At 55.8% G+C, this 55,258-nt stretch carries 55 protein-coding genes, 5 pseudogenes and 1 riboswitch (1 of these 61 only partly in view); of the genes and pseudogenes, 18 read left to right on the top strand and 42 right to left on the bottom strand.

Annotated features, from left to right (window positions below; genetic code table 11):
• Positions 1–327: 327 nt before the first annotated feature.
• The 3 genes and pseudogenes from M4NBBH2_RS11585 to M4NBBH2_RS12435 form a co-directional block, all read right to left on the bottom strand.
• Positions 328–690, bottom strand: a complete 363-nt coding sequence (locus M4NBBH2_RS11585) for a hypothetical protein (protein WP_116271092.1) — start codon at positions 688–690, stop codon at positions 328–330.
• A 404-nt stretch (positions 691–1,094) separates the two neighbouring features.
• Positions 1,095–1,820 (bottom strand): hypothetical protein, encoded by a 726-nt coding sequence (locus M4NBBH2_RS11580; protein ID WP_116271091.1) that lies wholly within the window; start codon positions 1,818–1,820, stop codon positions 1,095–1,097.
• A 112-nt stretch (positions 1,821–1,932) separates the two neighbouring features.
• Positions 1,933–2,929 (bottom strand): annotated as a pseudogene (locus M4NBBH2_RS12435) (IS30 family transposase).
• Positions 2,930–3,271: 342 nt separating this feature from the next.
• On the opposite strand from M4NBBH2_RS12435, the gene M4NBBH2_RS11870 reads away from it, so the two are divergent.
• Both M4NBBH2_RS11870 and M4NBBH2_RS11865 read left to right on the top strand, forming a co-directional pair.
• Positions 3,272–3,469 (top strand): hypothetical protein, encoded by a 198-nt coding sequence (locus M4NBBH2_RS11870; RefSeq protein WP_170135175.1) that lies wholly within the window; start codon positions 3,272–3,274, stop codon positions 3,467–3,469.
• Between the two features lie 74 nt (positions 3,470–3,543).
• A complete protein-coding gene (locus M4NBBH2_RS11865) occupies positions 3,544–3,717 on the top strand; it encodes a hypothetical protein (protein WP_170135174.1) in 174 nt (57 codons plus the stop codon).
• A 192-nt stretch (positions 3,718–3,909) separates the two neighbouring features.
• Here the strand turns inward: M4NBBH2_RS11865 and M4NBBH2_RS12270 are convergent, their stop codons facing one another.
• Positions 3,910–4,038 (bottom strand): hypothetical protein, encoded by a 129-nt coding sequence (locus tag M4NBBH2_RS12270; RefSeq protein ID WP_269148222.1) that lies wholly within the window; start codon positions 4,036–4,038, stop codon positions 3,910–3,912.
• Between M4NBBH2_RS12270 and M4NBBH2_RS11560 the strand changes: the two genes are divergently transcribed.
• Positions 4,024–4,272, top strand: a complete 249-nt coding sequence (locus tag M4NBBH2_RS11560) for a hypothetical protein (protein ID WP_125064680.1) — start codon at positions 4,024–4,026, stop codon at positions 4,270–4,272. The genes M4NBBH2_RS12270 and M4NBBH2_RS11560 overlap by 15 nt on opposite strands.
• Positions 4,273–4,683: 411 nt before the next feature.
• Positions 4,684–5,085 (top strand): hypothetical protein, encoded by a 402-nt coding sequence (locus M4NBBH2_RS11555; protein ID WP_116271086.1) that lies wholly within the window; start codon positions 4,684–4,686, stop codon positions 5,083–5,085.
• A gap of 85 nt (positions 5,086–5,170) precedes the next feature.
• Here the strand turns inward: M4NBBH2_RS11555 and M4NBBH2_RS11550 are convergent.
• Positions 5,171–6,170: pseudogene (locus tag M4NBBH2_RS11550) on the bottom strand (IS30 family transposase).
• Positions 6,171–6,913: 743 nt separating this feature from the next.
• On the opposite strand from M4NBBH2_RS11550, the gene M4NBBH2_RS11860 reads away from it, so the two are divergent.
• The gene (locus M4NBBH2_RS11860) at positions 6,914–7,078 is read left to right on the top strand and encodes a hypothetical protein (RefSeq protein ID WP_170135173.1); all 165 of its coding nucleotides are present in this window, start codon (positions 6,914–6,916) and stop codon (positions 7,076–7,078) included.
• Between the two features lie 649 nt (positions 7,079–7,727).
• Complete coding sequence (locus M4NBBH2_RS11540; RefSeq protein WP_116271084.1) at positions 7,728–8,138, top strand: hypothetical protein; 411 nt, start codon at positions 7,728–7,730, stop codon at positions 8,136–8,138.
• Between the two features lie 85 nt (positions 8,139–8,223).
• Here the strand turns inward: M4NBBH2_RS11540 and M4NBBH2_RS11970 are convergent, their stop codons facing one another.
• The 13 genes from M4NBBH2_RS11970 to M4NBBH2_RS11495 form a co-directional block, all read right to left on the bottom strand.
• A complete protein-coding gene (locus tag M4NBBH2_RS11970; protein ID WP_202973760.1) occupies positions 8,224–8,427 on the bottom strand; it encodes a hypothetical protein in 204 nt (67 codons plus the stop codon).
• Positions 8,428–8,429: 2 nt separating this feature from the next.
• Positions 8,430–8,804, bottom strand: a complete 375-nt coding sequence (locus M4NBBH2_RS11965; protein ID WP_202973759.1) for a hypothetical protein — start codon at positions 8,802–8,804, stop codon at positions 8,430–8,432.
• Positions 8,805–9,049: 245 nt separating this feature from the next.
• Positions 9,050–10,156, bottom strand: a complete 1,107-nt coding sequence (locus tag M4NBBH2_RS11960) for an Hsp70 family protein (protein WP_202973758.1) — start codon at positions 10,154–10,156, stop codon at positions 9,050–9,052.
• Positions 10,153–10,722, bottom strand: a complete 570-nt coding sequence (locus tag M4NBBH2_RS12260; RefSeq protein WP_202973757.1) for an Hsp70 family protein — start codon at positions 10,720–10,722, stop codon at positions 10,153–10,155. The genes M4NBBH2_RS11960 and M4NBBH2_RS12260 overlap by 4 nt, the downstream gene beginning before the upstream one ends.
• The gene (locus M4NBBH2_RS11530) at positions 10,719–11,081 is read right to left on the bottom strand and encodes a hypothetical protein (protein ID WP_116270648.1); all 363 of its coding nucleotides are present in this window, start codon (positions 11,079–11,081) and stop codon (positions 10,719–10,721) included. The genes M4NBBH2_RS12260 and M4NBBH2_RS11530 overlap by 4 nt, the downstream gene beginning before the upstream one ends.
• 189 nt (positions 11,082–11,270) lie before the next feature.
• Positions 11,271–12,962, bottom strand: coding sequence for an Hsp70 family protein (locus tag M4NBBH2_RS11525; RefSeq protein WP_269148218.1), 1,692 nt, complete (start codon positions 12,960–12,962; stop codon positions 11,271–11,273).
• The gene (locus tag M4NBBH2_RS12255; protein WP_269148217.1) at positions 12,917–13,768 is read right to left on the bottom strand and encodes an Hsp70 family protein; all 852 of its coding nucleotides are present in this window, start codon (positions 13,766–13,768) and stop codon (positions 12,917–12,919) included. The genes M4NBBH2_RS11525 and M4NBBH2_RS12255 overlap by 46 nt, the downstream gene beginning before the upstream one ends.
• Complete coding sequence (locus tag M4NBBH2_RS11520) at positions 13,765–14,130, bottom strand: hypothetical protein (RefSeq protein ID WP_116270647.1); 366 nt, start codon at positions 14,128–14,130, stop codon at positions 13,765–13,767. The genes M4NBBH2_RS12255 and M4NBBH2_RS11520 overlap by 4 nt, the downstream gene beginning before the upstream one ends.
• 267 nt (positions 14,131–14,397) lie before the next feature.
• A complete protein-coding gene (locus M4NBBH2_RS11515) occupies positions 14,398–14,976 on the bottom strand; it encodes a DMSO/selenate family reductase complex B subunit (protein WP_116270646.1) in 579 nt (192 codons plus the stop codon).
• A gap of 14 nt (positions 14,977–14,990) precedes the next feature.
• Complete coding sequence (locus M4NBBH2_RS12115; protein ID WP_238691405.1) at positions 14,991–15,722, bottom strand: molybdopterin dinucleotide binding domain-containing protein; 732 nt, start codon at positions 15,720–15,722, stop codon at positions 14,991–14,993.
• A gap of 27 nt (positions 15,723–15,749) precedes the next feature.
• Positions 15,750–17,381 (bottom strand): molybdopterin-dependent oxidoreductase, encoded by a 1,632-nt coding sequence (locus tag M4NBBH2_RS11510; protein WP_238691404.1) that lies wholly within the window; start codon positions 17,379–17,381, stop codon positions 15,750–15,752.
• A gap of 425 nt (positions 17,382–17,806) precedes the next feature.
• Positions 17,807–18,196 carry a hypothetical protein gene (locus M4NBBH2_RS11500; RefSeq protein WP_116270645.1) on the bottom strand — a complete coding sequence of 130 codons (390 nt, stop codon included), beginning with the start codon at positions 18,194–18,196 and terminating at the stop codon, positions 17,807–17,809.
• Between the two features lie 163 nt (positions 18,197–18,359).
• Positions 18,360–20,147 carry a flavocytochrome c gene (locus M4NBBH2_RS11495; protein ID WP_116270644.1) on the bottom strand — a complete coding sequence of 596 codons (1,788 nt, stop codon included), beginning with the start codon at positions 20,145–20,147 and terminating at the stop codon, positions 18,360–18,362.
• 288 nt (positions 20,148–20,435) lie between these two features.
• Here M4NBBH2_RS11495 and M4NBBH2_RS11490 point away from each other — a divergent pair, with 288 nt between their 5' ends.
• From M4NBBH2_RS11490 to M4NBBH2_RS11480, 3 genes are all read left to right on the top strand, one after another.
• On the top strand, positions 20,436–20,894 hold the full coding sequence (locus tag M4NBBH2_RS11490; protein WP_160117807.1) for a Panacea domain-containing protein: 459 nt from the start codon (positions 20,436–20,438) through the stop codon (positions 20,892–20,894).
• 75 nt (positions 20,895–20,969) lie between these two features.
• Complete coding sequence (locus M4NBBH2_RS11485; protein ID WP_116271083.1) at positions 20,970–22,190, top strand: HNH endonuclease domain-containing protein; 1,221 nt, start codon at positions 20,970–20,972, stop codon at positions 22,188–22,190.
• 133 nt (positions 22,191–22,323) lie between these two features.
• On the top strand, positions 22,324–23,493 hold the full coding sequence (locus M4NBBH2_RS11480; protein WP_116270640.1) for an HNH endonuclease domain-containing protein: 1,170 nt from the start codon (positions 22,324–22,326) through the stop codon (positions 23,491–23,493).
• 86 nt (positions 23,494–23,579) lie between these two features.
• Here the strand turns inward: M4NBBH2_RS11480 and M4NBBH2_RS11475 are convergent, their stop codons facing one another.
• The 5 genes from M4NBBH2_RS11475 to M4NBBH2_RS11455 form a co-directional block, all read right to left on the bottom strand.
• Positions 23,580–24,209: a hypothetical protein gene (locus tag M4NBBH2_RS11475; protein ID WP_116271082.1), complete on the bottom strand. Its 630-nt coding sequence runs from the start codon at positions 24,207–24,209 to the stop codon at positions 23,580–23,582.
• A 15-nt stretch (positions 24,210–24,224) separates the two neighbouring features.
• Positions 24,225–25,601 (bottom strand): IS1634 family transposase, encoded by a 1,377-nt coding sequence (locus M4NBBH2_RS11470; protein WP_238691422.1) that lies wholly within the window; start codon positions 25,599–25,601, stop codon positions 24,225–24,227.
• The gene (locus tag M4NBBH2_RS11465) at positions 25,573–26,820 is read right to left on the bottom strand and encodes an IS256 family transposase (protein ID WP_116269219.1); all 1,248 of its coding nucleotides are present in this window, start codon (positions 26,818–26,820) and stop codon (positions 25,573–25,575) included. The genes M4NBBH2_RS11470 and M4NBBH2_RS11465 overlap by 29 nt, the downstream gene beginning before the upstream one ends.
• Before the next feature lie 21 nt (positions 26,821–26,841).
• Positions 26,842–27,228 (bottom strand): hypothetical protein, encoded by a 387-nt coding sequence (locus M4NBBH2_RS11460; RefSeq protein ID WP_116271080.1) that lies wholly within the window; start codon positions 27,226–27,228, stop codon positions 26,842–26,844.
• Positions 27,229–27,395: 167 nt separating this feature from the next.
• Entirely contained in the window at positions 27,396–28,208 is an 813-nt protein-coding gene (locus tag M4NBBH2_RS11455) for a hypothetical protein (RefSeq protein WP_116271079.1), read from the bottom strand.
• A gap of 472 nt (positions 28,209–28,680) precedes the next feature.
• Here M4NBBH2_RS11455 and M4NBBH2_RS11450 point away from each other — a divergent pair, with 472 nt between their 5' ends.
• A complete protein-coding gene (locus M4NBBH2_RS11450; RefSeq protein WP_116269441.1) occupies positions 28,681–30,378 on the top strand; it encodes an IS1634 family transposase in 1,698 nt (565 codons plus the stop codon).
• A gap of 364 nt (positions 30,379–30,742) precedes the next feature.
• On the opposite strand, the gene M4NBBH2_RS11445 is transcribed toward M4NBBH2_RS11450, so the two are convergent.
• The 5 genes and pseudogenes from M4NBBH2_RS11445 to M4NBBH2_RS12400 all read right to left on the bottom strand — a co-directional run.
• Positions 30,743–30,988 (bottom strand): AbrB/MazE/SpoVT family DNA-binding domain-containing protein, encoded by a 246-nt coding sequence (locus M4NBBH2_RS11445; protein WP_116271078.1) that lies wholly within the window; start codon positions 30,986–30,988, stop codon positions 30,743–30,745.
• 321 nt (positions 30,989–31,309) lie between these two features.
• A pseudogene (gene thiC / locus M4NBBH2_RS11440) lies at positions 31,310–33,100 on the bottom strand (phosphomethylpyrimidine synthase ThiC); the annotation flags it as partial.
• Between the two features lie 201 nt (positions 33,101–33,301).
• Positions 33,302–33,419, bottom strand: a riboswitch (TPP riboswitch).
• A 48-nt stretch (positions 33,420–33,467) separates the two neighbouring features.
• Positions 33,468–34,118, bottom strand: a complete 651-nt coding sequence (locus M4NBBH2_RS11435) for a DUF2238 domain-containing protein (protein WP_198290748.1) — start codon at positions 34,116–34,118, stop codon at positions 33,468–33,470.
• 111 nt (positions 34,119–34,229) lie between these two features.
• On the bottom strand, positions 34,230–35,483 hold the full coding sequence (locus M4NBBH2_RS11430) for an MBL fold metallo-hydrolase (protein ID WP_116271077.1): 1,254 nt from the start codon (positions 35,481–35,483) through the stop codon (positions 34,230–34,232).
• Positions 35,484–35,569: 86 nt separating this feature from the next.
• Positions 35,570–35,758 (bottom strand): annotated as a pseudogene (locus M4NBBH2_RS12400) (transposase); the annotation flags it as partial.
• A gap of 58 nt (positions 35,759–35,816) precedes the next feature.
• Here M4NBBH2_RS12400 and M4NBBH2_RS11425 point away from each other — a divergent pair.
• On the top strand, positions 35,817–37,064 hold the full coding sequence (locus M4NBBH2_RS11425) for an IS256 family transposase (RefSeq protein ID WP_116269216.1): 1,248 nt from the start codon (positions 35,817–35,819) through the stop codon (positions 37,062–37,064).
• Positions 37,065–37,100: 36 nt separating this feature from the next.
• On the opposite strand, the pseudogene M4NBBH2_RS11420 reads toward M4NBBH2_RS11425, so the two are convergent.
• A pseudogene (locus M4NBBH2_RS11420) lies at positions 37,101–37,922 on the bottom strand (IS30 family transposase); the annotation flags it as partial.
• Between the two features lie 327 nt (positions 37,923–38,249).
• Here M4NBBH2_RS11420 and M4NBBH2_RS11415 point away from each other — a divergent pair.
• Positions 38,250–39,173, top strand: a complete 924-nt coding sequence (locus tag M4NBBH2_RS11415; protein ID WP_118262010.1) for a LysR family transcriptional regulator — start codon at positions 38,250–38,252, stop codon at positions 39,171–39,173.
• 70 nt (positions 39,174–39,243) lie between these two features.
• Here M4NBBH2_RS11415 and M4NBBH2_RS11410 read toward each other — a convergent pair whose 3' ends face one another.
• Genes M4NBBH2_RS11410 through M4NBBH2_RS11390 form a run of 5 tightly spaced genes read right to left on the bottom strand, consistent with a single transcriptional unit; the run spans position 39,244 to position 43,090 of the window.
• Positions 39,244–40,008 carry an energy-coupling factor ABC transporter ATP-binding protein gene (locus M4NBBH2_RS11410; protein WP_116271074.1) on the bottom strand — a complete coding sequence of 255 codons (765 nt, stop codon included), beginning with the start codon at positions 40,006–40,008 and terminating at the stop codon, positions 39,244–39,246.
• Between the two features lie 36 nt (positions 40,009–40,044).
• Positions 40,045–40,803, bottom strand: a complete 759-nt coding sequence (cbiQ, locus tag M4NBBH2_RS11405; protein ID WP_116271073.1) for a cobalt ECF transporter T component CbiQ — start codon at positions 40,801–40,803, stop codon at positions 40,045–40,047.
• Positions 40,800–41,564: a NikL family nickel/cobalt ECF transporter subunit gene (locus M4NBBH2_RS11400; RefSeq protein WP_116271072.1), complete on the bottom strand. Its 765-nt coding sequence runs from the start codon at positions 41,562–41,564 to the stop codon at positions 40,800–40,802. The genes cbiQ and M4NBBH2_RS11400 overlap by 4 nt, the downstream gene beginning before the upstream one ends.
• Positions 41,565–41,623: 59 nt before the next feature.
• Complete coding sequence (gene cbiM, locus M4NBBH2_RS11395) at positions 41,624–42,277, bottom strand: cobalt transporter CbiM (protein ID WP_116271071.1); 654 nt, start codon at positions 42,275–42,277, stop codon at positions 41,624–41,626.
• Positions 42,278–42,316: 39 nt separating this feature from the next.
• Positions 42,317–43,090 (bottom strand): DUF4198 domain-containing protein, encoded by a 774-nt coding sequence (locus tag M4NBBH2_RS11390; protein WP_116271070.1) that lies wholly within the window; start codon positions 43,088–43,090, stop codon positions 42,317–42,319.
• A 381-nt stretch (positions 43,091–43,471) separates the two neighbouring features.
• Here M4NBBH2_RS11390 and M4NBBH2_RS11385 point away from each other — a divergent pair, with 381 nt between their 5' ends.
• On the top strand, positions 43,472–44,107 hold the full coding sequence (locus M4NBBH2_RS11385) for a LysE family translocator (protein WP_116271069.1): 636 nt from the start codon (positions 43,472–43,474) through the stop codon (positions 44,105–44,107).
• A 78-nt stretch (positions 44,108–44,185) separates the two neighbouring features.
• Here M4NBBH2_RS11385 and M4NBBH2_RS11380 read toward each other — a convergent pair whose 3' ends face one another.
• From M4NBBH2_RS11380 to M4NBBH2_RS11855, 3 genes are all read right to left on the bottom strand, one after another.
• A complete protein-coding gene (locus M4NBBH2_RS11380) occupies positions 44,186–44,617 on the bottom strand; it encodes a hypothetical protein (protein WP_116271068.1) in 432 nt (143 codons plus the stop codon).
• A 209-nt stretch (positions 44,618–44,826) separates the two neighbouring features.
• A complete protein-coding gene (gene leuE, locus M4NBBH2_RS11375; RefSeq protein WP_116271067.1) occupies positions 44,827–45,477 on the bottom strand; it encodes a leucine efflux protein LeuE in 651 nt (216 codons plus the stop codon).
• Between the two features lie 59 nt (positions 45,478–45,536).
• Entirely contained in the window at positions 45,537–45,698 is a 162-nt protein-coding gene (locus tag M4NBBH2_RS11855; RefSeq protein ID WP_160117808.1) for a hypothetical protein, read from the bottom strand.
• Between the two features lie 611 nt (positions 45,699–46,309).
• Between M4NBBH2_RS11855 and M4NBBH2_RS11370 the strand changes: the two genes are divergently transcribed.
• Entirely contained in the window at positions 46,310–47,293 is a 984-nt protein-coding gene (locus M4NBBH2_RS11370; protein ID WP_116271066.1) for an alpha/beta hydrolase, read from the top strand.
• 68 nt (positions 47,294–47,361) lie between these two features.
• On the opposite strand, the gene M4NBBH2_RS11365 is transcribed toward M4NBBH2_RS11370, so the two are convergent.
• Positions 47,362–48,375, bottom strand: a complete 1,014-nt coding sequence (locus M4NBBH2_RS11365; protein WP_116271065.1) for a LysR family transcriptional regulator — start codon at positions 48,373–48,375, stop codon at positions 47,362–47,364.
• A gap of 154 nt (positions 48,376–48,529) precedes the next feature.
• Here M4NBBH2_RS11365 and M4NBBH2_RS11360 point away from each other — a divergent pair, with 154 nt between their 5' ends.
• Positions 48,530–50,470, top strand: coding sequence for a flavocytochrome c (locus tag M4NBBH2_RS11360; protein WP_116271064.1), 1,941 nt, complete (start codon positions 48,530–48,532; stop codon positions 50,468–50,470).
• A 123-nt stretch (positions 50,471–50,593) separates the two neighbouring features.
• Complete coding sequence (locus M4NBBH2_RS11355) at positions 50,594–51,733, top strand: porin (RefSeq protein ID WP_116271063.1); 1,140 nt, start codon at positions 50,594–50,596, stop codon at positions 51,731–51,733.
• Positions 51,734–51,878: 145 nt separating this feature from the next.
• Here M4NBBH2_RS11355 and M4NBBH2_RS11350 read toward each other — a convergent pair whose 3' ends face one another.
• Together M4NBBH2_RS11350 and M4NBBH2_RS11725 are read right to left on the bottom strand one after the other, a co-directional pair.
• Positions 51,879–52,769 (bottom strand): DMT family transporter, encoded by an 891-nt coding sequence (locus M4NBBH2_RS11350; RefSeq protein ID WP_116271062.1) that lies wholly within the window; start codon positions 52,767–52,769, stop codon positions 51,879–51,881.
• A 327-nt stretch (positions 52,770–53,096) separates the two neighbouring features.
• Positions 53,097–53,315, bottom strand: a complete 219-nt coding sequence (locus tag M4NBBH2_RS11725) for a hypothetical protein (RefSeq protein ID WP_124944356.1) — start codon at positions 53,313–53,315, stop codon at positions 53,097–53,099.
• Positions 53,316–53,440: 125 nt separating this feature from the next.
• On the opposite strand from M4NBBH2_RS11725, the gene M4NBBH2_RS11345 reads away from it, so the two are divergent.
• On the top strand, positions 53,441–53,737 hold the full coding sequence (locus M4NBBH2_RS11345; protein ID WP_116271061.1) for a helix-turn-helix transcriptional regulator: 297 nt from the start codon (positions 53,441–53,443) through the stop codon (positions 53,735–53,737).
• Positions 53,738–53,791: 54 nt separating this feature from the next.
• Positions 53,792–54,049, top strand: a complete 258-nt coding sequence (locus M4NBBH2_RS11340; protein ID WP_116271060.1) for a helix-turn-helix transcriptional regulator — start codon at positions 53,792–53,794, stop codon at positions 54,047–54,049.
• 129 nt (positions 54,050–54,178) lie between these two features.
• On the opposite strand, the gene M4NBBH2_RS11335 is transcribed toward M4NBBH2_RS11340, so the two are convergent.
• Complete coding sequence (locus M4NBBH2_RS11335; RefSeq protein WP_116271059.1) at positions 54,179–54,547, bottom strand: cytochrome c3 family protein; 369 nt, start codon at positions 54,545–54,547, stop codon at positions 54,179–54,181.
• 3 nt (positions 54,548–54,550) lie between these two features.
• On the bottom strand, positions 54,551–55,258 hold the final stretch of the coding sequence (locus tag M4NBBH2_RS11330; protein ID WP_116271058.1) for an FAD-dependent oxidoreductase. Its footprint extends 1,089 nt past the window's final position; 708 of the gene's 1,797 nt are visible here — the last part of the coding sequence; its start codon lies off the right edge, out of view; its stop codon occupies positions 54,551–54,553.

Raw genomic sequence — 55,258 nt, 5'->3', positions numbered from 1 at the left:
GTACTCAAGGTCAGTTGCTTGAGATAGAGCAGCGGTGTGCCGGAAAGGTTTTTGGAGCGTGACATGAAACCGCACTTTGGAACCAAACGAGAATCGCCAGCAAAGCTGCGGGTCGTCGATTCTGAGATTCTAAATTGGGCTGGAAAAAATACGTAGTCGATAGTTCGGTTATTTTTCAGCCCAATCTGGGATCATCGTATACAAATCAGGGAACCCAAGCCGAGCGGCAATGCCATGTGCCGCTTGTAACCTCAAGCCAATGACCGACCCCGTTCCTGTCAAAGATAACCCGCGGCGTGGCCAGTCGGTTTTTCAGCTCGTAAAGTGTCATTTCGTCTGCAAGCGCCGGCATTCTTGAGTCCGCTCTGGTTTCGGTATACGTTTTTGCTTCATCAAAACATAGAGCCGGTTGAGAATCGACATGGCAGCAAAGCCGATGATGAACCGTCCTCCATCGGTTGCCTCGCCATGAGCTCTCACGACATCCAATTCAATATTTGTCTTGCCGCCCTTGAATGATTTTTCAATGAGATCACGAACTCTGATGTTGTCATGGCTTCGCGGGCAGAACACTCCATCGTGGTGACATTGCAGAAGAACCGAAGTAGCGTGTAGCAGCGTCAACCGCGTCGTTATCCTGTTCAAGAGGCGTCCTGCCGGGGATGCCAATCCCCGGCTTGAAATATTCATCCACCGGCTCTTGAGAAGAGGACACGTTCCGAGCTGTCACCCTCGTGTTCGGCCGCCACCCGAAGCCACTCTTTCTGAAACGATTCCATTCGTCGTAGAAGGCTGTATTTTCAGTGTGAGATTTCGAGTCACTGCGATAAACATGAACCCAGAGTTTACGATGGCCCCCGTCTTCAAAACCGGGGGACGGGAACCGTCCAGCCCCAGCAATGTTCGCTGGAAACGGGCCGGCATTACTCCAGAGGTGTTCCATAGCGGTTTCAATGGCATCCTGAATCCAGATTGAATCAGTCTTGGCCGCAACAATGACGCGGCTGCCTGCATCGACAAACCGGGCCAGATTGGCCAGAGAGAAATAACCGCGATCAACAACCGCCCCAAAGACTCTGCGGCTGTCGGTAATCTCAAAAACCGAACAGCATGTCCTGAACCGTAGTCACATCGGTAATGTTTCCAGGAAGCACTCTGAAGAGCACCGGCATATGCGACTCATGACCAACCAGGAGAATCAATCCGAGCTGGCGCTGGTACCCTCCTTCTTTTCCCATGCCGTATTGAGCATAGGAAATCTCAGCGGCTTCGGCAGCGATTTCCGTTGCGTCAAACGACAGCATTTCTTTGTCTGGCAGTCTTGAAATACGGGCGTTGAAGAAGTCCTTTCTCCAGCCCGAAACCTCTGTCAGACTGGCGAAGAACTCACTCATTTCCTTACTGGAAATACCCCTGGAATAAGGCAGCAGCTTATTGACTGACCAGGATTCATAAAGGTAAGCAGCATTGGATCCGGTATGAAGCCATTGGTACGCGATAGAAAGCGCCGCATTGGCCTTGTCTTTACCCCAAACCGCAGCCAGATCTTCCGTGAGTCCGATCTCCTGGGCGATTGCGTGATAAACGGGAAACTCTGCAGCCAGCTTTGTTTCCAAAGAGCCCAGCTGATCCAGCGAGAGTGAACCAGATTTAACGGATTCATCGTCCTGTTCAACCAGCCGCTTAACACCGCCGCGCTTAAAGAGCCGGTGGTAATCATCATTGGAATAAAACTGATTGCCGACAACGTAGCCCAGATAATTTCGTTTCTCGCATCCCCGATGCTTTTCCTTATCCCAGTAATACAGACGTTCAACCACGGATAACTCCGCGGGCAGAGACCATGACTGCTTTGGGGTTATCCGGGTAATCAGCTACATTCTGAGAATCAGGGAGCGAGCTTTTAGTAGGCATATAAACCTCGGTGAATTATCAAATCAAGTGCAAAGTTACTGAATAAAAGACTTCAGCCGGACACTTCCAATTGAGACGTTTTCTGGGTCTGAAATTCAGAGCATTGAACCGTTTCTGAACTTCTGCCTGAGAAATTTTATCGATACTCATTCCTTTTGGGAAAAAGTCTCTAAGAAGTCCGTTTGTATTTTCATTACTTCCTTCTCCCATGGATGATGAGGCAAGCAGAAATACACTTTGGTTCTGAGATCTTTCTCCAGTTTTTCAGCCCAGGAAAATTCTTTTCCGCGATCTACGGTAATCGTACGCAGATCCTTATCTGACAGAGATTTCTCAATTACGGCACACATCGGCCGCAGTCTTGGAAGCGGTTTTCCCGCCACAGAGAAAGCCGGACTTCCTATCGACCAGAGTCGTGAGGCAGGCTCCGCCCTTTTTTCCGATGACGGTATCGCCTTCCCAATCCCCCAGGCGAGATCTGTTCTGAGCTTCCAGGGGTCGCTCTTCAATGCTGTGAGTGATCTGGATCTTTCCTCGCCTCTCGGTCATGCCTTTACGGTGACGCGTTTTACCGTGGTGTCGCAGGTGTCGGGACATCTTTCGGCCATCCACAAAGCGATCCAGAAAGCCAGAATTGATTCCTCGGTAGATTGTCGTGGCGCTGATCCTTAGATTCGGCAGCTCCTTTCTGAGACGGTATTGAATCTGCTCCGGAGACCAGAATTTCTTAACCAGCAGATTTGAGACAATCCTTGTCAGCAACGAGTCAGACTTCAGAATGTTTCTCTTTCCGCAATGCTTTCTCTGTCTCTGATATCGGGCCTGCGCGGCACAGGGATCATAGGCAGCTGAAGCCCCATCCTGGGCCGATACAGCCTTGTTTCGCTTCAGTTCGCGGGAGATCGTAGAAACATTTTCCCAATCGCACATGCAATTTCAGACAGGGATTTGCCTGAAATCGTTAAAGCCGAAATAAATACTCTGTCCGAAGAGTAAGATGATGATAGTGGCTCATGAGCTCCCTCTATAGTTATCTTGACAATCTCTATTATGGAAGCTTTATGGGCCACTATTCTTTTCTCAGGCTTTGCACTTGAAGTGATAATTCGCCAACGAAAAGAGGAGAGATTTCTGCCTGGCGCACGGAATTGGAGATTTTCAGAATATCGGCCAGACCTAACCGTTGGGGGATAAGGGGCAGATATAACCGGCACTGGAATAACAAGCAGGCAGGTAAAATGAAGAGAACTGATCCCGGTAGAGTACCGAAACTTATTCCTTTCATTTGCCCCTTAGTTTTTTATTTAACGAGTCATAAATTTGAGGAGCAGTTCGGTATTTGACTAAGGAGTTTGATATGGCAGGACTGCTTGAAAATCCGTTTGTTATTCTGGGTGTTACGCCGACGAGCCCAAGAAGAGAAATTCTGGAAAAAGCGGAAGAGGCATCTCTATCTGTGGATCCGGATCTGTGTCTCAATGCCGTGCGGTGCTTACGAATCCAGCAAAGCGGCTGGAGGCAAACTGCAGTTTCTCCCGGGGTAACGGGGCGGTGATCCCGAGGGTCTGCGACGCCATCAAATCAAACCCTGAAGGGATTCCAAAGTGGTCTGAGGCGGAGCTTTCCGGTGTGGCTCGCAGCAATGCCCTGATTGCTGTGCTTCCCGCGCTTTCCAAAACGAACAATGCCGGTATGGCGTCTCTTATCTGGGAAGCCGCCAGGAGTTTCGATCAGCAGACGACTGAAGAGCTGGAGGAGCTGATCAATAAGCCCGAGAGTCAGCTCATTCCCGGCGGTCAGTGATCCGGACCGGGTTTCAGAAGCCCTCCAGGAGATCCGCCGCGGCTATGTCAAGGCCATTAATCAATGCCTGGATGAACGAAAAACCGCCGATATTATCGATACTTTGGATCGGGTGCTGTCGTACGTAAAGTCAGGGACCGCCGCCGTGTCGATTGGCGTCTTTCCTTCGCTTCTTGATGATCTGATGAATAGTTATGAGGTCGAGGCGCAGGGATTCAGTGAGGCAGAAAGCGCGGCCGCCGGCTCACTCGTTTCCCAGATCCCGCAGCAGAGGATGGCGCCATTTTTGGCGTCGCGGTGACGCTGATGGAGCAGCTTCAAGTCCTCGTACGGCGATGGAAAGCCGTGATCGGGATTCTGGATAAATTTCATGCGCTGAAGGGAGAGACTTATACACCTAGCGGCAGCCTCTTCTATGAAATACGGCATCTCGCTCTGGAAATGAATAACGAGCATCACTGCCCCAGGGCCTCCAAAGCCATTCTTGAAAGAATCCTGGAGCTCGCAGCTTCCCCGGAAGAGAAAAATCTGGTGAAAGCAGATCAGAAAGCGTAAATGAGATTTATGGCGAGACGAGCCGGGATACTTTGCTTTCTGATCTGCCGGCATTGTCACTAAACCCTGACGCCAAAGGTTCAAGGGCTGAGTACGTTGGCGCCTCGTTTCTCTGCACCTAAGCTGTCGTCAGCAGGCAGCAAAAAATTAATTTCTGCCGGAGGGCAGAGCCGGGGCTTGTCAGCAGATTTTTTTCAGGGTGCGGTGCCTTTATTGCTGCGCTTTATCACGTGTTTGGAATGTGGTTTTCATAGGAGTCATCGCCTTATTTTTGTACATTGTTTCGTCCCTGGCTGGAGATACCCCGGATGACAGAAAGTCAGACACATCAGCCACCAAACTGGTTCAGCGGACACCTTCAGGGAGTACCGATGCGTCGGTGAATTCGGATACCCCGCCGCTGCGAGCAGGATGCCGCGTCCTGAAACCGTCGCGGAAAAGGAACCTGATCCGGCACCAGTCTATCGGGAAACGGCATCTTCTCTCGGGAGCACCTTCGACACGGAAGAAATTGCCTGGTGCCTCAAACTCCAGCATCAGATTGACTACATCAAGCCGAAGGTTTCTACCAACCGCCAGATCGATTTCTTCAATGATCTGGTTCATCGGTTTAATTCAACCTGTTCCAGCTTCCGCTATTACCGATCCAGTATGAGAGCGGCTCAGAATCAGGTGGACAAGGATCAGACCGCCATTGAGGCGGAAATCAATAAGCTTCTCCCGAAGGGCCGCAGGTCAAAGAAACGTCAGCAGCCCGTGGAAGAAGAGTATCCGAATCCGGTTTACTCCGATCCGGGTCTGTCGCAGTATTGAATCAGGTGATGCGGCCAGGCGGAAATCACGGCTTAGAAAACCGCCTGGCAGGCCTCAGGTGAAAGTTATTTTCCCTGGTGAATTATCAAATCAAGTGCAAAGTTACTGAATAAAAGACTTCAGCCGGACACTTCCAATTGAGACGTTTTCTGGGTCTGAAATTCAGAGCATTGAACCGTTTCTGAACTTCTGCCTGAGAAATTTTATCGATACTCATTCCTTTTGGGAAAAAGTCTCTAAGAAGTCCGTTTGTATTTTCATTACTTCCTTTCTCCCATGGATGATGAGGCAAGCAGAAATACACTTTGGTTCTGAGATCTTTCTCCAGTTTTTCAGCCCAGGAAAATTCTTTTCCGCGATCTACGGTAATCGTACGCAGATCCTTATCTGACAGAGATTTCTCAATTACGGCAGACACATCGCCGCAGTCTTGGAAGCGGTTTTCCCGCCACAGAGAAAGCCGGACTTCCTATCGACCAGAGTCGTGAGGCAGGCTCCGCCCTTTTTTCCGATGACGGTATCGCCTTCCCAATCCCCCAGGCGAGATCTGTTCTGAGCTTCCAGGGTCGCTCTTCAATGCTGTGAGTGATCTGGATCTTTCCTCGCCTCTCGGTCATGCCTTTACGGTGACGCGTTTTACCGTGGTGTCGCAGGTGTCGGGACATCTTTCGGCCATCCACAAAGCGATCCAGAAAGCCAGAATTGATTCCTCGGTAGATTGTCGTGGCGCTGATCCTTAGATTCGGCAGCTCCTTTCTGAGACGGTATTGAATCTGCTCCGGAGACCAGAATTTCTTAACCAGCAGATTTGAGACAATCCTTGTCAGCAACGAGTCAGACTTCAGAATGTTTCTCTTTCCGCAATGCTTTCTCTGTCTCTGATATCGGGCCTGCGCGGCACAGGGATCATAGGCAGCTGAAGCCCCATCCTGGGCCGATACAGCCTTGTTTCGCTTCAGTTCGCGGGAGATCGTAGAAACATTTTTCCCAATCGCACATGCAATTTCAGACAGGGATTTGCCTGAAATCGTTAAAGCCGAAATAAATACTCTGTCCCGAAGAGTAAGATGATGATAGTGGCTCATGAGCTCCCTCTATAGTTATCTTGACAATCTCTATTATGGAAGCTTTATGGGCCACTATTCTTTTCTCAGGCTTTGCACTTGAAGTGATAATTCGCCCTCAAAAATTCCGCTATTAGCCAGCCTATTAATTGCGTCGTGGTTCTCTTTTTATTTTGTTTCCTGTGGTCAATGATCGGCAGCGTAAAACGGTTTCAGATCAACTCTGAATTACGAATATAAATAACTTCGTTATTTTCTGCATTTCATGAAAAAGAGACAGGTTTTTTATTAAAATGCCCGGATCTTCTCAGTTCCGAGAAACCTGATGACCGCGTTCCGTGAAAATCCGTTTGTTTATCTGGGAGTAAGTCCTTCGAGCTCCCGGTCTGAAATCCTTGAGAAAGCTGAAGAAAAAGCCCTGACAGAGGATCCGGATGAAGTAGCGAAATACCGGTCCATTCTCACAAATCCAGGGAAAGCGTCTGGAGTCTGAGCTTCGGTATCTGCCAGGCGTAAGCGATGAAGAGGCGAACGAAATCCTGGCGCTTCTCGGAAGGATCCGTGCTCTGCGCGTGGTCTAAAGAGCGCTCTCCGGCATCGCGCGCGCGAATGCTCTTGCGCAGGCCCTTCCCTCATTTCCTGAAACGAATGAACCGGGCTTTTCCTCTCTCATTCGCGATATAGCGGAAAGCTTTGAGTCGCAGGATATCGCGGAACTCGCCCTCCTCGTAAACGGTGCCCGGTCTCGCGCTCACTTCCCGGAAGTGAAGGACACGGACCGGATCCCCGAAGCGCTGAAAGAGATCCGCTGGGACTATCAGAAAGCGATTGAAGCCCGTTTTAACAGCATTCAGTCGCGGCGCGTAGCGCGGATTCTCACGGGACTCTTCCCGCGAAAGGCGAGCAGGCGGGAATTATTCCCGGTCTGATTGATGATCTCCTTTCAAGCTATGAGGTCTCGGTTCAGAGTTTCGCGGAAAAAGAGATGGCATTCCGCCGCGGAGCGCTCCGTCAGATTCCCGCGGAGTGCAGAATGGTCATTTAACGCGCCGTGGCGTTTTGCCACCATGCTTTACCGCGTGACAGTGAATTGAACAGCGTCACGCTGCCGCTGCAGAGGTTCCGCCAGCGAAAGGAGAGGCCTGCCGTCAGACAGAAAGCCTTTTCACGGCGGTGCGGAAGCTCGCGTACTATCTCGCGACGGACCTGAACTGCGTTGACGCGGCGGTATCTCCTCGTGAGGCGGGTTCTTTCCCAGCTTCTCGTTTCTCCGGTTCTGAAAAGCATTACCGATACGATCTTGAGTCGATCGCCGGCATGAGGAAAGGGAAAGGGGCGGCTTCAGGCTCAGACACATCCCGGAGCAGAAAAACCGTATCCAGTCTCGAACCCGCGGAGGCGAAGGATTCAAAGGCATCCCGCTTCTCGTAACCGATATGTGCCGACAGAAGAGGATGAGGCCGCGTTCAGGGCACCGGAGCCCAGAACGGCGGTATCCGCTTCCCGACTCCCCGGTTTCTTTTCCTCGCTTCAGTCCCGGCTGCCAAGAAGCATCGGAAACTCTGGCTCATCGCTGCCGTGATCCTTCTGATCGTCTGGATGAAAGGCTGCGTGTTCAGTTCCGATGAAGACTATGCGGATATTCCGGAGGAGGGTATCGCTCCGGAGGCGCCTATTCAGATGATGATGAGTCGTACGAAGAAGAACAGAGAGAGAAAGAGGCCGGGAAGCGGAAGAGGAAGCGGACTGGAGCGGGAAGAGGCTGAAGAAGAGGCCAGGGAGGAAGCGGAGGAAGAAGCGCGTGAGCGTCAGGCAGCGCTTGAGGCTCAGTTTGAAGCTGAACAAGAGGAGGAGAGGCTCCGCGAACTGGAGAGGGAGGAGGAGATGCAGCGGCAGCTCGATGAGCAGCGGCGGAGAACCCAGGAACTTGAGAATGAGCTTGAGGAAGAGCAGGAAAGATCCCGCCGCTCGAGTCTCTACGGTTACTGACACAATCGTCCGCGCTTTTGGGAGAAAAAAAGACTCCGGATCCCGTCTCTGAGATCCGGAGTCTGACATTATGGAAGCGGTTTTATCAGCCTCTCAGAATGTTCGCCATCGAAGCGATATTTTCTTCTCCGCCGTCATCCCAGGCGTAGATCCGGAAGAGCTGGCCGACGACCTGACGAAGACCATCGATATCGTTTTGGCTGATGCAGGTCATGCCCTGGGAAACCAGCCGGTGATACGTGACTTTATCCGCGTAACGATAAGGCTCTGAAGCGAAGTTCTTGAACATATTCACCACAAGTCTGGATCAGAACGCCACAGGATCGCGAATGCGCTTTGGTGAATCCGGGCAAGGTTAGCCTTGAAGCCGGGCTCGTTTCTGTCGATCGCGCGCTGCGCGGCCTGCCTCTGGTACTCAAACGCCTGACGTTCATCGGGAGTCGCGTACTTGAGAGGGTAGTCCCGGAATGATTTCACGGCCTCGTCTAATTCAGACTGGCGGATATCGCGCTCGTGAGCCTTACGGATAGCGGCCAGACGCTTTCGGGCCTCGAGCACGTTCTCCATCGCCTCCTGGGTTTCCTCGGCCTGGGCTGTGGCGGGGTTGAGCTTCGAGGCGCTGCTGAGTTTTGAGGCGATCTCATCCAATTCCGGATCGTTCACCACTTCGCGGATTTTATGGACTCGGGCAATCGTGTCATCCGCCTTGCTTGAAACCAGCTCCGCGGCATCCGTGTAATTGATGGCGCCTTCCTGACGCGAGTAGAAATTGCGGCCGGAATTGAAGACGCCGCCGATACTCGGAACCGAAACCTCCAGATTGATGTTTCCGGAGTCTTCAATCTCATACGCGCACTCGAGATCAGCGCCCGCGGGAATGACCCAGGACGAGAAGTCCGTACCCGAGATCTTCAGAACGCCGATCGGGCGGTTATCGGTGATCGGGTTCTCAATCTCGCCCTCCAGAGCTTGATATTCAGCGTCTCATCGGATCCGGCCTTGAGGGTCTGCGCGGCCTTGAAGATCTTTTTGCCCTTCTTCGGAAGCGGTTCACCGGCCCGGATCAGGTAGTCGAGAGCGGGTTCACCGCCCAGGCGGTCCAGCACCTCAACGGCGATCGAGTAGGAGGCCGGAATGGCGTCCACAGTCGCGGCCGTCCGGGTAATGATGATGCTGTTCTGAAGCAGCTTCACGGGGCTGCCGCTGGCATCAAAGGCGGAAACGCGGAAGAGGTTGAGGCCGGGCTTCGGGAGCGTGAGCGTTACGGACGCGCCCGCCGTGAGCTGAATGCGGCCGGAAATCCAGCCGGTATCCGTGCTGTCAATCTGGAACTCGTACCCCGCGGGGATCTCGTCCTTCGACTGCACCATGACCTTCGCGGTCGCGGAAGGCGTACGCGCGATGTAGTTCAGCGTGAGATTCAGTTCGCCGCCGGCTTCAAGACGGCCGCGGGAGGTCTTCCGGGAGTTGTCCTTTGAGCTCCAGTCGATCGACTCGGCGAAGAGCGAGGCGCCCTCAGCGACGGCGGTCATCGGGTTCACTTCCGTGCTGCCCTCGACACCGAGCTCCTGACAGACCTTGTCGCGGACCGGCTTATAGTTCGTCGGACCGCCGACAAACACGATGCGTTCCAGATCAAAGGGCGAGAGACCGGCCTTTTCCAGGGCGTCGCGCGCGGCCTGAATCGACTGCTCGACGCGGTCCGCGATCAGCTGATTAAAGGTGTCGCGCGTGAGATCGCAGTCGAGGTAGATTTCGTCGCCATTTTCATCGAGGCACCCGGTTTCGGCTTCCGAGAGGTTGATCGTCGCGGTATCTTTCGCGGAAAGCTCAATCTTCGCGCGTTCCGCGGCGAGCGCGGCCATACGCATCAGGCGCTTGTACTTCGTGTTAATCGCGAAGTCTTCCGGCAGCTCAAAGTTCTCGATGAGCCAGGGCTTCACGACGCTGTCCATCACGCGGCGGTCGAAGTCGCGGCCGCCGCAAAGCGCGATGCCGCCGTGCGAAAGCAGGTTCACGCGGCCCCGATGCTTTCCGCGATAGCGATATCCAGCGTTCCGCCGCCCAGGTCATAAATGAGGAACGTGCCGTCACTGTTATGCGCTTTCATCACGCTCATCACGGCGGCAACCGGTTCCTGCATGAGGGCGACACGGCCGATGCCGGCCATATTCGCGGCCTGAGTGGTCGCGTCACGCTGCATCTGATTAAACGCGGCCGGCACGGTGATCACGGTTCCGGTTTCAGGATCCTTGCGGATTTCCTCCGGGAGGTAGCCGAAAAGCGTCCGCAGAATCTCAGCCGAGCACTCTTCAGGCGTCATGTCTTTGCCAAGCGCCTTGATATGAATCGGGGTTGAGGTACCCATCAGACGCTTAAAGAACACCGCCGCGTTATCGGGGTTCGCGGCAGCGGCCTGATAGGCGCGCTGACCGACGAGACGGTTGCCGCGGCGGTCGTAGGAAATCGCGGACGGCGTGACGTCATTCTGTTCGGGGCTCTTCCAGATCCGTGTTTCTTTGCCGTCATAGGAACAGATGGCGCTGTTAGTCGTGCCGAGGTCAATGCCAATGTAATAACTCATTTATTTACCTTTGCGAGAATCACGGAACCGATGTGGGTGATGTGGTTTTGGGAATCGAGAATTGTGGGTTCGAGAATCTGCTGAATAATCAGCTGATCATCGGGCTCAAATTCGTCGAGATTGACTGCTGTCACGGGAAGCCCCGGATCGTAGGGGAGTCCAAGCGGGATTTCCGCGATTTTCATGTCGGCGGCTTCAAGTCCTTCCAGCGTTTTCTTGAAAAACCATTGGAACTGGCTGTCACCGCGCTTCTGCCCGGCGAAATCGAGTTTGACGCGGAGTCGCTGATAGACGCCGGCGAAACGCCAGGCCTCGACCACCATGCTGACGATGGAATTTTTCAGCTCTGCTTCTGACATGAAATTTCCCCTGATCTGAGGTTGTTTTCGTGGTTACAAATGATAATGCGGAGATAGCCCCGGCGCTATCGGTGTGACGCGGCCGGATTGCCGGATACGAGGCTTACCGGACCGATCTCCGGACCTCCGGCGGGCATCAGTCCGCCAGAGGAAAAGACAGGTAACGAATGACAGATCTTTCGTTATGCTTCAGCCGCGGAGAATGTTCGCGTCTGAAGCAAGATCCGCGTCATCCGATCCGTCCCGGAATACGATCGAATTCAGCTCATAGACAATTTCCCGCAGCTCGTCATAATTCCGATTGGCGATACTGCCGCAGCCGCGCTTCAGCAGCTCCTGGAAGCGGGCTTTGTCGCGGTACCAATGCGGGTTATCGGTGTAGTAGCGGAAGTACGAGACCACGTACTTCGGGTCACGCCACCGGATCCTGAAGGTGTTCGAGCGGATCCGTCTGAGGCATCCCTCAAACCCCGGCTCATTGCGGTCAATAATCCGCTGCGCGGCCTGCTGCTGATACTCGAACGACTGAATTTCGGTCGGGTTCGCGTCAGCGCGGGCGAAGTCGTTGAACTCCCGGACTTCATCATCAAGCTCAGCCTGGCGGATTTCCTTCAGGTGAGCCTTCCGGATAGAGGCGAGTTTGCGGCGTGACTCGAGCACCGTTTCCATCGCTTCCTGCGTGTCCTCAGTCTGTGCCTTATCGGGATTCAGGCTGCGGACCCGGGTGAGGCGCCGTGTCAGACGGTCAAGCTCCGGGTCGATCACCACGTCACTGATCCGCTTCACGCGTTCCAGCGTGCTGTCAGCGTCATTCACGACCAGCTCCGCGGCGTCCGAGTAGTTGATGGCGCTTTCCTGGCGGGAGTAGAAATTGTGGCCGGCAGAGAAGACACCGCTTACGCTTGGCACCGAGACCTCAAGACGGATGGTGCCTGAGTCATCGATCTCATACTCACAGATCAGATCGGCGCCTGTCTCAATGATCCCGTTCTCAAAGTCATCGCCCTCGATCTTCAGGACGCCGATCGGGCGGTTATCCGTGATCGGGTCTTCGATTTCACCTTCCCAGATCTTGATGTTGATGGACTCGTTAGAGCCGGCTTTCAGAGTCCGCGCGGCCTTGAAGACCTTTTTCCCCTTCTTTGGGAGCGGGTCACCGGCACGGATAAGGAAGTCGAGTGACGGATCCCCGCCGACCTTATCGAGCACTTCAACCCCAATCGAATAGGAGGCCGGGATCGCTTCGATCGTGGCCGCGGTCCTCGTGATCATGATGGAGGACTGGGCGAGCTTCAGCGGGTTGCCTTCAGCGTCAAAAACCGAAACACTGAAAATATTGATGTTCGGTTTCGGGAGCATCACCGTGATGAAGGCGCCGTTCGCGAGCGGCACGCGGCCCGAGGTCCACCCCGTATCGAGGCTGTCAATCTGGAATTCGCATCCCGGAGGAATCGGCTCCCCGCTCTGCACCATGACCCGGGCACTCGTTTCAGGCGTCCTCGCGATGTAGTTCAGCGTGAGTTTGAGATCGCCTCCCGTGGAAAGAGAGCCTTTCGAGGATTTCCGGGCATTATCCTTCGTGGTCCAGTCGATGGACTCAGCGAAGATTGCCGCCCCTTCCGCCACGGCGGTCATCGGGTTCACTTCCGTGCTCCCTTCCACACCGAGCTCCTGACAGACCTTATCGCGGAGCGGCTTATAGTTCGTGGGCCCCCCGATGAACACGATCCGCTCAATATCAAACGGCGAAAGCCCGGCCTTCTGGATCGCTTCGCGGGCCGCCGTGATTGACTTATCAACGCAGTCAGCGATCAGCTGGTTGAAATCATCGCGCGTCAGATCGCAGTCGAATAGATTTCGCTCCCGCACTCGTCGGCGCACTGCGTCTCCGCTTCAGAGAGGCTGATCGTGGCGGAGTCTTTCGCTGAGAGCTCAATCTTCGCGCGTTCCACCGCGAGGGCTGCCATCCGCATCAGACGGCGGTATTTCGGATGAATCGAGAAGTCTTCGGGAAGGTCAAAGTTGGCCGTGAGCCAGGGCTTCACGATGCTTTCCCTCACGCGGCGATCAAAGTCCCGGCCGCCGCAGAGCGCGATGCCGCCGTGCGAGAGAAGACTCACGCGGCCCGCGGTGCTTTGCGCGATCGCGATATCGAGGGTTCCGCCGCCCAGGTCATAAATGAGGAATGTGCCATCGATCTGATGAGCCTTCATAACGCTCATCACGGCGGCAACCGGCTCCTGCATCAGCGCCACGCGGCCGATACCGGCCATTCGGGCGGCCTCTGTCGTCGCGTCGCGCTGCATCTGATTGAAGGCCGCGGGCACCGTGATCACGGTGCCGAGATCCGGCGCGTTTCGGATTTCTTCCGGAAGGTAGCTGAACAGCGTTCTCAGCACCTCCGCGGAGCACTCCTCAGGCGTCAAATCCTTTCCCAGCGCCCGGATATGGATCGGGGTTGAGGTTCCCATGAGGCGCTTGAAAAGCACTGCGGCATTATCGGGGTTCGCGGCCGCGGCCTGATAGGCGCGCTGGCCGACCAGGCGGTTTCCGCGGCGGTCATAGGAAATGGCGGACGGAGTCACGTCATTCTGTTCAGGGCTCTTCCAGATCCGGGTTTCCGCTCCGTCATAGGAACAGAGGGCGCTGTTCGTCGTGCCGAGATCGATTCCAATATACGTACTCATTTGGCGGCTTTCTCCAGAATGACGGAACCAACATGGGCAATGCGGTCATCGGAGGCCAGAATCGTGGGTTCCAGAATCTGCTTGATCACGAGCGGGTCGCCAGGCTGGAAATCTTCAAGATTCACGGCGGAAATCTTGAGTCCCGGGTCAAATGCCATGCCAACCGGGAATTCCGCGACCCGAAGCCCCGCGGACTCGAGTCCCTCAGCCGCCTTTTTGAAGTACCAGTTGAATTGATTCAGATAGCGTTTCTGTTCAGCCGGCTTAAGTCCTGTAAGCAGCCGCTCATAGTTGCCCTTGAACCGCCAGGCCTCAATCACCATGCTGATGATGGCGTTTGTCAGCTCAGTTTCTGAAGACATTCTCATTCCCCGATTGCTTGATAGGTATTGATTCAGCGAGACATAGACAGTATATGGGATTTTGCTGTTATTAAATAAAACACTAAACGAAATGCCTTCTGACCCCGGGTGCGGACTGAATCAAAGTTTCTTCGTTTAAGGCTTCGGAATATAAGAGAAAAATATCGGTATGAAGGGAACGGTGTGACAGGAAAAAAACGCCGCGGCCCTGGTGGACTCAGAGCCGCGGTGAAGGAGAGAAGGGGTTTGCTTTCGTTAGTTCTTTAATCAGGGATGCTTCAGCGGCGCGTGGATCACGAGATTCGGGTGAGTCGCGGCCGGCTGCGGAAGCGGGTAAATCGTGTCGACGTTCCCGTGCTTCTTCCGGAGTTCCTCAATATCCCCGAATTCGAGCGCGCGCTGCGGGCACGCCTCAACGCAGATCGGCTGAAGGCCCTGTTCGAGCCGGTTGAGACACGCGTCGCACTTCGTCATTTTGTGAGCCTTTTCATCAAGCTCCGGCGCGCCGTAGGGGCAGGCCTTCGCGCAGTTCCCGCACCCGATGCACTTATCGGTGTTGATGACGACCAGCCCGTCCTCCGTCCGCTTGTGGTGTGCGCCCGTCGGGCACGCCTTCACGCAGGCGGGGTCTGAGCAGTGATTGCAGGCGATCGAGAGGTAGTACGCGTAGACGTTCTGCTTCCAGGCACCGGACTTCGGGTCTTTCGACCACTTGCCATCCGTCACTTCCAGCACGTGGCGGAAATTCCGCCCGACCAGCAGGTTATGGGCGTCCTTGCAGGCGACTACGCACGTTTTGCATCCGTTGCAGCGCCTTGCGTCAAAGAAAAATCCAAGCTGCTTCATGTTGTTTCTCCAGTTCAGGCGCTGATCGGTTCAATCTGCACGAGGTTCGTGTGCGAGGGATTGCCCTTCGCGAGCGGACTCGGGCGGGGGCTTGTGAGCGTATTGATGCAGCCTCCGATATCCACCGTCTTCCCGTTCTTCTTCACCGGGCGGTACCACGCGCCCTGCGGGAGCGCGCAGACACCCGGAATGATGCGGGGCGTGATGTGGACCGCGATCTCAATCGCGCCGCGGTCATTGAACACACGCACCTTCTGCCCCTCAAAGAGCCCCCGTTCCTCGGCGTTCACCGGATTCACAAGAACGCGGTCCGGGTGGGCCTCGCGCACCCAGGGGAGGTTATGGAAGGAAGAGTGAACGCGGCCGTGACCGTGGTAGCCGTAGCACTGGAGCGGATAGGTCTTCGCCTTTGGGTCTCCCGCCATTTCCCACGTGCGGACAAATTTCGGGAGCGCCGTGATCACGTCGCCCTTCGGAAGCGTCCACGTTTCCGCGATCTTCGCGAGCTGCTCGGAATAGATCTCAATCTTGCCGGACGGGGTCTTCAGCGGATGCATCGCGGGGTCCGCCCGGAAGTCCGAGAACGCGATCCGGTCCCACTTGAGGTGCAGGAGCTGATGCGGCCCCGTGGCCCAGAAGGTCTTGAAGTCCGGGAGCTCAGGATTCTGCTTCCGGTTCTGCTCGTACGCCCACTCAATCCACCCCCGCTGCGTGCGGCCTTCGGTGTAGGCGGCTTCAAGCCCCATCTTCTCCGCGATCCCGCGGCAGATTTCTTAGGTAGACCGCTGTTCCCACTGCGGGTTCACGGCTTTGTGGATCGGCGTGATAAAGGCGGTCTCACCCATCGAGTCGCCGTTTCCGACGAGATCCTCGGTTTCGTTTCCGAGGGTATCCGGGAGGAGCACATCCGCGTACCGGCAGGACGCGGTCATCATGTTGTCGCAGACCACGATGAATTCGCATTTCGACGTGTCGCGGAGGATCTTATCCGTGCGGCCGCAGTCGCTATGCTGGTTGATGAGGATGTTGCCGCCCGAATTGATCACCATCTTGATGTCGTTCTTCAGCCGGTCGACACCCTTCACACCGTCGTGCGTTGCCGTCATCTCGTGCCCCCGCAGAATCGCCTCTGTCCACATGAAGCTCGGGATCGAGGCTTTCACGGGGTTATTGCCGCGGGGGATTCCGATTGGCCACCAGTCGGTGCCACACTCTTCCATGCCGCTTGACGTGCCGGGGAGACCCACCTGACCAAGAAGAATCGGAAGCATCGCGATTGCCCGTGCCGTTTCCTCGCCGTTTGCGCGGCGCTGCGGCCCGAGTCCCTGGGCGACAAAGACAGGCTTTGTTGTTCCCATCTCGCGGGCAAGGGCGATGATTGTTTCTTCAGGAATACCGGTAATGGCCGAGGCGTACGCCGGGGTCTTCGCGACGCCGTCCGCCTTCCCGAGGATGTAGGACTTGTAGTCGCCGTTCTTCGGGGCGCTCTTCGGGAGGGTCTTCTCGTCGTAGCCGACGCAGTACTTATCGAGGAACTCCTGATCCACCCAGTTGTGGGTGATGAATTCGTAGGCGAGCGCTTCGCAGAGCGCGGCGTCTGTCCCGGGGAGGATCGGGATCCACTGATTCACTTTCCCCGCCACCGTATCCGTGCAGATCGGATCAATCACGATCGTCTTCACGTGGTTCTTCTCAATCGCCTGCAGGAACTGCCAGGACATCGAGCCGCCGGAAATCCGGGTGACAGAGAGGTTGTCACCGAACGACACGTAGAGCTTCGCGTGGGCGATTTCGGTGGGAGAGGACGCGACCTTGCGGCCGTAGGTCATCGGGAAGGCCGCAGTGATCTGGGCGGAGGAGTAGGAACCTTTCCAATTCAGGTAGCCGCCCGTGAGGTTCGCGAGACGCTTCCAGCAGTTCGAGCCGCTGACCGACGTCTGCTGCGCCGTCGCGTAGTTGATGTAAACGGAGTCCGGGCCGTAGTTCTTCAGGATCCGCTGCCAGTTATCGGCGATCAGCTGATAGGCCTCATCCCACGAGATCCGCTCAAATTTCGCTTCTCCCCGCTCGCCGACCCGCTTCATCGGGAACTTCAGGCGATCGGGGTTATAGAGGCGCTGCCGCATGGAGCGGCCTCTGAGGCACGCCCGCAGCTGATAGGGCTGGGGGCAGCAGGGGTTCGATGTGTTATCGGTCTCGATCCGGATCACCTGGCCGTTCTTCGTAAAGACACGGAGGGCGCAGCGGTTGCCGCAGTTCACCACGCAGGCACCCCAATACATGTCAGGCATCGCGTCAATCGCTTTTTTGACACCTGACGCCACGGCGGTAAGCGGACAGACGCTTCCGGCAAGCGTGATGCCGGCTCCCTGCAGCAGGGCTCGGCGAGTCAGTTGGAAGGTCATTTTGTTTTCCTGTTGTTTTATTTATGAATTGCTGTTCTGGACGAGATGAGATTCATCTCTTGGGGGCGGATTCTATGGAGAACGAACCGATTTTTGAATGACAGATTGACAACAAAAACTTGCTAACCCAGCAAGTAAATCAAAATTAATCAAATGAGAATGATTTACGGAGATCCCCGGAAACAGGGGAAAACCGGGTGATGCCGCTGAAAAGAAAGGGAAATACGGGAGGGCGGAAATCAAAGCGCGGCACGGTGAAAAATGAGAGGTCAATTACCCGCGATCGTTTTTAATAGGAAATATGAGTTCCTATAGAGGATCTATCAGTAACTATCAGAATCTATGAAACGGTGGGAGAGCGGATAAAGAAACGCCGCGGTTCCTTAGGGGAATCGCGGCGGGTGTCAGTGTTCTTTTAAAAGCGGTCAGGCGGGTTCTGACGTGGCATTGAATTCCGCTGCCGTCGCGAGCGTCGCCGATCCGATATGGGCGATCCGGTTATCCGCCGTGAGAATCGTGGGTTCGAGCACCTGCTCGATCACGATGTCATCCCCCGGCTCAAATTCATCCATATTGACAGCCGTGATCTTGAGACTGGGATTAAAGGGCATTCCTTCCGGAATGTCAGCGACATGAAGCCCCGCGGTCGCGAGCGCTTCCTTTGTTCTCTGAAGAGACCACTTCAGCTGGTTCCGATAGCGCACCTGATCCTCGGGCTTTGCCTTCGCGATCATCTGCTCAAAAGCTTCCTTGAAATGCCAGGCTTCCACCGCCATGTTGATAATGGCTTTGGTCAGCTGCTGTTCAGAAGGCATTGATGTACTCCTCTGTGGCGATTGTTGTTATGTCAGGTTGTTCTCAGCAACTTTTTTAAAGGACAGTGCCGGGGAGAGCGGCTGGAAACGGTGGTGTGAAGCTTGATCGAGCCGCTATCCCCTGCCGCCCGGAGTGACCTTCGGGCGGTCTTTCTCTTACCCGTTACTTCGCGGTCTTCCCGAGACTCAGGGCGTCCCAGGCGGCGCCTTCACCAGCGATGCGGCCGAAGACGAGGATATCTGCGTAGGCGTTGCCGCCGAGGCGGTTCGTGCCGTGCGTGACACCGGTCACTTCGCCCGCGGCATAGAGCCCCGGAATCACCTTGCCGTTCTTATCGAGCGCCTGGGACTTCGGATTGATGCGGATGCCGCCCATCGTGTGGTGAATCGACGGAACGGCCTTCACGACGTAGTACTTGCCCTGCGACATATCGACGAGGCCGCCGCGGTTATGGAAGTCCTTGTCGTTCCCCGGCCCCGTCATCGAATCCACGCGGTCAATCGTCGCCTTGAGGTTGGAGTAAGGGATCTTCGTGAATTCCGCGATGCACTTCAGGTCACCGCAGGTCTTCATCGTGCCGGTCTTCGTGAAGACGGAGTATTCGTCCGGGTGAGCCTCGACGGTCTTCGAAATATTCCCGATCTTGTCGTTCCAGAGAACCCAGCAGTAGGAGCCTGGCTGCGCGAGGATCGCGTGCGAGATCACGTCGCGGCGCCCGAGTTCTTCAACGAAACGCTGTCCCTTCTGGTTGATCAGAATGGCGCCGTCAAACCGGGCGTCGGCGATCAGCTCAATCGAGCCCGAGACCGGGTCGCAGATCGGGTAGGTCTGGATGTACTGCATGTTGACGAGTTCCGCCCCGGCGCGTTCCGCCATGTAGAGCGCTTCGCCCGTCGCGGACGGGGAGTCCGTGGACTTAAAGCGTTCATCGAGCGACGGGTCGTACTTCTTCACCATCGCGGCATTGTGACCGAAGCCGCCCGTCGCGAGCACCACGCCGCCCTTCGCGTCGAACTCGTAATTCTGCCCATTCATCGTCGCCTTCACGCCGACCACGCGGCCTGAGGCATCCTTGATAAGTTCCACGGCTTTCATATTGGTGATGACCGGGATCTTGAGTTCGTTCGCCTTCGCGTAGAGCTTCGTGATGAATTCGGTGCCGGTCTGGCCGTACGGGATCAGGGCGCGCTTACGGGTGTGGCCGCCGAACATGAAGAGGTTATCGGGTTCAAACCGGACGCCGATATAGTCGCGGGCCCACTTGGCGGCGGAAAGCGCGTTCCCCGTCATCGTGCGGATCACTTCAAGGTCGCCCTTCTTGTCGCCCCCGATATAGGTGTCCTGAGCGTGGCGTTCGGCGGAGTCATCAAGAATCCCGAGTTTCGGCTGGACCCAGTTCCGAGCGGCATTCATTTCAGCGCCGGAGATCAGGGAGTTGCCGCCGACTGTCGGCATCTTTTCCAGCATCACGACGCTCGCCCCGGTGTTCTTCGCCTCAATCGCGGCCGCGAACCCAGCGCCGCCGGCACCCACGACGACCACGTCATAGGTGCTCTTCGCCGGAATCATCGAGGCCGCTTTCTTAAGCGACTTCTGTCCGTCCTTCGTGAGCGTCACGCCCGCCTTCTTCGCCGCGTCCTTCACGGCCGCGAGAAAGCCTTTCGATGAGAACGTGGCGCCTGAGATGGCGTCGAGATCCGTGGAATTCGTTTTGACAACGTTGTCTTTAAGATCTGTAAAGACCTTCTCCGCGAGAACCGGGTTCTCGTTCTGAGAGAGGACCTTGATTGACTGGATCTTATTCGCGTCAAAGGTCACCTGAACCTTGATATCGCCGTCCTTCCCAACACCGGTGCCGGTCGTGGTTACGGTCGCGGCGGATGCCTGGAAAGCAAAGGCTCCGATCACGGCTGCCATCACGGCGGCAAAACGAATGGATTTGGTATTCATCACGCTGTTTCTCCCCTCAAACCTGTCAAATTGACTTGTCAATTTTTGATTGCAACGTCATTAAAAGACAGTTAACCGCCTAAGTCAATATCCTTATCTCTTTAGTGATATAGATAAATCGAAACAAAACGTGTTTGGGTCAATAAGGCGTGCTTTTTCCTGACAGAATGGGGGAAAGAGGGTTCTCTGGAATCCACGGGAAATCAGCGGTTTCCGTGAAGTGGATTCCGGTGACCCGGCTCAGAAACCATTACTGTGACGCGGATGAATCAAAGGGAGGATCCCGTGATGACAGCCTGTGAGAAAGCGATCCGGTATCTGCTCGCCAAAATGGATGAGGAGTCAGGAGACGTCATGACGCTTCCGGTGCTTCAGAAACTCCTCTATTACAGTCAGGGATTTTCTTTGACGATGACCGGAAAGCCGCTTTTCGAAGAGGATTTCGAAGTGTGGCAGATGGGACCCGTGATTCCGGCGCTTTTTGAGAAATATGGGAAAGAGCCAGGGTTCAGGATTCTGAACTCCTCGGAGACCGGAGACCCGGGACTCACGGCAGATGAGAAAGAGGGGCTCGATCAGGTGTACCTCGTCTACGGGCAGTTTTCTGGCTGGAAACTGCGGGACCTGGTTCTCGCGGATCCATTGATTGCCGGAGCTCCCATCCCGTCCGTGATTCCGAAAGCCGCGATGAGGGATGCGTTTCTCGCGAGGCTCGAGGTGAGCGGCGCGTACGAGGCGGATTTCTAGAGCGAGAGGAAAAGACCGCCAGACGCCCTAAAATAGGGACTTTCAGCATCCGGTATAAATCAAGGCAATCCATCTATGGCAGCAGATAACGCTTTTTCGTTTGCGAACATAGCGTCTCCAAAAGGACGCCAGCTCGAGCAGATGGTTGCTGATGTTTCCGCCAGCTATAAATATTATTGGCTGCTTTCTCTTGTCAAAATCGTTTCTGAGGGCAAAACCGGGTTTATTTCCAATCAGGAAATGGCTGCCCGCATGATCGCGGCCGCCTGGTACCCAGTCGTTTATTTCCGTCTGAAGTTTGGTTACTCAGATAAGTTAGAGGAAAAGATTCGGCTCGTTCAAAAAGAATGCGCCTTGTCGGATGACGCCTCTTATGAGGAAATCATTGAGGCAATTTTGCAAAGCAGGAATTCAGAGCTGAAAAGCAAACTCAGTAAGTTGACCCGCTATGTCCCTTCTCGGTTTATTGGATCCTTGTTTGATGATCAGCTCGCGATAAGCAAGCGGCAGTATGGCTCGTCTTTTGAAGGTCATAAAGATAATGATGTCAAGATTTTCAGCCAAGAGGCGGGTAATAAATCTCAGGCGCCCTATGTGATTGAGAAAGGCGGCATAACGCTGATGCCAGACTGGATACAGTTCTTTCTGGATTACAGCCAGATGATTACGGACAGCACGTATTTCAAGCTGACCCAGTTCGTTCAGCGGAGGAATCCTAACGTTCCGGCTGTTTCTGAAAAGCTGATAAGACCGACGGAGAGAAAGGAAACCGAGGAATTCAAAAGCGCAAGAAATTACTGGAAGCGGGCTATCAAGTCGAATGAACAGGTGTATGACATCTACACGAAGAACCCATTCACCGAAAATGCTTTAAATCGTCTGGGCGGATTGGCAATCGATCACTTTGTGCCCTGGAGATTTGTTCTTCACGACCGGCTTTGGAATCTTGTGCCAACCTTTGGCAGACCGAACAGCAGTAAAAGCGACAATTTACCTGACAGGGATTTTCTGGATGATTTTTGCAATATTCAGATCCTGGGGCTTAAAGCCAATATAGATTGGGAAAAGCCCGAGAATATTGAAAAAAACAAAAAAAAGAAAAAAGCGGATCCGATTATGGATGCTTACCGTGATCTGATGCCAAATGCGAAAAGTATCGCTGATCTCCTTAAACACGAGGCGCAGCTGCGGGAGAAGCTGCAGGACGCGGTTGGGGCTCTTCTCCTGCAGGCAAAAATTCAGGGCTTTTCGAAGTGGCAATCCGACTACATATCCGGGAACGATCTGCGTCTGTAGCCTGCTGATGGCGGGGAGATTCTTTCCGACTCCAGGGTGGTTGGTTCCATGAGAAAGCCCCATTCCTTTTCCTGCACCAGTACGCCCTAAAATAGGGCAATCCGCATCTGGAATTTATCAAGGCATTCCACGCATGGCATCAGATAACGTGTTTTCATTCGCGATCGCGACGGCGTCTCCGAAAGGGGGGACGCTTGAGCAGATGCTGGCCAATACGACGAACTGCTACAAGTACGTCTGGATGCTCGCGCTCCTCAGGATCGCGTCTGAAAACAAACGCGAATTCGTTTCCTTTAAAGAGATGACGGCCCGCATGGTGGCAGCCGCCTGGTACCCGGTGATCTATTTCCGTCTGAATCTCGGGTACTCAGATCAGCTCGCGGAACTGATCTATGCCGTGAGGGAAGAGTGCCATCTGCCGGATGATTCGTCGTACGACGATATCGTGGCCGCGGTTATGGGGATCCAGAATCCGGATGTGGAGAAAAAGATCCGGATGATGACGCGCTATGTTCCGCAGCGCTTTATCGCCGCGGTGTTCAATGACCAGTACGCGGAGTACCGGAAGGAATTCGGGAAGTCCTTTGAGTCGAAGAAGGATAACCTCACGCGCGACCTGAGCCAGAAAGCGATGAACGCCGGCCGGACGCCTTACGTGATCAGTAAGGATGGCATTCAGCTGACGCCTGAGTGGACGCGGTACTTTATCGAAAATAATCCGATCATCACGGAGTGCACGTACTTCAAGCTCACGCAGTTCCTGCAGCAGAAGAACCCGAGCGTCCCGGCGATTTCAGAGAAGCTCATTCAGCCGACCAGCCCGAACAGTCTTGATTTCTCCCGTGCGAAGGACTACTGGCGTTCAGCGATCGAGCGGGATGGCGATGTTTACGACATCTACACGCTCCGTCACTTCACGAAGGACGCGCTTGAGAGCCTGGGACCGATGTCGGTTGACCACTTTGTCCCCTGGAAATTCGTGCTGCATGACCAGATCTGGAATCTGGTACCTACGTTCAGGAGCCCAAACAGCAGCAAAAACGACAATCTTCCGGATACGGCGTACCTTGATGACTTCTGCTCAGTGCAGTTCATCGGGCTTACCGCGAACCGGGAGACTCAGCATTTCAGGAAAGTGATTGAGTCTTACCGCGACGTGATTCCGAACGCGGAGCAGTTCGTCGCGACGCTTGAAAACAAAGAAGCTTTCAGCGAGAAGCTTAAAAACGCGATTCTCCCGCTTCTGCTGCAGGCGAAGAATCAAGGGTTCACGGACTGGACGAATACGTACCGCGGCGTGTAGTTCCGCGTCGGATATGAAGGGAGATTGTCAGAGCCTGATGACTCTTCGGCGGGGAACCGTAGATAACGTCACCAGGCTCTGCCAGGTTACGAGGCTTGTTCGGGACCAGTCACCGGCTTGGCGATAGCACTCTTCTCTTTGATCCAATTGGTAACGATATTAGGGTCAGCAAGGAACTTGGCGAGCGGCCAATGCATGGAGCAGAACTCAAATTGAGGACATTTGCCACTTTGCTGCCAATCAGGTTGAAGAGGGGGCCTGTCAGCTTCTTTAACCATTTTCCAGTCGCTTTCCTGCAGGCAACGGTACAGATTGACTTCAACCACTGCCTCCTTGCCAGACATTTCCAAAGGATCGGGCTTGGTATTCTTACCTGCACGCAAGTCTGAGTCACTGCGGAAATCGTAGTCGATATAGTTGCGGAAAATCAGCGCTTTATCGCCTTTTACTGCCTTGCTGTATGTCTTGTCCCGGTAGGCATGAGTCGAAGCAAACAGCGGCAGATAGCACCATGCCGAAGTGCCGGATGGGGGATATGTATCGCGGGGAGGGGTGTAAGTTTCGGTGGGCTCCCAGAACCAGAACTCGGAGTACAGCGTCTGATAGGCGATCGTATCGAATAGCGGGAGGATACGCATGTAGAAAGCGGCCGCGAGTCTGTGGGCCTGCTGCAGCTGGGTAACCAGCTTGGTGGTTTGCTGAAGATCGTATTTCATACCTGAATTCCCGATTTACTTATACATAGCGGGATTCAGGAGGCAGTTTTCCAGTCCGAGTCGCTCAAAAACGAGTCTGTGGCGACCTAAAATTTCCCCGAGCCAAACTTTTCCTATTGATGAGCTATAGAAACGGATCTGCCCCACATCTTCCAGCAGCTCCATGAGAGAATATTCGTCAAGCAGAGGTGCATAGGATTTCTTCCCTATTTTCACTTCAACACTCATGGCTTTGATGAGCCAGGAAACAATTGTGGCAGCGATGAAGGCTAACAAGAGACGTCCATTAACAGAAACGTCGGAGTGTCCCCTTGTAGTTGTAAAACCAACATCAGTCTTGATAACCCCAAAGCATTTCTCGATGCAGTCGCGCGTTCTGTAGATCTCCAGGATTTCTTTCGACTCAAGTTTTCGATCGCTGATCATTGAAAAGAATCCCATGTATCTGACCTTTTCATTGACAGCATCATTGTTTCTGATCAGAGGCTTTTTACCGGGTTCACTATCAGGTGTTTCATAGAATCTCAAAAGTTTGGAATCAGGGCTGGCTAACCCGTTAATCCAGTCTTCTTCAAAGGTTACCAAATCAGATAAAAATTTATCCTGCTCATTATTTGCAACTGCAAGACTGTAATAGATGTACACCCAAACACTACATGATTTTGGGTCCTCTTTCGTGCCTGGTATTGTGACCTGGGTTTGAACAGCGGTCAGGTTGTGACCGCGAACGTTGTTCGTCATATCCCAGAAAGCGGGAAGATTATCTTCGATGGCGTCCCTGATGAAGGAGTGATCAGTTTTGGCAGCCATGATGAAGTGATGCTTGTTCTTGCAGAGCAGCCGAAGATTCTCACGGCTGCAATAGCCCCGATCAAAAATTGAGATAATTTTTTTACTGACTCCGATGTTTTCCCATCGAGTCAGAAGGTCATGCATAGTGACTATATCTGGCACGTTTCCGGCGAATCGCCTGAACATCAGGGGAACACCAGAATTATGACCGTAGAGGAGCGCCAAACCAATCTGGTTTTCGTAGCCTCCGCGTTTACTAATTCCTTTTCGTACATCTGTCAGAGATCGGCTTTCAGACGCGATTCGTGTGCTGTCGAATGATAAATATTCTGTTTCAGGAAGACGCTTGGCCCGAAGAGCAAAGAGCCGATTTAATGAAGCTGTATCTGAGCCAATATCCTGCGATAACTCACTTAGTCTTTGAGACTCGATATTGTCTGGAAGACCGGCTGGCAAGGCGTTAGTATCAGAAAAAATCTTGAATCTATGCTGTGAAGTAGTGTTTTTGATGATTTGATATGCCGCCAGGCTTACGAGGGTGTGTAATTTTTTGTGGGCGGCTCGTTCAAGGTTAATCGATGTAGGGGGTGATTCGGTCACCAAATAGCACAACCAATTCTCTCATAGCGGCACTCCAGTATGGAGAAGGCCGCACCCATCTTTTCTCTACTTTCCGGATTGCCAGAAAGAGAAGTTTCAAAGCAGCCGTTTCAGTAGGGAAAGCAGCTCGGGTCTTAATTACTTTTCTTAGATCCCGATTAAGGCTCTCTATGGCATTGGTTGTATAAATAAGTCTGCGGATATTTGGGGAAAAATCAAAGAAGGGGATCACCTTATCCCAGGAATCGATCCACTGTTTGGCGATGTAAGGGTATCTGAGCCCCAGTTCCGACTGTGCAAAAGCGTCCAGTTCCTTCCGCGCATCAGCCGCGTTTACGGCCCGGTAAATGGGCTTCAGCGCGCCGGCTACGGCCTTGTAATCCTTATATCCGACGAATTTCAGACTGTTCCTGATCAGGTGAACAATGCAGGTCTGCAGCAGAGTGTTGGGAAAGGCAGCTTCAAGCGCCTCCTTCATTCCCTTGAGTCCGTCTGTGACAGCAATCAGAATATCAGACACCCCCCTGTTTTTGAGTTCAGTGAAGACCTTAAGCCAATATTTTGCGCTTTCGTTATCAGCGACCCACATCCCCAAAACTTCCTTGCGGCCCTGGGCGTTTACGCCCAAGGCAAGATGGACCGCTTTCGGGGTAACAATGCCATTATCACCTCGGATTTTGACTCGAATAGCGTCAAAGAAAACAGTTGTATAAAACGGATCCAGAGGACGGTTCTGCCATTTTTCAACCTCAGGAAGGATGGCGTCCGTAACATCGCTGATAAATTCGGCACTGGTCTCCATACCGTATTCATCATAGAGAAAGCCTTGAATTTCCCGGGTTGAGAGCCCTCTGGCGTACAAGGCCAGAACCTTGTCCTCAAACCCCGCCAGCTGGCGTTTATGCTTAGGAACGACCCTCGGCTCAAACTCTCCCTTGCGGTCTCTGGGTACGTCAATACGGATATTTCCAAGGCTGGACGATTTGAGGGTTTTCGAACTATGCCCGTTACGCTCATTTTCGGTGACACGTTTACCGCCTCTTTCGTAACCGAGATGATTGGTCATTTCACCGTCAAGCATTTGAGTCAGCAGCCGACCGAGCATATGGGCCATAAGATTTTCCGCATCCTCTGCGGTATTAATCTCAAGCCCGGATTTCTTGGCGTTTTCTAAAATCTGTCCTGCAACACTATCCAAGGGGTCTGTCTTTCGTTTCATTTGAGGCTCCTCCAAGAGCAATTATCTCAGAGTCACCCACAAAATTTTCCTCACCCTCAGGCTTACCATCATGGCGGCCTTCCCCTCACCATAAACTTTCTTCAAATCATCAGTTAAACCCGAGGTTTCTGCTGCTTGAGTAAGGAGTGCGGTTGTTCCGAACGTTTTGTCATGATCAAATTTCTGACGCTTATCAGTGGTCTTTTTGACACGGGTCAGCTTCAGCTCTGCCGCATAAGCTGCGTTCGGAACAAATTTTCCATCAACAAGCTTGCCAATATATCGCCTTTTTTGTTGGCCCCGCTTTTTTTCTTTATCCCACCAATACTTATGGATTGCAACGTACTCTGTGTCTTTGATTCGGACAATACGCGCATCTTCGGGAAGGATCGGATTGTGATCAGTCATATCGCAAGGGCTGCAAAAGAGATTATATATGTCTATATTATACGTATGTTTTACCTATAAATCAACCCTTTTTTTAAATTTTCTATTTGGAAAATCAATAGACTTTTGTTAAAAAATACAGCTAACAGAGCGGGAATTTAGGTTCATAGCGGCATCCTTAGCCAAAGTCAGTGATTCAAAAAGGAGAAATCGTGGGGAGAGAGGCGCAGTGGCCCGGCATAGTCGACCAGGGCGGCCCAGTCAGCAGTGTGTTCAGTCGGTGAGGTCAGGATGGGAAACGACTTCACCCCGCAACCCAAGTTCACCTCGTTTGCAGAGTAGGCAAACAAGAGCTTCCACTCGGGTATTACTGGTGCCATACCAAAGAGCTCAAATGCCCGCATCCACTCTTCACGAATGGCGCGATCCTGTCGGCAGGAGTCAAACTCGGGGGCGGTTTGCAGAAAGTAGCGGAGCGATCCCCATTCACGCAGCGTCATTCGGCGAAAACGTTGGGGCAGCTCCTCGCGAGTCAGCGGGGCGGTAGGAGTATGGGCGAGCGCCACGTAGTAAAGCCGGTCTGCATATTTGTCAAAACTGTTATCGCCGACCACCGCTTTGGTCTGGCGCTGCCACTGATCCTGATACTGATAGCCCCCGAATGAGGGCTTGACCTCGATAACCACCAATGAGTTTTCAAAGCGAAGCATCACATCGGGCTCAACATGTTCAGACTCCCGCTCAGGGTCAGCATGTTCAGGCTTCAATTCCAGGTATGGCCACAGCTCCAGCTTGTCAAAGGTGGAAGGATCTATCGGATTGTCGTCACCGAGCAGAAAGCGCAGAACCGCGCCCAAGGCATCGTCCGAAAGGTGAGGCACGCGGCCAAAAAAGACGGCAGTCAGCAGATCCTCGCGCCGTTTGAACGCGTCACGCCAGCTGATAGATTCCCCGTCCTGTTCGATACGGCCAGCCTTGCCATGCAGAATCGCCTGCAGCATCGCAGCTCCTTGTGAAGTTGATGTCTCCCGTGAACCTGTTTCAGGATTTCAGGATGAACTCTGGAATTCTGAAGAACAGCCATTGCCGCCTGCTTCTGGGCTTCCGTACGTTCACGAATGAAAATCAAGTATGTAAAAAGAGTACGTAAAAAGTGTACTCGCCCGTCATTTATGAATCAAGTGAAATCGGTTCAAAGGGCGGGTCAATTTCTGTCCGCGGCTGAAACGGTAAGGGAAAGCGGGTCTACGGTCTGAAAGTTTCGGACAGCAGAAAACCGCCTCATGACGCATAGTCATGCGGAGAGTGGCATTGGCTCAAAGGAGTCTCAGACGAACCTGAAAGTTCTACAACAGGCACACGTTCGGTTGATTTCGGCTGAGTAGACCGCAGAAAGGGGATGTTTTCTGCGTTTTTTTCTTGACCCATTTAGTGTTACTATATATAATATAGATAACATTATTGGAGCCAGCCATGTCCCGCACCTATACCGGAAAAATCCATGTCGGCCAGCGCCGCGTAACCCGCGCCAATGGGGATGTCTACGTCTACGAGCGCCACACGCAGTACGACCGGGAGACGCAGAAGACCGTCACGTTGAAAAACAAGCTTTTGGGCAAACTAGACCCTGAGACAGGCGAAATTGTTCCGACAAGGCCTAAAAGCAGGTCTAAGAAGGAGGCTTCCGCCTCCATCGAGCACGCCTGCCTGGCTGACATCCTGGACCTTGTCGCAAGGGAAACCGGGATCGACAAGGGGCTTGAAAGCGCCTTCGGGACGGCCGCGGCTCAGAAGATCGCCACCATCGCCCGTTACCTGATCGCCACGGACGGCGCGGCGATCCCCCGCATGGAGGCCTGGCAGGTCGGCCACCCGACGCCCTACGAGGAAGGCCTGGGCGAAAGCGCCTGCAGCGAGCTCTTCGACAAGGTCGGCAAGGATGGCGACGGGCAGCAGAAGTTCTTTGCCTCCCGGGCGGCAAGGCTCGAGACGTCCCCGAGCATCGCCTTCGACTCGACCACGGTTTCGACCTACAGCTCGGGGCAGGCCGAGGCCCGCCAGGGATTCAACAAGGACGGCGACGGGCTGGACACCGTCAAGCTGCTCACGCTCTACTCGGTGAATGACCGCCAGCCCGTCGCCTTCGCGAAGCAGCCGGGGAACGTGCCGGACGTCATCTCCATCCAGAACGCCATCCGCCAGCTCCAGTGCTTCGACATCGACAAGCCCGTCGTAGTTACGGACAACGGCTTCTACAGCCAGGCGAACATGGCGGAGTTCGCACGGAACAGCATGAAGTTCCTGACGCTCGCCTCGCCCTCCACCCTCTGGATTCGGGAGATCGTCGACGAGCTGCGCGACAGGCTCGACTCGGTGTCCTCCGTCTGCTCGTTCGACACTTCGGTCCATTGCGCCTCGAAAATGGTCATGAAGGAGCTGTCCGTCGTCAGGCAGAGGAGCCGCGGCGGCATTGCCGCCGGCGAGGCGGAGACCTTCAGCCGCAGGCTCTATGTCCATGTCTGCTATTCCAGGGACCGCGCCACAAAGGACGAGCAGAGGCTGGTGAACGACCTGTTCGAGCTCAAGAGGCTCGTCGAGGCTGGCGAGCAGCTCTCCCCCGCGGGCGAAAAGAAGGCGGAGAAGTTCCTCCACTGTTCGACCGTGGGCCGCGGCGGGAAGCTGAAGGTGGCCTTCAGAGACGAGGCCTTCCGCGAGGCCAGGAAGTATTTCGGTTTCTTCGCGCTTGTCTCCAATGAGGTCAAGGACGCCGAGGAGGCGCTGAAGTCCTACAGGCTGAGGGAGAAGATTGAGGAGCTCTTCAATGTCCAAAAGAATGGCATGGACGGGAGCCGCCCACGCGTCTGGCACCCTGACAGCCTTCAGGGCAGGCTCTTCGTGCAGTTTGTCGCGCTCGGCTACCACTGCTACCTCACCAAGCGGATTGGCGAGATCAAGGAGCGGCTCGGCACGGAAAAGGATGGGAAGACGAAGACCGAGCTCGATCTGGAAGTCAGTCTCAAGAAATGGCTTGAGGCCAGGTCCCTGATTCAAGTCCTCGAGTGGTTTGACTGCGTGAAGACGACCTCCGTGATGACGCCGCGGGGAATGAGGCGCTGGAGCACCGAGTCCGTGAAGCGCGACCAACTGTTCCTGAAGCTGCTCGGCATTTGATGAGCCAGAGCCACGAAGGCTTTCGTGGCTCTATTGCAGAACTTTTGGGAGACGAAAGCTCACAATCGAAGCTCTGTCTTTTTGTTGATTCAGACGGGAGGCATCCGGAATCGCGCGCATGGATTCAGGGGGCCGCGGGTCTATCTTGAAACGCGCTTATCAGATTGAAGAAACCTGATGTTGCGGTAATGGAGTGAAGCGTAAATCTTTGAAGGAAGTAACGAGGGAACTCTTAAGTTTTGTGCCGTTCCCTCTACGCCATGAAGATCGCTTCAAGGCTGAGGCACATTCGGAAATCGATCGTTTTACTGTGACACTTCATTTTGGCTGCTCCTATTCGCGAAAGTCTCTTTTCGATCCGGTCTTAGATGCAGACACCGGAGAGGAGGCTCAGAACGTCGATACCCTGGCGGGTCTTGCGGGGAGCGGCGGCCTGTTCGTGGGGCTGGGAGGCGAAGGTGCTCTTCGTCTGGGTTTCCGCCTTGGTGAGGGTGACGGAGCCGTCAGCCGCGATGCGGAACTCAACCTGGTTGCCGCTCGCGAGATTCAGGAAATCGCGGATTTCCTTCGGAATAGTGACCTGACCCTTGATAGTAAGACGATTTGCCATTTTATTTCTTCCCTTTCGATTTACACGTATAAAAAAAGACAGAGCCGCAATTTTGTTTGCGGCTCTGTCTAAGTTGAATCTCTGTTCTGCGGAACTTATCTTTCTAACGGGTGTGCAGAACGAGACGCCTTAGCTCTGGAGAGCCGCGTCAGTCGCATGCACATGCTGTCAACGATGAACAGCTGGTTAGACATTTGGAAAAGTTCCTGTAACAAGTAAAAACGTATAAGTAACCTTACCCGAGCGATTTTGAAAAGTCAAAATTTTGATTTCGGATAAGGTTTTTGTCGTAGAGACTCTAAGGAAAAGCGCCCATTATTCGGCCGCTTTGCCGGTCATTCCTTCCTTCTTCGCCCATTCACGGACTTCTTCGCTGATCCGCATGGAGCAGAATTTCGGGCCGCACATCGAGCAGAAGTGCGCTTTCTTCATGCTGTCCTTCGGAAGCGTTTCGTCATGCATCGCATGCGCGGTCTCGGGGTCGAAGCCGATGTTGAACTGGTCTTCCCAGCGGAACTCGAATCGCGCCTTGCTCATCGCGTTGTCGCGGATCTGAGCGCCGGGGAGCCCCTTCGCGAGGTCAGAGGCGTGAGCGGCGATCTTATAGGCGATGATGCCGGCCTTCACGTCGTCACGGTCCGGAAGACCGAGGTGCTCCTTCGGCGTCACGTAGCAAAGCATCGCGGTGCCGCGCCAGCCGATCATCGCGGCGCCGATCGCGCTCGTGATGTGGTCGTAGCCCGGGGCGCAGTCCGTGACGAGCGGTCCAAGGGTGTAGAACGGGGCGCTGTCGCAGGCTTCGATCTCTTCCTCGACGTTTTCCATCACGCGCTGCATCGGGACGTGGCCGGGGCCTTCAATGATCACCTGCACGGCCTTCGCGCGGGCTTTCTTCGCGAGTTCGCCGAGCGTCCGGAGTTCGGCGATCTGCGCCTCGTCACACGCGTCGTAGATGGAGCCCGGGCGGAGACCGTCTCCAAGGCTCACCGCGACGTCATACTTCGCGAGGATGTCGCAGATCTCGTCAAAGTGCGAGTAGAGGAAGTTTTCCGCGTGATGCGTGATGCACCAGCCGGCCATGATCGAGCCGCCGCGGGAAACGATGCCGGTGAGGCGGTCCACCGTCAGCGGAATATGGCTGAAGCGGAGACCCGCGTGGATCGTGAAGTAGTCAACGCCCTGCTCCGCCTGCTCGATCAGCGTATCGCGGTAAACCTCCCAGGAGAGCTTTGAGGCGTCGCCCTTCACCTTTTCGAGTGTCTGATAGAGCGGCACGGTGCCGATCGGCACCGGGGAATTGCGGATGATCCACTCGCGCGTCTCATGAATGTTCTTCCCGGTCGAGAGATCCATCACGGTGTCCGCGCCCCACTTGATCGACCAGAGGAGCTTCTCCACTTCTTCCGAAATCCCGGAGCTCACGGCGGAGTTACCGATATTCGCGTTGATCTTCGTGAGGAAGTTGCGGCCGATTACCATCGGTTCCGATTCCGGGTGATTGATGTTCGCGGGAAGCACGGCGCGGCCCTCGGCGATCTCCTTCCGGACAAATTCCCCGGTCACGGTTTCCGGCATCTGCATTTCAAACGGGGTCCCCGCGTGCTGCGCGAGGAGAATCCGGCGGGAGCGGGGCGAGACCGCGTCAAGGCTCTTCACGTAAGCCGCGCGGTTCTGATTCTCGCGGATCGCGGCGAATTCCATTTCAGGGGTCACGATCCCGGCTCGGGCGTAGTCGAGCTGCGTGATTTTTTTCCCGGGTTTCGCGGCGAGCACCGGACGGGTGCGGTGGAAGCGGTAGGAGAGCGTTGAGTGGTCTTCCTCACGCTCGACGCCGTACTGGCTCGTGAGACCGGGGAGCACCTCGGTGTCCGCTCGTTCCTCGATCCACTTCTCGCGAAGCGCCGGGAGGCCCTTCGTGATATCGACCTTTTTCGCGGGGTCACCGAAGTCACCCGCCGTATCGTAGACAAAGATCGGGGGATTCTTTTCGGTTTTCCCTTCGGGGAGGCTGGAATCCTCGAGCGTGATTTCCCGCATCGGGACCTGGATATCGGGGCGCGACCCCTCAACATAGATGCGGCGGCTCGCGGGCAGGGGATCAAGCCCCGCCATCAGGCTCTCATCCGGCCGCGTGTCGCGGGTGTCTTCTGTAATTTCAATCTTCCGGCTATCCATAGCTCCTAGTCCTCTTTATAGGCGGCGAGAAAGACGGAGGGAATAACAGCCGGTATGCAGGGTGGGGTCTTGAGACGTCTCTCAAAAAGAACGCCTTCCGGGAGTTCTCTTAATTCCGGAAAGCGTCCCGGCTCCCGCACCGCTGCATATTCGTTTCCCTCCGACGGTATCAGCCGCATCAGGTTCCACGGGTGTTTCTCAATCAGGAACGCGTTTTCGTGACAGACCGCGTGTCCTGATACCCCGAACGTGCGCACCATTCTAAACGGGGTTGGGATCCGAGAGGAGGGGATGAAAAGAAGTTTTACTCGTTTCGGCGCGAGACGAGCCGCCTGATCGAGCGGTCGTGAATTCCCGTTAAGAAGAGCATCGAGAAGACCGCACCCACAAGACACCACGCCATATCTTTCTGCGTGTCCCAGGGGTCGCCCTGCGTGCCGAGAAACGCGTCCGCTTCCTCGTGAATGATTTCGGCGGTTGCCCACTCAAAAATTTCGTAGAGCGCGGCGATCGACAGACACACCGTAATCGAGAAAAACGCGGCCCAGGCTTTGGAGCGGGCGGCGCGCGTCCGGAGGATGATTTCCCGCGCGATGATCGCGGGGAACGCCCCTTGAGCGAAATGACCGACCTTGTCGTAATTGTTGCGCGCGAAGTGAAGCGGCCCCTCAAGCCACGTGAAGAGCGGGACTTCGGCATACGTGTACTTCGCGCCGATAAAGAGGATCACGCAGTGGATCGCGATCAGCGCGTAGCAGAAGCGTGAGAAGCGGAATTTCCCCCAGGTGAGGGCGAGGAGCGCGAAGCCGATCAGCCCCGGCGTACATTCGAGCCACCACGTGAGACGGTCATGCGGATTGATGCCGGACCAGACGAGCACCGCGAGCCAGATGGCGAGCAGCACCGCGTGGAACGTCGAAAACCGTTCCCCCATTCCTTTTTCGTACCAATCCATAAGCCGGACTCCTTTTTCCGTCGAATCGTATCACGGGAAAGGCGCGCCGGCACGGGGAATCGGCGGGAAATGTGCGCTGGAACCCCCGCTCACCGGGGGCTTTGCGGAACTTTACGAGGAGGCGCTCTTCGGAACGTCGCGCCACCAGGCCGGGAACTCGATCGTGAGATCCCCGATCGGGACCACGTCCCCCACCTTCGGCGTGAGGAGCTTCCAGTCCGCGAGGTGAGACGCCATCCGGATCCGCTCCAGCGGATCGTACCAGGCGTGGCGCGCGAGCGCGTAGCGGCAGTTGTGGATCGGGATCACGGATTTCGCGCCGACTTCGGTCGCGGCTTTGACGGAGCCTTCAGGTGCCATATGGATTTCCGCCCAGTCCGCGTTGTACTGACCGTCCTCGATAAAGGCGAGATCGAAGCCACCCGAATCGCGGAAGAGGTCGCCGATTTCCTTGAAGTGCGGGCCGTTGCCGCCGTCACCCGAGAGGTACAGGCGCTTGCCGCCCGCCTCAATCACGTAAGACCCCCAGAGTGTCTGATCGCGCTTCAGCGTGCGGCCTGAGAAGTGACGGGACGGGAAGAAGTAGATCGCGCGGGCCTGAAGCGCGCCGGATTTCCATTCAGCGGGCTGCAGGCGCTTTTCCGGTTTATGGAACGGGTGCACCACCTCAGGCTTCGGTTCCGTGAACCGCGCGGCGTCGTACCAGTCGAAAACGAGGATCTTATCCGGGTTAATGCCCCAGGCGAGGAGATGCGAATTCACGCCAAGCGGCACCGCGTAGCGCTTCACCTTGTGGTCGAGCGCCTTGATCGTCTCGCAGTCGAGGTGATCCCAGTGGTCGTGCGTGAGGATCAGAAGGTCGATTGGAGGCGTGGTCTTCGCGGTAAAGGGATAGCCGCCCCGGAACTCAAAGCTTTTATTGATAAACGACACCGGCGACGCGTACGCCGAATACACCGGATCCACGAGGAACCGGAGACCGGCGAGCTGGAAATAGAGCCCCGAGTGCCCGAGCCACACCGCGATATCGCGGCTGGGATCGAGAGCTGAGAGATCGGTGTGCGTGCAGGGGAGAGGCGCCGCGGGTTTCAGATCCGGCGTGGAATTCGTGAGAAACTTCCACCAGGCTTCCACAAAGCCGTCCTTTCCGACCATGACGGACGTGGGCTGCTGGTTACGGAATTCCCCGTCAATCCAGTTGGGGGACGTATGGATACTCTCCGCGAGCTTCCCCTCGGGGATCTCGCCAAAGCGGTTCACGAAGGAGCAGCCGGGCGTCATCACGACGGCTCCCGCGATCGCGCCGCCGAAGAGCGCCCGACGCGTGCATTTCGCGACGGGACTCTGTTTAAACGGTTCATGCATAGCGGCTGAAAAAGGATTCAATGATGGATTTCCGCTTATGCTACTGCAGGCACCGTTCCCCGCTGATCTTTAAACGTGGTGAATTATCAAATCAAGTGCAAAGTTACTGAATAAAAGACTTCAGCCGGACACTTCCAATTGAGACGTTTTCTGGGTCTGAAATTCAGAGCATTGAACCGTTTCTGAACTTCTGCCTGAGAAATTTTATCGATACTCATTCCTTTTGGGAAAAAGTCTCTAAGAAGTCCGTTTGTATTTTCATTACTTCCTTTCTCGAGGGTGAGGAAAATTTTGTGGGTGACTCTGAGATAATTGCTCTTGGAGGAGCCTCAAATGAAACGAAAGACAGACCCCTTGGATAGTGTTGCAGGACAGATTTTAGAAAACGCCAAGAAATCCGGGCTTGAGATTAATACCGCAGAGGATGCGGAAAATCTTATGGCCCATATGCTCGGTCGGCTGCTGACTCAAATGCTTGACGGTGAAATGACCAATCATCTCGGTTACGAAAGAGGCGGTAAACGTGTCACCGAAAATGAGCGTAACGGGCATAGTTCGAAAACCCTCAAATCGTCCAGCCTTGGAAATATCCGTATTGACGTACCCAGAGACCGCAAGGGAGAGTTTGAGCCGAGGGTCGTTCCTAAGCATAAACGCCAGCTGGCGGGGTTTGAGGACAAGGTTCTGGCCTTGTACGCCAGAGGGCTCTCAACCCGGGAAATTCAAGGCTTTCTCTATGATGAATACGGTATGGAGACCAGTGCCGAATTTATCAGCGATGTTACGGACGCCATCCTTCCTGAGGTTGAAAAATGGCAGAACCGTCCTCTGGATCCGTTTTATACAACTGTTTTCTTTGACTCTATTCGAGTCAAAATCCGAGGTGATAATGGCATTGTTACCCCGAAAGCGGTCCATCTTGCCTTGGGCGTAAACGCCCAGGGCCGCAAGGAAGTTTTGGGGATGTGGGTCGCTGATAACGAAAGCGCAAAATATTGGCTTAAGGTCTTCACTGAACTCAAAAACAGGGGGGTGTCTGATATTCTGATTGCTGTCACAGACGGACTCAAGGGAATGAAGGAGGCGCTTGAAGCTGCCTTTCCCAACACTCTGCTGCAGACCTGCATTGTTCACCTGATCAGGAACAGTCTGAAATTCGTCGGATATAAGGATTACAAGGCCGTAGCCGGCGCGCTGAAGCCCATTTACCGGGCCGTAAACGCGGCTGATGCGCGGAAGGAACTGGACGCTTTTGCACAGTCGGAACTGGGGCTCAGATACCCTTACATCGCCAAACAGTGGATCGATTCCTGGGATAAGGTGATCCCCTTCTTTGATTTTTCCCCAAATATCCGCAGACTTATTTATACAACCAATGCCATAGAGAGCCTTAATCGGGATCTAAGAAAAGTAATTAAGACCCGAGCTGCTTTCCCTACTGAAACGGCTGCTTTGAAACTTCTCTTTCTGGCAATCCGGAAAGTAGAGAAAAGATGGGTGCGGCCTTCTCCATACTGGAGTGCCGCTATGAGAGAATTGGTTGTGCTATTTGGTGACCGAATCACCCCCTACATCGATTAACCTTGAACGAGCCGCCCACAAAAAATTACACACCCTCCCTTTCTCCCATGGATGATGAGGCAAGCAGAAATACACTTTGGTTCTGAGATCTTTCTCCAGTTTTTCAGCCCAGGAAAATTCTTTTCCGCGATCTACGGTAATCGTACGCAGATCCTTATCTGACAGAGATTTCTCAATTACGGCAGACACATCGGCCGCAGTCTTGGAAGCGGTTTTCCCGCCACAGAGAAAGCCGGACTTCCTATCGACCAGAGTCGTGAGGCAGGCTCCGCCCTTTTTTCCGATGACGGTATCGCCTTCCCAATCCCCCAGGCGAGATCTGTTCTGAGCTTCCAGGGGTCGCTCTTCAATGCTGTGAGTGATCTGGATCTTTCCTCGCCTCTCGGTCATGCCTTTACGGTGACGCGTTTTACCGTGGTGTCGCAGGTGTCGGGACATCTTTCGGCCATCCACAAAGCGATCCAGAAAGCCAGAATTGATTCCTCGGTAGATTGTCGTGGCGCTGATCCTTAGATTCGGCAGCTCCTTTCTGAGACGGTATTGAATCTGCTCCGGAGACCAGAATTTCTTAACCAGCAGATTTGAGACAATCCTTGTCAGCAACGAGTCAGACTTCAGAATGTTTCTCTTTCCGCAATGCTTTCTCTGTCTCTGATATCGGGCCTGCGCGGCACAGGGATCATAGGCAGCTGAAGCCCCATCCTGGGCCGATACAGCCTTGTTTCGCTTCAGTTCGCGGGAGATCGTAGAAACATTTTTCCCAATCGCACATGCAATTTCAGACAGGGATTTGCCTGAAATCGTTAAAGCCGAAATAAATACTCTGTCCCGAAGAGTAAGATGATGATAGTGGCTCATGAGCTCCCTCTATAGTTATCTTGACAATCTCTATTATGGAAGCTTTATGGGCCACTATTCTTTTCTCAGGCTTTGCACTTGAAGTGATAATTCGCCGTTAAAAAAACGTGAAAAAGTGCGACAGGCGTGAGCCGGGAACCCCGGACGGCAGGATCAGAAAGTTCCGGGCAAGAAAAATCCGGCAGAAAACTGACCCTGCCGGAGAAAAATGATTCCGTTCTATTCTGGTAGAACAGAGATAAATACTACATAAATCACCCTATATAATCTAATATTATTTCTGACTGTTAAAATAAACATAAAAGTTAATTCTATGGAGAAAGCCCCGTGCGCCGAGCTCTGATGCATATTGAAGCGATTCTGGAAAGCGGTTCGATCCGAAGCGCGTCGAGGCGGCTCTTCGTGTCGCAGCCCTCGCTTTCGCAGTACGTGAAGCGGCTCGAGGACACACTCGGCTGCCCGATTTTTGACCGCTCGAAGTCGCCCTGGACACTCACTGAGGAAGGGAAGTATTTCGTTGAGACGGAACGCCGGATCGACGCGATTGAGGAAGAGCGGAAGCACTATTACGAGGACCGGCGGGATGTGAAATCCGGGGAAGTCGTGATCGGGTCGACGCAGAACCGGACAGTCGCGGTGCTGACTCACATCCTCCCCGCGTTCAGGCGTGAGGCCCCGGGGGTCCGGATCCAGATCCGGGAATTCACGTCGGGGCAATTGGCGGAAGCGGTGACCAACGGCGAAGTGGACTGCGCGTTTCTCGCGAGTACGCTGAAGAGCCCCGGTCTCACCGGGTTCAAGGTGGAGCGGGAAAAGATTCTGCTTGCGGTCCCCGAGGGGCACAGGCTCGCGAAACGCGCGAAAAAGGGCGACCCCTTCGAGCCCCCGTTCCCGGAAGTGAGCTTCAAGGAATTGGAGGGTGAGCCCTTCATCATTCTGAATAAAGAGCAGGTGATGCGGCTTTACTTCGATCAGCTGGTGCAGGAGACCGGTGTCCATCCGAACCCCGTTGTGGAAACGGAGACCGTCGCGGCCGTCAGTTCCTTTGTGCGAGAGGGGGTGGGGCTTTCCTTCATTCCGGACGCGGTGGTCCGGAATCAGAAACCGACGGGTGTCGTGTTCTTCACGATCGCCGGGAAATCTCCCGAGCTTGACTTCTCCGTCTTCTGGCGCGAGGACCGGTATCTCTCGAAAGCCGCGCAGGCCTTTATCGACTGCGTGCGGAGGACGATCACGCCGATCGAGGACTGACAGGATCGTTCCAGAAACAAGAAAGGCGCTTCAGATGAAGCGCCTTTCGTTTATCCGATGAGCTCCAAACTCACTCTTCGTGATTATGGTGCTCAAAGCCGCCCGGATGCGTGTGGCGGTGGATATGGGTTTCCGGTTTCCCGCAGGCGACGACCTGACCGCCCTCTGGTTTCGACTCAATCGTCGCGAAGGTGTCCGAGACCTCCATGAGGAAGTCCCAGTCATGCGACACCACGATCCGGGGGAGGTTAATGAGTTTGAGGACGTGGATCAGCTGCTCACGCGCTTTTTCATCCAAACCGGTGGTCGGTTCATCGAGGAGCAGCGCGCGCGGCTTCATCGCGAGCACGGTCGCGATCGAGACGAGCTTCTTTTCGCCGCCTGAAAGCCGGTCGCTTGACCGGTGCGCGAAAGCGGAGAGCCCGAGGGTTTCCAGCGTCTCCTCGGCGTCTTTCAGAGCCTCTGCCTGGCTGCGGCCGAGATTCAGCGGGCCGAACGACACATCCTCAATCACCTCGGGGAAGAAAAGCTGATCCTCGGCGTTCTGAAGCACGTAGCCGACTGCGCAGCGAAGGCTCCGGAATTCCGCTTCCGTTTTCACCGGGGTTCCCTCGAAACACACGTCACCAGCTTGAGGCGTGAGGAGCCCCGTGATGAGCTTGAGGAGCGTCGTCTTTCCGCAGCCATTCGGTCCATAGAGGCCGATTTTTTCGGAGTCCGTGAGTGAAAAGTTGAGATCCCGGAAAACCGGCTTCCCCCGGCCGGCGTTTCCCATGGCGTCCGGCCACGAAAACGCGAGATTCCGAAGTTCAAAAATAGGGGCAGAGGCAGTCATTTAATCAGCAGTCCAAGGGATCAGCGGCTCTTTGTTTCAGAACGGCCGCAGAATCATAAGTGACGCGAGAATCGCGATTTCAAGCACGGCAAACGATATTAATGCAAGGTTCTGCCGCGCGTCTGACGTACCGGCCCATTCGAGGCACCGGAGGTTCACGCCGTCAAACCCCCGGAGCCGCATCGCCTCCCCCGTCCGCTCCGCCCGGTCAAAGGCTCGGACGAAAAGCTGCCCCATGAGGGTCGCGTAGACGCGATACGTGAAAAGCGTTGTTTTCGGGGCGAAGCCGCGGAGCCGCGCGGCGTCCCGGAGCCGCTTATATTCCTGCGAGAACGACTCGATATAGCGCCCCGTGAAGAGGAGAAGCATCACGAGTTTCGGGGGGAGGCCGAGTTTCTGCAGCGCCATCGCGGATTCAGAAAGCGTGAGCCCGGCGGTAAGCGAAAAAAGCGACGCGATGATCGCGTTGCATTTAAGCGTCACGAGGAGCGAGAGGCGCACACCGGCGTCTGTCGCCGTAAGCGGCCCGATCGACCACACCGGCGTTCCCGGCGTCGTGAACGGCGTAAAGACCCAGAGGAAGAGAATGAAGGCGTTCGCGGCGAGGAGCCGCTTCTTCAATTCTTTCGCGTTCGGGCGGAAAAGCGCGATGAGAACGAGAGACAGCAAAACCGCCGCGATCGCGGCCGGAATGCCGGTCGCGAAGGCGACGGAGAAAGAGATGAGCGCGGCCGCGAGGAACCGGGTTTTCGGATCCGTGTGGCGGACAGAGGAAGCGGGGCCGTCGGTGGTCATGCGGCGTTGTCCTTTTTATTGCCTTCCGCTTCGCCCTTTTCCTTGCCCTTCTTGTAGCCGAGCGCCGCGGCACCCGCGATACCGAAGATCCAGCCAAGCCCCCCGATCACGTCTTTCGCGGAGGGGTTCGGGTTCGAGAGCTCAGCGATCTTCTGACGCAGCGGCGCGACCTTCTCTTCCACCGCGGACTGGGCGATCAGCGTGATTTCGTCCTTTGTGAGACCGGGTTCCACGGGGACCGTGGCGTTTTCGACCTGCTGAGCGGTCGGCTTGGCGGCCGGAGCGGCAGCCTTCACCGGAGCTTTCGCTTCCGCTTTCACCGGGGCCTTCGTGGCCGCGGGCTTCGCTTCAGCTTTGGGTTCTGATTTCACCGCGGGCTTCGCCGCGGGTTCGGGTTTCGGAGCCGGGGCGGCGGTCACCGTCTTCGGGAGATCCGACGGAGTCATTTCCCAGGTGGCGGCGTGGCCTTCACCCGCGGCGACCGCGACCGTGACGCCCTTTTCCGAGCGGTAGCCCGCGGGGAGTGTGAAGCGCCAGGTACCGGTGTCAGACGTTTTCCCGGATGCGAGCACCTTTCCGGTCGCCGTATCGGTGACGGTGAGTTTTCCGCCCTTCACCGGGGTCGAGTCACTGAATTTCGACTCCACCTGGACGGCGTTTCCTTCACTCCACGCGAAAAGATTCACGCGGTGCGCCGCGGCCGAGAACGACAGGGTAAGAAGAGCGGCAAGCGCGGCGGTGTGCTTCAGAATCGGTTTCACAGCAAAGGACCTTTGTAGAAAATAACTAAATCTAAATAAATTCGTTATTCCGCTATGCGCTACTCGGCGGGCGGAATCATCCCGGCGAGCTTGAGGCGCGTGGTTTCAGGGAGCAGCGCCGGGCGGACACGGGCGATAAAGGACACCGCGACCGCGGTCACGATTCCCTCAATCAGCATCACGGGGAGGTGAGCGGCAAGCAGCATCACGGCGGACGCCTTAAATCCTTCGTCCGTAAACGCGAGCGCGAGCGCGGTGAGGACCGCGGCGATCGCGACACCGCAGGCACCGGAGACGAACCCCGAGACCGCCGCCGCTTTCTTCGCGCCAAGCGGCTTAAGGACGGAGAGGAGCCCGCCGAAGATATACCAACTCAGCACCGCCCCGAGCCCCATCGTCGCGGTGTTGACCCCAAGCACCGTGAGACCGCCGAAACCGTAGAGGATCGCCTGCAGGAGCAGCCCCACAAAGATCACCGGGACCGCGCTCCAGCCAAGCAGCACCCCGAGAAGCCCGTTCAGCAATAAGTGCACCGAACTCGGTCCCACCGGGATGTGGATCAGGGAAGCGACAAAGAACGCCGCGCCGAGAATCGCCGCCATCATCACCTGCCGGGGATCGAGTTTCTTAAGACCGTAAGCCACGGCACCGGCTGCCACGACGGCACCCGTAATGAGGACAGGGGCGGAAAGTACGCCTTCAGCGATATGCATTTCTTCGAGCTTCCCTAATCGGAAAAGGTTTTACGCGCGTTACTTCGCGAGCTGGGACGGAACCCTCGTGAAGTGAGTCCAGAGCACAGCGCCCCGCTCCACGTCCTTCATCTTGCCGTCCTTTGCCATCTTCGGGGCGTCACCCAGCGCGGCGAATCCCCACCAGCCGGCAAACGGGGCGGTGAAAGCGAATTCACCGTTCGCGCCGGTCACGGCCTGAAGTGTAATCAGATAATCGTTCGGGAGCTTCGCTTTTGAGCCGTTCCAGAACTCGATCTCGATCGGCGTCCCTTCAGGAGCGGGCTTCCCGTCAAAGAGAACACGGCCCCGGAACTCGGCTCCGGCCCAGTTCGCGAAGGGGCGGGTGAGCGGCACGATTTCAGCCGGGAGCCCGAGCGGCTTCTCCCAGCCCTCTTCGTCCCCCATCGCGCCCACCACGACCTTCGTGTAGTGGACGATGAACTTATCTTCCGCGGGTTCCCAGTAGGGCTTCGGCGTGAAGGCGAACGAGTACGTCCCTGGGCGCGTCACCGTGAAGGTGGACTTCCACGCCTCGTGCTTCAGGACCTGGGTTTCTTTAAGCGTATTCAGAAGCGACGTCTTCTTCCCGTTCTGCCACACGTCAAACGCTTCCGGCTTCGCGAGATTCATGCCGTTCTGTTCCACCGGGTGGCAGAACGCGAGCGTGAGTTCGAGCGGCGTCTTCGGGCGGTTCACGAGCTCTGATCCCGGCATCAGCACACCGAAATGCGCGTAGGCGGGAAGAGCGGTGAGGGCAATGGCGGCAGCTGTGGCAAGAGCGCGGAGTCGCATGACGGGAGGTCTCCTTAAGTGACGGAATGGGAGGGAAAGAAAACGGAATTTCCGGACGGGAGCCCGGAGCGATCACCAGAAGAAGAGCTTAAAACGCGGAGGCCGCCCGCCGGAACACCGTCGTTATAGCACCGTTTTCATACGATTTCCAGAAAAGTATTCACTTCCGTGAGCGCCGCTTAACCGTATCTGTTTAAAAAACTCCGGGTACGTTTCCTTATAAAAGGGGAATTCGGTGTCAGAAAAGATTTTTGCGCAATAAATTGATATTTTCTGCGAATGAAACGCTATTTCTGACTTTTTTGGCGCATAGAATCTCAATTATCGGAAGGATCGTCAGGGTCCGGACTGTCTTTTTTATTCTTTTGAGATTCCCACTTTATGTTTGGCATTGAAAATTACGCCGGGTTCCTCGCGGCTGGAGTGCTCCTCAATATGCTCCCGGGGGTGGATTCCGTCTATGTCTTGACGCGAAGCGCCGCGGAAGGGAAGCGGGTCGGGGTCGCGTCGGTGTTTGGGATCTCGACAGGCGTCCTCTTTCATACGACGCTCGTCGCGCTCGGGCTTTCCGCCGTGCTTGCCGCGAGCCCGAAGGCGTTTTTCGCCGTGAAGCTCGCCGGAGCGGCGTACCTCCTCTGGCTCGGGATCAAGACATTCCGGGAGAAGGGGAGTTTCATTCCGACGGAAAGCGCGGAACCGAAAAAGACCGGGCTCTGGGGCGCGTACCTGCAGGGGTTCCTCACGAACGCCCTGAACCCGAAAGTGGCGCTCTTTTTCCTTGCCTTCATGCCGGCCTTTGTGTCCCCCACGAACACCTACGGGCCGCTTCCGTTCCTGCTCCTCGGGCTCACGTTCTTCGTGACGGGGACGCTCTGGTGCCTTGTGCTCGTCGCGGCCGGGGCCGCGTTAAAGAAACTCTTGGAGCGCAGCGCCACCGCCGCCCGCCGCACGAAAAACGCGTCAGCCGCGATTTACTGCCTTCTCGGGCTTAACGTCCTCTTCGCCCGGGCGGGGTGAAGGGTATTTCCGTCAGCCGCAAAAAGAGAGAGTCCGGTGTGTAAACGGACTCTCTTTTTTTGACCGTGTGACGGGGTTTCATCGGAGTGCTTTCCGAAGTTCCGCGAGACCGCGGTCCGAAATAAAGGCGGCGGACCGGGTTTCGTGCCTCGCCCGGCTCCGGATCCGGAAGAACGCCACGGCGTCGCCGTTTGGAAGCACCCGATTGATCGCGTAGGCGGCGGCGAGCGCCATGTCTTCATTTTGCTTCACCGTGCCCCAGAGCCGGATCGGGATGAGGGTGCCAAGCGTCAATTCCTCATCGTCCTTAAACCCAAAGAGCCGCCGGGTAAAGGCGATGAATTCAGGGGACAGCGCTTCAAAATACGTGTCCCCAAGGACCAGCAGCCGATGCCGGCAGCCGTCCTTCGCCTCCGCCCCGCAGAACGGGCAGTGGAGCTTGATCAGTTCATACGCCTCTTCATCGAACTTTGTCGGAATCAGGCGCGGATAGTCTTTCAGGTCTTCCATCTCAGGTTTTATCAGTCGGTTTTCAGGCGATTATGCGCCGGATTGGCTCCCGGCCGACGCTTTTTCTCATTCTTGGGTTCTCAGATCCGGCTGCCTCCGGAACCGGGCGCAAAAAAATCCCGGAGGCTCTGATGAGCCGCCGGGAGAAGTCCACCCAATAGACTTAAATACAACAAAAACAAAAAAGAAAAGACAAACAACAAAACCAATCAGAGCGCCGCGAGCTTCCCCGCGAACCCAAGGAACAGACTCCCGAGGAGCGTGTTTCCGACTTTCGACATCAGGGGGCTGCCGCTCACAAAGCGCTGGATCGCGGCTCCGGAGAGCGCGAGTGTCGACATCCAGCAGATGCTGAACGCTTCAAGGATCGACGCCATCACGAGGTACGGGATCCAGGTGCGGTCAAACCCCGGGTTGATGAACTGAGAAAAGAACGCGACGTAGAAGAGAATCGCTTTCGGGTTCGTAAGCGACAGCACCAGCGCCGTGCGGAAGGGCTTCACGGAGTCCGGTAGCGTTTCCGGTTTCGCGTTTCCGGCCTTTTTCCCGCGGTACGTGGAAATCAGCACCGAGAGCCCGAGGTACGCGAGGTACGCCGCGCCCGCGATCCGGACCGCCGCGAAAAGCATCGGGTGCGAGGCGAGCGCCGCCGCGACCCCGAGGTACGCGAGGAAGATCAGGGCAGCGTCCCCGAGGAACACCGCGAGTGCCGCGTGGAACGCGGGCTTCGACCCGTACTGAATCGAGGTCTTGAAAACGAAAATAGAATTCGGACCCGGCGCGAGCACGAGCGCGAGAGCGAGAGCGAGAGCTCCGAGGGCATAAAGCCCGGCATTCATGACACCAAAGCTTTCCAGCATTTCTGTTTCAACCGAAAAAGTGTTTTTGAGAAAAAGAAAAAACTTTTTTGAACCGAGACTCAGGCGAGCTCGAAACCCATACGCAGACACCGCGCGGCGGCGCAGGAGGCATTCAGTCGGGTTGAAACGGCGGAAACTTCAGTGACCGGACGGAAGTGAATCCGGGAAATGTGACCGGGCGGAACCGCCGCGGCGTAAATACGGGTTGCGTCGTGAGTCATGCCTTCACCTTGGTTCAAGCGAAAACTCTTTAAGTCTGTCCGCAATCCAGAATGCGTCTTGTCGCGGGACAGCCTTGAAGAGAGGTTGTTCGAAACTAGATGCATGCAGGAGAGCAAAAACGCAGCCCCATTCTGTCTTCCAGTGTTACATACCCGCTCCCCGCGAGAATGGTGGCGGGAAGCAAGTGACGTGAATTATACAAAAATCAGCCTGATGCGGAAGGCTTAACCCGGAGCTCCCCCCGTAGATCAGAAATTCCGTTTGCCCTGCGTCAAAAGAGATATTTCCTCTTTACACGCTCAGGGGGCCCCGGGCTCCGGGACACCGGTTTCAGCAGGGGTCGGGGGGAGATGAAGAAGCCGGGACCGGGGTGGTTTGTGTGCATCCCCTCCGCGAATCCTGAGCGCTTCCCTGTCTTTTCCGTGATCGGAAGAGAGGAAATGCCGGTCTCTCTTTCAGAAAGAAAACCCCAGCGGGCCGCCAGGCGACTCCTTAAAAAAGTTTCTTTTTCCTCGGATTGGTATTAGTTTTCCTACTATGTAAAGAGAAAGCTCTTGACTTACCCCCGCCGTCTCTCCGTCCGGAGACAGCCTCGTTTGAAGGAATATCCATGCGTTTGATGAATCGTTTCGCGAAAGCCGCGGTTTTCGCTCTCTGCGCGTCCCTCATGTCGTCCTTTGCCTGGGCGGGGGCCTTTGACCTCCCGTCAGACGGCAAAATCCTCACCGGGGCGGCGCAGCAGACTTATATCAGCGGTCGGATGCATGACCTTCGATCCGGGAAGGTGAAGATCACGTTTTCCGTCACGGACGGGTGGGAGAAGCAGATGCTGAAGGCGGGTGAGGCGGATCTCGAGCGCTATGACTATCCGGCCGCGAAAACGAACCGTATCCTCCTGCAGCTGCATGGCGGCGCGTATGTGCAGAAGCTCGATGACCTCTACCGCATCACGGCGTTGACGCAGGGGAAACTGATCGGCGCCCGGACGGTCTATTCGCTCGACTACCGGGTCGCCCCCGAGGCCGTTTACCCCGCGGTGCTGGAAGAAGCGCTTGCCGCGTACCGCGGGATTCTGGCTTCCGGTGCCAGGCCGTCCGACATCATCGTGGTCGGCGATTCGGCGGGCGGAAATCTCGCGCTGGAACTCGCTCTCGCGCTGAAAGAAAAGGGGCTTCCGCAGCCCGCGGCGCTGATCCTTCAGTCCCCCTGGACCGATATGGGAACAAGCCGCGTGTCACGCGTCACGAACTTTAAGAAGGACCTGATTCTCGGAGAGGGGACGCCGTTCAGCGGCCCCGTGGTTGAGGCCGCCTACGCCGGGAAACTGCCGGTGGATGATCCCCGTCTCTCCCCCGTGAACGCCGATCTCCGGGGGCTTCCTCCGATGCTCATTCAGGCGGGCAGCTATGAAGTGTTTCTCTCTGAAATCGAGGATCTTGCGAGGAAAGCGGGGGAAGCGGGCGTCCTGACGACCCTCACCGTGTACCCCGGGATGTCACACGACTTCGCGCTCTGCCTCCCGGAACTCCAGGAGTCAATCGATTCACTCAAAGAAATCCGCGATTTCGTGAACCGGATTGACCGCGCGAAATAAACAGTTATTCGGAAAATCGAGGGTCGGGATGGATGTCACCCGCTCCATCGAGGCTTTCTTTTCCGGTTTTACTTCTCCTGCCCCAGCTTCCCGGAGACGAGTTCCTTGAGTGTTGATCGGATGATCTGCATGCCGGGGTCGGTGTGCGTTCTCACATGCCACCCCATGTAGACCGTGAGTTTCGGGGCCTTATCCGTGATCGGGAGGAAATCGAGTTTCCTCCCGTCAAACGCCATCTCCGCGGTCGCCTTCGGGACGATCGCATAGCAATCCGTTTCATAGAGGCAGAGCGGCACCGAGAGGAAAAAGGGCACCACAAGCGCGATTTTCTCGGGATCCGTCGGGTTGAACCACCCGTTCGCGGGGCTATTCGGGGCGCGGTAGCGGTCCGGCTGCGCGTTGATCAGCACCTGACGCCAGGGATCGAGATCCGCCTTATCAAGGCTCCCGAATTTCACAGCCTTTTTTGTTAATGGATGCCCCTTCCGCACAACGCAGACATAGGGTTCCGTGACGAGCGGAATGGAGCGGAGCTGCGGGTGCAGTCCCTGGCGCGCGAAGAAAACGAGATCCAGCCGATTCGCCCGGAGATCATCAAACAAATGTTCGTCCGCCTGCGTCACGTGGAAGCGGACGAGCGGCAGGCGCTTCTCAAACTCTGAAAATACCGACGCGATCCCGAGCGTAAAGGCGTTGTCGTACGTCGCGAGCCGCACGGTGCGCTTCAGATGCAGCGGATCAATCCGGTCCTCATGCTGGAGGTCTTCCAGGGTGTTCATCAGACCGAGGACGCGGGCGTAGCGCTTCTTCGCGCTTTCGGTTGGCTGCATCAGGAACCCGCTTCTCGTAAAAAGAGGGTCGTTCCAGTACGTCCTCAGCTTCGCGAGCATCCGGTTCGCGGATGAGAGGCTCACCCCCATCTGCTCCGCGGCCCGCGGGAGCGACCCCGCGCGGTAGAGCGTGAGAAAGAAGTAGAGCGACTCCGCGTCGATCCCCCGGACATAGGCGGGGAGGGCTCCGGCCGCGGTGTCCGTCTCCCGTTCTGACACTCCCTTTTTCTTCAGTACCGTTTTTTCTGACATGGAGTCACTTCGATTTCTGACATTGAGAAGAGAAGATTAACGGATTTTCAGAGAGGGAGCCGATCCCTAGAATTTTTTCCGAACCATAGAAAAGGCGGGAGCGGTTGAGAGGAAACGCTCCTTTGCCTCAGACAACCAAAGGAGAAAAGAAGAAATGACAGCCATTCAGAATTTCAGCGAACCGAAAACGCTGAAGCGGATCGCGGCGCTCGTCGTCGCGGCCGGAGTCCTTACCGCGGGGAGCGCCTCCGCGATGACGGCCGGCACCTACACGTCGACGGTCCAGGGCCGTAACGGCAATATCACGGTCGAAGTGAAGGTGAGCGCGACGAAGATTGAGAGCGTCCGCGTGACCGATCAGAAAGAAACCCCTGGGATCGGGTCGCTTGCCGTGAAGAGCATTCCGGAAGCGGTGGTCGCGGGTCAGACCGCGCAGGTGGATAACGTCTCGGGTGCCTCGATCACATCGCAGGCGCTCCGGAAAGGGATCCGCGAAGCGCTCGTGAAGGCGGGCGCGGACCGCGCGATGCTCGACCGCAAGGCGATCAGGAAGCAGTCCGCCGCGGCGCAGACGCTTGTGCATTCGGCCGACGTGATCGTCGTTGGCGGCGGCGGAGCCGGCATGGTGGCAGCCGCGACCGCGGTGCATGGCGGCGCGAAGGTGATCGTCCTTGAAAAAATGGCGATGATCGGCGGGAACACGGCGCGCTCTGAAGGCAACATGTCCGCGATGGATCCGGAACCCGAGAAGCTCCTTCCGATGACCCCGGCGGTCCGCGACATCGTGAAGAAGTACACCGATCAGAAGCCCTGCACGAAGGAAGTGGCTGAACTTCAGAAGACTGTGAAAGATCAGCTGAAGGCGCATGACGCCGCCGGCAAGAAGTACATCTTCGATTCTCCTGAACTCTTCGCCCTTCAGACGCTTGAAGGCGGTGACTGCCATAACGACCCGAAACTCGTTCTCACGATGACCCGGAACGCGACGGCCGCGATGGAGTGGCTTGAGAAGCAGTCCGATATGAAGTGGTACCACGTGCCGCGCCACTGGGTGGACGTAGGTATCGGCGGCATTTATCCCCGCGGCCAGTGGCCCCGTCAGGCGGACGGGAAGACCCCGATCTCGACCTACGACGCCTACATTTCGCCGCTCGCGGATAAGGTGACGAAGGCGGGCGGCCATATCTACACGCAGATGAAAGTGACGCAGATCGTGCGTGGGAAGGACGGCCGTGTCACGGGTGTGATCGCCGTTGATAAGAACGGCAAGAATCAGGCCTTCAATGGCAAAAACGTGATTCTCGCCGCGGGCGGCTACGGCGCGAATCTCAAGATGGTGAAGAAGTACAACAACATCAACGTGATCGCGACCTCTAACCAGCCTGGCACCACGGGTGAGGTGCTGGAAGAAGCCGTGAAGGTCGGGGCTGGACTCACCGGCATGAAGTGGATTCAGATCCATCCGCATGGGAATCCGAAGAACGGCGAACTCGAATCCGCGATCGCGGGGCGGCCCTCTGACACCCCCTACGTCAACGTGAACGGCGACCGGTTTGTGGATGAGACGGGGCGGCGTGATGACATCTCGCACGGGATCCTCGCGCAGCCTGGCCAGGTGGTCTACGCGATCTTCGATCAGAAGACCATTGATCAGAAGAAAGTGCGTGACGACCTGATGCAGATCGCGCTCGGCCACGGCTACGCCTATAAGGCGGATACCCTTTCTGACCTCGCGAAGGCGGCCGGCATCAACCAGGCCGAATTCGCGAAGACGATGGCGGCCTATAACGAGGCCTCCCGCACCCAGAACACGAAGTCGCTTCCGGTGCCGAAGATCCTGATCGGCATGCCGGTCGACAAGGCTCCGTTCTACAGCGTCCCGATCACGACGACGATCCATCACACGATGGGCGGTCTCCGGATCAATGAGAAGACTCAGGTGCTCGACGAAAAGGGCCGCGTGATCCCCGGTCTCTACGCCGCGGGTGAAATCACGGGCGGCGTCCACGGCGGCAATCGCCTTGGCCGCAACGCCCTCACGGACCTCCTTGTGTTCGGCCACATCGCCGGTATGCAGGTTAGCCCTAAGCCCTAAGCCCATAGTCCTAATTCGGGTGCATAATAGAGATACTTCGGCGGGATACCTTAGGAGAGAACCAGGGACCCGCCGGGGTGTAGCAGCAACCACCACCAAAACATTCAAGAGAAGAGAGTCATCATGCGCTTCATGCAAACTGCGGCCGCTGCGGCCATTGCTTCCGCGTTTTTCTGCGGCTCCGCCTTCGCGGAGACCCCGACCGTCACGCTGTACGGCATCGTGAATACCGGTCTTTCCTATACGCATCAGAAGACCGCCCCGGGTAAGTCCACTGACACGGTTCAGATGGATAGCGGCAACTACCTCGGGAGCCGCTTTGGTTTGAAGGGTGAGGAGAAGATTACGGATACGACGTCCGTCGGCTTCATCCTTGAGAATGGTTTCTCGAGCGACACCGGTACGGAGTCGGACGACAACCGGATCTTCGGCCGTGAGGCGTCCCTCTACGCGAAGAACACGAATTTCGGTACCCTCCGGTTCGGCCGCCTCACGCAGCTCACCGGTTCCACCGGGTCTTCCAGCATCATGGGCGGGAAGTTCTCCGCGTTCAGCACCGGCTGGGGCATCGTCTATGGCCACAACGCCGTGTTCGCGGGCAAGTTCGCGCGCTTTGATAACGTCATCAACTACTCCACCCCGACCTGGAACGGCTTTGACCTGCATCTGCAGTATTCGGGCGGCATTGATATGAAGTCCGAAACCCCGACGGGGCGTGAAAACACCGGATCCACCACCCGCTACGGCGCGATCGGTGCCCGCTACATGAAGGGCGCTTTCAGCACGATCGGCGTGGTCGATACGTATCACTACGCGAATACACCGGATGACGCGGGCTACACCGCGAACCTGAGTGTCGCCTACGACTTCAATGTCGCGAAGGTGTTCCTCGCCGGCCAGTACTTCAAGGATATGCGTTACCTCGGCAAGGCCGCGATTAACGACACGGTTTCAGGCGCCGCGGTCTTCGGCAACTCCACCGCCAAAGACGGCTGGGGCATCAACCTCGGCGCGACGGCTCCGGCTTTCGGCGGCAAGTTCTACGCCGCGGTGGGCTACATGGACGCCGATCATTCAGACGCCACCGCCGGCAAACTGAAGCGCTACACGGTGTCCCTCGGCTACGACTATTCGCTCTCCAAGCGGACCCTCGTCTACGCCGGCGCTGGCTACATGCACGACAAGTATGACGACTTCGCCGCGACCACCGTTGGCTCCGCCTATAACTACGGCGTGACCGCGGGTCTCGTCCACAAGTTCTGAAATTAGACCACTAAGAGTCATCTCTCCTTAGCAGTAAAGAGCAGCAAATTTGAAGGGCTCCTTCCAGTCCCATCCCAGGAAGGAGCCCCTTTTTTGTCCGCGTTTTACTGGTGGAGAGAAGCGTTCTGTTTCAGGGCTTCCGGCGTCAGAGCGGCGTGTGGTGAATGACGGTGGGTTTCCGGCTCATGAGCCGGTACTGGATGAGGCCGGATGCGAGCTCCGCCGCGGTGATAAGCGCGATCCCGGCCCAGGTGAGCGCCTGCGGGGTATCAGACGTGATCGCCCACCCGAGGAGCGCGGCAAACGGCACCGCGGAGAATTGAAGGGACGCCGAGAGAAGCGGTTTTCCGTGGCCCCAGCCCTGAGTCTGCGCGAGCTGGCTTCCGACCGTCGTGAGTCCGATCGCGAGCATCACAGGTTCGGTGAAGAGAGACAGCGCGGATTCCGCGGAGAAGAGACTGAACATGACGATCCCGGCCGCGAGGCACCCGATCGCGAACCAAGTGACGGTCCGAATGATGGGTTCTCCGAGAGACCCAAGTTTCCGGAGCGTAAGACCGGTCGCGGCGGAGCAGAGCCCGGAAAAGAGCCCAAGCGCGATAAAGGGGAGTGACCCGTCAGCGCCGCCAGGGCGCATCACAAGCAACACCCCGATAAACCCAGCCGCGATCGTGAGCAGCAGCCCCGGATCCGGGAAGCGCTTCAGAAGGACGCCGCGCGCCATCCCGAACGCCGCGACAAAGAGCGGCGCGGTGAAGACGAGCGTCTGAAAGAGGACGACCGACATATGCTGCACCGCGATGATATTCACGCAGAGCGCGGTGACGCCGCAGAGAATCCGGAAACACTGAAGCCCGGGGTGGCGGGTTTTGAGGCTCGTCTTTGAGACCGCCGCGATCACAAGGATCACAAGCGCCATGAAGGCGGAGCGGACAAGAAAAATGTCATAAAACGCGGTCCCCTCCGGCGCGAGCTTCACGAGCGCATAGGTGAGCGTCGTGAGAAACGTGGATAGCAGTAACCAGAAAGACTGCACGGGGAAGGGCTCCGGGGACCGGGAAGGGGATTTTTAGGACGATAGACCTAATCATAACGATGGAAAATCCAAAGTCCATGAAATGAATGAAAGGAATTGGAGAGTCTCTGCGGGAGGTCAGGAGCTGACCGTCATCTTTGCCTTTCGGCCACAGAGAAGGATCGGGTTTTGCCCGCAGAATCGGTAAAAAAGAAAATGAGAATCGGATAAATCGGTAAAAGGTCTTTAGCCGATTTGTTCGATTCGCCGAGCGGCTTTTGAGAAAACGTCACCATTTTTCAGAATTGATGACGAAAAACGCCGGCACCTTCTTATCAGCCGCGGAAATCAGGGCTCTTCAGCGTTTTTAGCGGTTTTGTTTTTAAGAGGATTGCGGTTCGCGCGATGCCGTTTCAGTCCCGAATCGGTAAAAAAGAAAACAGGAATCGGATAAATCGGTAAAAGGTCTTTTACCGATTTGACCGATTCGGGAAGAGGTCTCTCAGCCCGTGATTTTCTTTTTAGGGACCTGAATCGATAAAAGCCGGTATCGCCAGCGGCGGCCATCAGAGGTCTCCAATCGGCATAACGAATTTATCTGCGGCGTGTAGGCAGAAAGCGATTGAAATACATCATCTATTTTCGTATAAAGAAATTAAAATAGTTACTTCGTTAACGACGGAGTTCCGGATATGTATCAGATCAGCAAAAATCACATCGCAGTTCCGCCAGGAGAAACCATCAAGGAGCAGCTGGAGATTTGGGAGATCACAAAGGCCGAATTTCTCTCCCGAATGGGTATGACAGAAGATGAGATCGAGGCGCTTCTCGAAGGTGACATGGCGCTGACGCCGGACATCGCCTCACGTCTGGAATCCGCGTTATCCATTGATAAGGGGTTCTGGCTCGGGCTTGAGGGCTTGTACCGCGAGGACCTCAAAAAAGTGGAAGAGGAAAACGCCCGGATGAAGAAACGAACCCGCTCCTGAATCCCGCGGATTATGATGACGGACTCCAGCAACTTGAAACCCTGCAGAAAGAGAATGAAGGTAAAACCGATTCCCGAGAAAACCGCTCTGCCGCCCGGATCAATGATCGGAGAGATGCTTGCGATGCAGCAGATCTCGCTCTCAAGCTTTGCCTCAGCGCTTGAGATAACGGAAACCGATGCCGAGGCGCTCCTCGCGGGCGGCCTGCCGCTCACGGAAGAGATCGCGGGAAAGCTTGAGACGCTTCTCGACCTCCCAGCCCACTTCTGGCTCGGCCTTGAAGCGAGCTACCGCTCGGATCTCAAAAAATAAAGACGGCGTCAGAGACTGACCCCGCCTCCTCAGACAATTTTCCGTGTCAGAAAAAAAGAAGACCTCCATTCCGTGAGTAATCAGAGAATGGAGGTCTTCCCGTGCGGAAGAGCGTGTCAGCGTGCGGTTTTAACGCCCTTCATGGCACCCGGAACTGCTGCACTTCTGGAAATTTTCCATATGGTGACAGCCGTAGCAATAGTCTACATTCGCCGGCTTGATTTTGCTCTTATCCGGCGGAATTCCGTGATCCGTGTGACACTTGAGACAGTCCGGAAGGACCTTGCTCTTATGCGGGTTCGCGGCGAGCTTATCGATGTAGACATGAGGGTTCACCGTTTCGCCTGACGGAGCCTTGTAGTTCTTCGTCTGAGCCGCAAGGCTTTCAAGCGTGCCGCCGTGGCACTTCAGGCATTCCTCAGGCTTCGGGGCTGCCGATGCCGCGGCGCACAGACTGATGGCGGCAAGAGCCGTCAGTAAGGCAGGTATCAGGCGCATGGTTTATTTCCTCTTCGCGATCTGCTGACCGATGATGTAGCCCTGCGTCACGCAGCGGCCGAGACCGTGCTGTGAGCAGCCGCCGGCGCTTTCGCCGCCGCAGTAAAGCCCATCGATCACTTTGCCCTGGAAGTCGAGAACCTGGCAGGCCTCGTTGATCCGGAGACCGGCGTAGGAGTCATGCGCGACAAAGGTCGCCCAGGCGGCGTAGAAGGGGCCCGTCTTGATCGGGAACTTCGGAGCGGGCTTATCAAAGTCCGCGTCCTTCCCGGCCGCGACAAAGCCGTTATAGCGATCCACGGTTTCCTTCAGCACCGATCCCTTGATCTTGTACTTCTGCCAAGAGGAGGTGTTGATCTTCTCCGCGAGCTCCTCAATCGTGTCCGCCTTGAAGAAGAGGTTCGGGTCCGCGGAATTCGCGCCGATCCTCATATGCTCACGCTTCACGGCTTCAGAGTCGAAGATCGCCCACTGGGGGCCCGCGGAAAAGTCAGGAGCGGTCGATCCCTCGTTGATCTGCAGCGCCGCGTCGATATAGTTGCGGGGCTTATAAGGCTTACGGGTGGTGTTCCGCCAGTCACCGTGGACGTAAGGCTTCCCATCATTAAAGAACCCTTCATGAGACCCGTTCGGGTAGCCGTTCTCGAGCTCGTTATAGAAGCGGCGTCCGGCCTGGTTCACGATGATCGCGTTCTGCCAGTTCCGGATATA

This window comes from Mesosutterella multiformis (assembly GCF_003402575.1).
Lineage (GTDB): Bacteria > Pseudomonadota > Gammaproteobacteria > Burkholderiales > Burkholderiaceae_F > Mesosutterella > Mesosutterella multiformis.
Note: the sequence above shows the minus strand (reverse complement) of the source record. Positions and strands in the feature narration are given on the sequence as shown.

Coding starts and splice junctions, on each gene's coding strand:
- M4NBBH2_RS11585 (WP_116271092.1), bottom strand. CDS start 690: ATGAATATTTCAAGCCGGGGATTGGCATCCCCGGCAGGACGCCTCTTG.
- M4NBBH2_RS11870 (WP_170135175.1), top strand. CDS start 3,272: ATGGCAGGACTGCTTGAAAATCCGTTTGTTATTCTGGGTGTTACGCCG.
- M4NBBH2_RS11560 (WP_125064680.1), top strand. CDS start 4,024: ATGGAGCAGCTTCAAGTCCTCGTACGGCGATGGAAAGCCGTGATCGGG.
- M4NBBH2_RS11555 (WP_116271086.1), top strand. CDS start 4,684: ATGCCGCGTCCTGAAACCGTCGCGGAAAAGGAACCTGATCCGGCACCA.
- M4NBBH2_RS11970 (WP_202973760.1), bottom strand. CDS start 8,427: ATGTTCAAGAACTTCGCTTCAGAGCCTTATCGTTACGCGGATAAAGTC.
- M4NBBH2_RS12260 (WP_202973757.1), bottom strand. CDS start 10,722: ATGAGTTATTACATTGGCATTGACCTCGGCACGACTAACAGCGCCATC.
- M4NBBH2_RS11530 (WP_116270648.1), bottom strand. CDS start 11,081: ATGTCAGAAGCAGAGCTGAAAAATTCCATCGTCAGCATGGTGGTCGAG.
- M4NBBH2_RS12255 (WP_269148217.1), bottom strand. CDS start 13,768: ATGAGTACGTATATTGGAATCGATCTCGGCACGACGAACAGCGCCCTC.
- M4NBBH2_RS11520 (WP_116270647.1), bottom strand. CDS start 14,130: ATGTCTTCAGAAACTGAGCTGACAAACGCCATCATCAGCATGGTGATT.
- M4NBBH2_RS11515 (WP_116270646.1), bottom strand. CDS start 14,976: ATGAAGCAGCTTGGATTTTTCTTTGACGCAAGGCGCTGCAACGGATGC.
- M4NBBH2_RS12115 (WP_238691405.1), bottom strand. CDS start 15,722: ATGGGGCTTGAAGCCGCCTACACCGAAGGCCGCACGCAGCGGGGGTGG.
- M4NBBH2_RS11510 (WP_238691404.1), bottom strand. CDS start 17,381: ATGACCTTCCAACTGACTCGCCGAGCCCTGCTGCAGGGAGCCGGCATC.
- M4NBBH2_RS11500 (WP_116270645.1), bottom strand. CDS start 18,196: ATGCCTTCTGAACAGCAGCTGACCAAAGCCATTATCAACATGGCGGTG.
- M4NBBH2_RS11495 (WP_116270644.1), bottom strand. CDS start 20,147: ATGAATACCAAATCCATTCGTTTTGCCGCCGTGATGGCAGCCGTGATC.
- M4NBBH2_RS11490 (WP_160117807.1), top strand. CDS start 20,436: ATGACAGCCTGTGAGAAAGCGATCCGGTATCTGCTCGCCAAAATGGAT.
- M4NBBH2_RS11485 (WP_116271083.1), top strand. CDS start 20,970: ATGGCAGCAGATAACGCTTTTTCGTTTGCGAACATAGCGTCTCCAAAA.
- M4NBBH2_RS11480 (WP_116270640.1), top strand. CDS start 22,324: ATGGCATCAGATAACGTGTTTTCATTCGCGATCGCGACGGCGTCTCCG.
- M4NBBH2_RS11475 (WP_116271082.1), bottom strand. CDS start 24,209: ATGAAATACGATCTTCAGCAAACCACCAAGCTGGTTACCCAGCTGCAG.
- M4NBBH2_RS11465 (WP_116269219.1), bottom strand. CDS start 26,820: ATGAAACGAAAGACAGACCCCTTGGATAGTGTTGCAGGACAGATTTTA.
- M4NBBH2_RS11460 (WP_116271080.1), bottom strand. CDS start 27,228: ATGACTGATCACAATCCGATCCTTCCCGAAGATGCGCGTATTGTCCGA.
- M4NBBH2_RS11455 (WP_116271079.1), bottom strand. CDS start 28,208: ATGCTGCAGGCGATTCTGCATGGCAAGGCTGGCCGTATCGAACAGGAC.
- M4NBBH2_RS11450 (WP_116269441.1), top strand. CDS start 28,681: ATGTCCCGCACCTATACCGGAAAAATCCATGTCGGCCAGCGCCGCGTA.
- M4NBBH2_RS11445 (WP_116271078.1), bottom strand. CDS start 30,988: ATGGCAAATCGTCTTACTATCAAGGGTCAGGTCACTATTCCGAAGGAA.
- M4NBBH2_RS11435 (WP_198290748.1), bottom strand. CDS start 34,118: ATGGATTGGTACGAAAAAGGAATGGGGGAACGGTTTTCGACGTTCCAC.
- M4NBBH2_RS11430 (WP_116271077.1), bottom strand. CDS start 35,483: ATGCATGAACCGTTTAAACAGAGTCCCGTCGCGAAATGCACGCGTCGG.
- M4NBBH2_RS11425 (WP_116269216.1), top strand. CDS start 35,817: ATGAAACGAAAGACAGACCCCTTGGATAGTGTTGCAGGACAGATTTTA.
- M4NBBH2_RS11410 (WP_116271074.1), bottom strand. CDS start 40,008: ATGACTGCCTCTGCCCCTATTTTTGAACTTCGGAATCTCGCGTTTTCG.
- cbiQ (WP_116271073.1), bottom strand. CDS start 40,803: ATGACCACCGACGGCCCCGCTTCCTCTGTCCGCCACACGGATCCGAAA.
- cbiM (WP_116271071.1), bottom strand. CDS start 42,277: ATGCATATCGCTGAAGGCGTACTTTCCGCCCCTGTCCTCATTACGGGT.
- M4NBBH2_RS11390 (WP_116271070.1), bottom strand. CDS start 43,090: ATGCGACTCCGCGCTCTTGCCACAGCTGCCGCCATTGCCCTCACCGCT.
- M4NBBH2_RS11385 (WP_116271069.1), top strand. CDS start 43,472: ATGTTTGGCATTGAAAATTACGCCGGGTTCCTCGCGGCTGGAGTGCTC.
- M4NBBH2_RS11380 (WP_116271068.1), bottom strand. CDS start 44,617: ATGGAAGACCTGAAAGACTATCCGCGCCTGATTCCGACAAAGTTCGAT.
- leuE (WP_116271067.1), bottom strand. CDS start 45,477: ATGCTGGAAAGCTTTGGTGTCATGAATGCCGGGCTTTATGCCCTCGGA.
- M4NBBH2_RS11855 (WP_160117808.1), bottom strand. CDS start 45,698: ATGACTCACGACGCAACCCGTATTTACGCCGCGGCGGTTCCGCCCGGT.
- M4NBBH2_RS11370 (WP_116271066.1), top strand. CDS start 46,310: ATGCGTTTGATGAATCGTTTCGCGAAAGCCGCGGTTTTCGCTCTCTGC.
- M4NBBH2_RS11365 (WP_116271065.1), bottom strand. CDS start 48,375: ATGTCAGAAAAAACGGTACTGAAGAAAAAGGGAGTGTCAGAACGGGAG.
- M4NBBH2_RS11360 (WP_116271064.1), top strand. CDS start 48,530: ATGACAGCCATTCAGAATTTCAGCGAACCGAAAACGCTGAAGCGGATC.
- M4NBBH2_RS11355 (WP_116271063.1), top strand. CDS start 50,594: ATGCGCTTCATGCAAACTGCGGCCGCTGCGGCCATTGCTTCCGCGTTT.
- M4NBBH2_RS11725 (WP_124944356.1), bottom strand. CDS start 53,315: ATGGCCGCCGCTGGCGATACCGGCTTTTATCGATTCAGGTCCCTAAAA.
- M4NBBH2_RS11345 (WP_116271061.1), top strand. CDS start 53,441: ATGTATCAGATCAGCAAAAATCACATCGCAGTTCCGCCAGGAGAAACC.
- M4NBBH2_RS11340 (WP_116271060.1), top strand. CDS start 53,792: ATGAAGGTAAAACCGATTCCCGAGAAAACCGCTCTGCCGCCCGGATCA.
- M4NBBH2_RS11335 (WP_116271059.1), bottom strand. CDS start 54,547: ATGCGCCTGATACCTGCCTTACTGACGGCTCTTGCCGCCATCAGTCTG.